The organism is Geomonas propionica, assembly GCF_016458235.1.
Lineage (GTDB): Bacteria > Desulfobacterota > Desulfuromonadia > Geobacterales > Geobacteraceae > Geomonas > Geomonas propionica.
Genome location: NZ_JAEMHK010000024.1, coordinates 1 through 40,896, shown reverse-complemented (window position 1 = coordinate 40,896; position 40,896 = coordinate 1). Strand labels below are relative to the sequence as shown.

The window sequence follows — 40,896 nt, the reverse complement described above, 5'->3', positions numbered from 1 at the left end:
GTAGCGGAGACGGTGTACGGGCTGTCGTCATAGCCGGTCTTCACCGCCTTGACCCGGAAGCCGTAGCTGCCGTTTTGCGTCACCTTCGGGTAGACGTAGGTGCCCGTACCGCGACTCACCTCGACCCAGGGGGCATCCCCCAGGCGGGACTCCAGCACGTAGGTCACGCCGGAGATGTTGCTGCCCTGCCAGTAGACCTGGAACTGTCCCGTACTGTTGCTGCTCGGCACTGCGACGCCCCCGGGAGCCCCACACACCAGGTGGACCGCACAGACGGTAGCGGAGACGGTGTACGGGCTGTCGTCATAGCCGGTCTTCACCGCCTTGACCCGGAAGCCGTAGCTGCCGTTTTGGGTCACCTTCGGATAGACGTAGGTGCCGGTGCCGCGACTCACCTCGACCCAGGGGGCGTCCCCCAGGCGGGACTCCAGCACGTAGGTGACGCCGGAGATGTTGCTGCCCTGCCAGTAAACCTGCAACTGCCCCGTGCTGTTGGTTGCCGGCACCGTGATGGCCGCGGGGGCCCCACAGACGAGGTGGACCGCGCAGGCGGTGGCGGAGACGGTGTAGGGACTGTCGGCATAGCCGCTTTTGATTGCCTTGACACGGAAACCGTAGCTGCCGTTTTGCGTCACGATCGGGTAGGCGTAGGTGCCGGTACCGCGGTAAAGCTCGGTCCAGGCGCCACCGTCCTGGCTGTACTCAAGGACGTAGGTCACGCCGCTCACGCTGCAGGAACTCCAGAACACGGTGAACTTTCCGGTGCTGTTGCTGGCCGGCACGCTGATACCGGCAGGAGGAGGAATCCGCTGCGCTGGCAGCAACAGCGAGGTGCCGACCCGGCAGTTGTTGGTCTCATCGCTTTCTTCGACGGTGTTACCGTAGTCGGCGCAGGCAACTAGGTAGTAGGTGCCGCCGGGCAGCGTGACCGGGAGGGTTATAGCGCTGCTGGCGCTGGCACAGCTGTCCGGTGCAAGGGCCACGGTGACGCTACGGCTGCCGATGACACGATCATCGGCAGAATACGCGGCATCAGCGGAGAGCAGGTATCCGACCTGGAACGACCTTGTCTCTCCCGGGCCGTTGTTGCAGACGGTATCGCTCACCGTCATGCTGGCCCCCTGGGTCGCCGAGGCCGGCCCGGAAACCGACTGCACCACGAGGTCCCCCTTGGCCAACCGAGTCACCGTGAGGTCCTGGCTGATGGTGTTGCCGAGGGTATCGCTGGCGAGGACGCGGAAGAGGTTGTCGCCCAGGGTAAGGGGGAGTTCCAGTTCGAAGTAGCCGTCGCTCGCCCGGTAGCTCGCGTCAGCCCCGTTCACGGTGACGGACGCCACCCCCGACGGGTCGGTGCTGGTCCCGGAGATCACTGCGGTCTCGCGGTAGGTCACGCTCCCGGTGGAAGAAATCGCCAGCAGTGAGGGGGGGAGGCTCAGTGTCGCAAAGCCGGTACTGCACGTGGAGGAGTTCCCGGCCTCGTCGGTCGCGGTGACGGTGACGTAATAGCCGCTTGCCTCCGCGAGCGCGGCAAGCGTCATCTCGTGTTGGGTAAGCAGCCTGCCATCCGCCACGCTGGCGCCCAGAGCCGGCGAAGTCCCGTACCTGAGCTGCGTGCTCGCCGGCTCGTCGGTGCGCCATACCATGGTCGCGGTGGTGTCGGCCTTCGCGCTGACGCCAAGCCCAGAGCAGATCGGCGGCACGTTTTCCACCACCGCGCTTGCCGTCACCACTGCCGCCTTGCCGGACCCGTCATCGGCGTCCTGGTAGCTCGCAGTGATGGTGTCGCTGCCGTTCACCTGCAGCACCCCGTCGGCGGGAAGCGAGGGCAGCGGCGCCAGCCGCAGCTCACCGGTGAAGATCGCACTCCCCGGGGCCGTTTCCCGCAGTGCCACCATCTCGCCGGCAGGCTCGGCGTAGCTCGTCACCCGGATCGACACCTGTTCCAGGGCCTGATGATCCAGGTCCAACCCGGTGTCGACCAGCCGGAGCTGCACCAACCCGGCTGAATTGTAGTTCTTTCGGTCCAGGGTCAGCGTGCCGCACGGGCTGGCACCGAGGACACCGGTTGCCACCAGGGCGAACGGCTGCGGACCCCACGGCACGTTGTAAGCGGACACGGCGACCCGGTACGTGCCCGCCGTCGCAGCCTTGACCAGCACCTGTTCCTCCACGTTCAACCGGTCCGCCGCGCCCCCCGGCACCGATTCGCCCGCGGCAAACGCGTTCCCCGCCAACACAGTGCCGTCAGGGGCGGTAACGGTCAGATCCAGGTCGTTGACCAGGGCCTTGACCGCCCCGATGCCACCCGGGTAGTCGGTCCACACCAAGGTGACCTTGAAGGGCTCACCTCCTGCGACCGGGAAAGTACCGTTCCAGGTCTCTCCGGTAGCCAGCCCCGCGTCGTTGCTGACCACGGCAAGCCGCCCGGCATCTACGGCAAATGGCAGCACCCGGTCCAGCTGGACCCGCCCCCAGCCCTGCCCCGTGGACGGTACCGGTCCGTCGGTCCCGGAACCGGTCATCTCCTGTGCGCTGTTGATCAGCACCGCCTTGACCAGCGCACCCGTGGGAGAGAAGGAGTTGCCAGTGACAGGGGTACCCTGCGGGTAATAGCCAAGGGCGAAGTACTGGCGCACCAGTGCGGCCGCGCCGGCCACGGTGGGGGTGGCCATCGAGGTGCCGCTCATCGCCAAGGTGCCGCTGTTGAAGCTCCCCTTCTGCCCGTCCGAATCGGCGGAGATGAGGTTCACCCCCGGCGCGGTCAGGGTGGGCTTGATGCGGCCATCATTGGTCGGCCCCCTGCTGCTGAAGGAAGCCAGGTTCTGGGCCTCGCTGCCGTTGTAGCCGGCCCCCACGCTGATCACGTTCTTGGCGTTGGCGGGATTCCCCACGGTGGAGCGGGAGGGGCCGGAATTGCCGTTGGCGACCAGCACCAGGAAATCCTTGTGGTCCCAGAGGAAACGGTCCGCACTCTGGGTGGAGAGGCTGTAGCTCCGGTCGGAGTTGCCCCAACTGTTGCTGTGCAGGCGCGCCCCCACCTGGTAGGCGCGGCCGAAGAGCAGGCCGAGGTCAGCGGGAGGGTAGACATAGCTCCCCCCACCGGGGGTGAGGTCCTGCAGGAAAAGCCTGGCCTTGGGGGCCATGCCGTTGGCGGCGTCCAGCCCGTCCACCGGGGTGCGGTCTCCGGCCAGGGTCCCGCAGACATGGGTCCCGTGCCCGGGGTAGTCGCTGTCGTAATCGTCGCCGTAGGTGGTGTCGTATCCCACGAGCTTTCGGTGCGCGGCCCCGATGGGGGTGCCGGCCGGGTCGCGGATCCAGGGGATGTCGTGGTCGAGCCCGGAGTCACCCACCCCGACGATCTCCCCCTCACCGTGGATCCCCTGGTCCCAGATCGCCACGCGCCCGGGGACGTTGCTCTGGATCACCCACCGCGCGTTATCGTTGAGAAGCTCCATCTCCACGTGCTCTCCGATCCAGAGCACCTCTTCCCGTGCAGCCAGGCCGGCAATCGCGCCGGGCTCGGCCCGCACCATGACCGTATCGCGTCCCACGTCCAGCAGCTCCACTCCCTGCCGCCTCAGTTCGGCCAGTACCTGGGGCAGCGAGGCAGGGGCGTCCAGCTTCACCTGCAGCCTCAAAGCGTCTCCGGCCGGCTGCAGCGCCAGGCTGCGCAGCTTGCCGTTCATCTTGTGGGCGGGATGGAAACGGGTCACCCCCTCGACAAATGAAAGCGCCTGCACCCGCTTCCGGGTGGCGTCCTCCATGCCGGCCAGGAAGGCGAATTCCGGCAGATAGTCGTGCAGGCGTGCCCCGAGCAACTCCACCTCTTTGCGCTGCTGTTCCGTGATCGGGCCGTCGAACTGCACCACCCACAACCGGGTGCCGCGCTCCGAGCGGGCCTGCAACGCGCCGGGGATCGCGCCGTCGACGGAGCCCTCCGCAACAAGTCCGTTCACGGTGACCTCGCGCCTTGCGGATTCTTTGGCCCAGCACGTGGTTCCTTGCGGGGCGATGAGGGAAACGATGGAGAGGGCGATGAACCAGGCAAGTACCTTTTGACCGCACATGGCATCCTCCTGTCTCTTCTGCTCCGGGGCGACCGTGCGCCCTGCCGTCCGAAGATAGAGGCATATCAGGTGCTGATGCATGTTTTCAGGTGAGGATTGCGGAGACTCCCTCCGCCGGTGGGCGACAGGCGCTGCCGATTATTCTGGGACGATTGTACAACGCGAGTCGGCAGGCGATGAATACGAGGATTGGAGTATTAGGCGCTGTATTTCCCCTTGACGGCGCCTACGCAAGACGGCGTAGCCGCAGCCTTATGGCGGGGTGGGACCGGGTCAGTTCCGGTATTGGGGCAGGAAAAGAGAGTCCGCCGCCCAAACGGCGGCCTCCAGGCGGCTCGAGACGTTGATCTTGCGGAAGATGTTGTTCAGGTGCGTGCGCACGGTGTGGGGGCTTATGAAGAGGGTATCGGAAATGTACTTGTTGGTGGCGCCGGCGGAGAGCAGGCCGAGGATCTCTACCTCCCGGTGGGTCAGGCTGTGCTGCACCACGTCGTGCGCCGCCATCTTCCTGCGCCGGTGGGCGAAACCATGCTCCAGGATCACCTCGGTCATCATCTGGCGCGAGATCCACAGCCCCCCTTCGAAGATCGCCGCCAGCCCCTTCAGCACGGTCTGCACCGAATCATCCCCGAAAAAGATCCCCTGGACTCCCACCTCGATGGCCTCCTTATCGATGGCCAGGTGCCGGTCCAAGTTGAAGAGCACCAGGGAGAGTTCGCAGGGGAGCTCGCGCAGTTCGAGCTGCAGGGAGTCGCTGAGCGTCTGGTGCTGGAGTCCGAAGCAATCGTAGAGGAGGGCGATACGGCAGGGAAAACTTTCCTGGTGGCAGAGGATGAAGCTGTCCAGGCTGTCCATCACGCAGCAGCTGCAAATGCTGTAATTCTCGATGAAGGTGGCCAGGAGGGTATTCTGAAAATGGTTGGGGCCGACTATAACCACTCGAGAATCGATGCTGTTGGCGAGGGAGTTTTCACTCATAGCCCACCTCCTACCAAGTATCAGGCACCTGCCCGGCACTTCCTGACTCAAAACTGCATCGGCGCTACGGTCACCAGACTAGCAGCAGCGCGGCCACTGTCAAGAGCCGCACCTGGTGATGTCACACACCGTCGCTCTGTGGCAGGCCGGTTTCCCTCCCCGGCCTTTACACACGGGCTCCTGTGACGCGGCCGCCACAGGGAGAGGGCCAGGTTCGCTGCGAGCACGATGAAAAAGAGCCGGTAGTCGGCAAGCTTCTGTTTCATAGCAGCTCCCCCATGGCCAGCCCGATGACGATGGCAATGACGAAGCTCAAGGCCTGCCGCAGCAGCGTAACGTGTCTGCCGAAACACGAAATTTCCAGGGCGCGGTCATCCCCCGCTCCAAACGGCAAGTCAACGGCAAAAAGAGGAAAGGTCAGAGTATTGGGTTTTTCCACTCAAGATGAAGAAACATTGTGTCGATATCGCTAATAGAAAGACCAGATGGTGCTCTGAGACTATGACCTCAGGAGGAAACGACAATGACGCTTTCGGGAGTCAAGCTTCGTACCAGACTTGGAATTGCCTTTGCCGTCGTAATGGTTCTTATGACGGTGGTGGGAGGTTACTCCATCAACAGGATGGCGGCCTTCGACCGCGAGGTAAGCACCCTCATCGAGGACAAGTGGCCCAAGACCGTAGCGCTCAACGACCTCAAGTCGCAGGTCAACGTCGTCGCCCGCGGCCTGCGCAACATGGTCATCCTTCAGGACCCGCAGGAGGTGCAAAAGGAAGAGAAACGCATCGGAGAATCGCTCCAGGCGGTCGACCAGCGCATCGAGGAACTCAAGAAATCCGCCCACAGCGACGCCGGCAAGGTCGCGCTGAAGGAGGTGGTCGAGGCCAGGGCCGTCTACCAGGAGGCCCAGCACCATGTCGTAGCCACCATCAAGGCCGGCGGCAAGGACAAGGCGGGGCAGGAACTTATCGGGTCCATGCGCAAGGCGCAGAGCGCCTTCTTCGGCGCCATTGACAAGATGCTCTCCCACCAGGACAAGGAGATGGTGCGGGTCGGCGAGGAATCGAAGCAGATGATCGACCAAGGGCGCATGGTGGTGGTCGGACTCCTCGTCGTCGCCGTCATCCTCTCGATCCTTTTGGCCTTGATGATCGTGCACAGCATTACCGCGCCGATCTCGGAGCTCATCGCCGCCAACGACAGGCTCGCCGAATCGACCCGCCAGGTGGTGGGGAACCTGCGCGAGATGCTCGGCCGGGTGTCGGAGAGTTCCAGCGAAATCGCCTCCGCCTCGCAGCAGCTCCGGGCCACGGCCGAGCAGATCGCCACCGGCGCCGAGGAGCTCGCTTCCCAGACCAGTTCGGTGGCGGTCGCCAGCGAGGAGATGGCGGCCACCAGCGGCGACATCGCCCAGAACTGCGTCCGGGCCGCCGAGGCCTCACGCCAGAGCAGTGAATCGGCGGCCCAGGGGGGGCACGTGGTGCAGGAGACCATCGCGGGGATGGTGCGCATCGCCGAGCGGGTCAAGGACAGCGCCGGCACGGTGGAGAGCCTCGGAGCCCGCTCCGAGCAGATCGGCGACATCATCGCCACCATCGAGGACATCGCCGACCAGACCAACCTGCTCGCGCTCAACGCCGCCATCGAGGCGGCGCGCGCCGGCGAGCAGGGACGCGGCTTCGCCGTGGTCGCCGACGAAGTGCGCGCCCTCGCGGAGCGGACCACCAGGGCCACCAAGGAGATCGGCAACATGATCAAGGCCATCCAGGACGAGACCAAGGCGGCGGTGAGCGCCATGGAGGAAGGGGTGGTCGAGGTGGAAAAAGGGACCGAGTCGTCCCAGCAGTCGGGCGAGGCGCTGCAGATGATCCTGCAGCAGATCGGCGAGGTCAGCATGCAGGTCAACCAGATCGCCACCGCGGCCGAAGAGCAGACCGCGACCACCAGCGAGATCACCATGAACGTGCAACAGGTCACCGACGTGGTGCAGCACACGGCGCGCGGCGCCAACGAGACGGCCGCCGCGGCCTCCCAGCTGGCGCACAGCGCCCAGAGCCTGGAAAGCCTGGTGCGGCAGTTCCGGCTCTAACCAACGCACGGCAGACAGAAAACAGAAAAAGGCCGGGTGAAAACCCGGCCTTTGCTTTTTAAAAATTGCTGCGCAGTTGATCCGCTACTTGTTGTGCCCCTTGCCGTGCCCCTTCCCTTTCCCCTTGCCGGGGCCGGCATCTTCGTCCCCGCCGCGCCCCACCGGCTGTCCGGTCAGGCGGAGATCACCCCTCTTGAGGGCATGGAATTCGGAAGAGCCCGGCTTGATTCCCAGTTCCTTGGCGATGGCACCCCACCCCTTCTTCTTGTTCGGTTGGTACACCTGGTAAACCTGGTCCACGGGCTTGCCGGAGAACTGCCCCAGTTGGAACAGCATGAAGGCATCCGCGGGCTCCGGGACCGATTGCAGCACCATCTGCACCTTGGCGGTCGGGACGCCGAACTGGGCGCTCACTTTCGCCGAGAACCCGGACATGTCGGCGCGGGCCTGTACATTCAGGCTGGAGAGGAACGAATCCAGACTGGCCAATGCAGTCACGGGCACAACGAGAACAAGTATCAGGCTGAGAAAAATCAGGCGTTTCATGCTTCCTACCTCCATCATTGGGATGTTGTCGCTAAGGCAGGAAACACTATACCGGAAATAACAGCCAAGGAAACCATAAACCGGTTACAAGGAGAACATCTGAGGAAATCTGAGAATAGCATTAAGTCTTTTCTCCGGCCTTTGGTTTCTCAGATGTCCTCAGATTTTCTCCATGTTAATGGTTTGTTTCCCGCTGCAGGAACTCGGCGAACTCGCTGAACACCGCCTCGCGTACCGAGTGCTGCTGCCAGTTCCTGATCAGTTGCCGGACGCACTGCAACACTCCGATCAGCCCAGCCGAGGTGCCGCCTGCGATCAGCGCGCTGGTTTCACCGGACAACACCATGACCACACTGGATACAAGCAGCACGAGGCTGGTCAGCAAAAGCGGCAGTTCGACATGCTTGAAAGGAGAGCGGAACATGTGGTGCACCGACGAGTACACCGAAGCGTGCGCCTTGACCAGCTTGAGGTATCGCTCCAGTTCCGCTCCGTTGCAGCGTGACACGGCGCGCAGGTAGAAACGGCGGCAGGCTTCCCGGCTGCTGGTCTTCATCCGGTCCCCATAGTAGTGTTCCAGTTCTACATCGATCGTGTAAGTGTCCATCTCGGCCCTCGCTTCTGCTCGATCTGTGAAAGCAGTGGTAAGTGGTATGTCCCGTCAAATAGCATGATATATACCAATCGAGCGGCGACATCTCAAATGTGCGGCACTGCTGACGGCACCAGGCATAGCCGGGTGCAACAATGCTCAAAAATGACGCAATATGCGCAACTTTAACACAAGAACGTGCTCCAATTCCTCTTAAGTTTTCCACAGGAGACTGCGCTAAGAGTGTTCATTTTGCCTTGAAACAGCGCGGTCATTTCGCGAAAAAGCAAAGCACGTCTTGCAGAACTGCAAAAGACAGCCCCCTCCCCTCGCGTGAGGGGGTACGGGGGTGGGGGAGGATGCCATCATTTCCGCAAGGGCTAAAGACATCTCCTGTCGCTTTAGCTTTTGGATTGACAAGCGATGCCCGACGATGTTACTGAAAGTAACATTCATTTTCCAGAGAGCGATATGTCTGAGGCACCGGCTGACCAGGTTCGAACGGGGGGACCTATGTGCATAGCAGTTGTGGGCAATGAAAACACGGTAGGGTGGGACTGGATGACGTCGGCCGCGCGGGCCGGGTTCGACCTGCGCATGGTGCACCCCGCGCTGGTGACCACCTTGGAAAGCATGGATGACGTGGACGCGCTGGTGATCGGGTCAGAAGGTGTACCCGGAGAGGTGCAGGAGCGGGCGGTGCAGATCGCGTCAGCCCGCGGCATCCCCTCGATGTGCGCCAGCTGCGAAGCCGCCCCCTTTTGCCACGGCAAAGTTTAGTTTTCGTCTTTGCCTTTCAACGTAGAACATAGAACGTACAACATCCGTTAGGTTAGATGTTCCGACAGCGCCGCGAAGCTCCGCTCTGCCTCCAGGTACCTGGCATCCTCGGCGTAGGTGGTCGGATAGACGGCCGGTACCGGCCGGTGCACCAGCTCCCGGTCCACGTTGACGAAGGTGAAAAGGCACGAGTTGGAAAGCGCCTTGCTGGTGCGGTCGCGGCTGATGCGCTCGATGTTGGCCTCCACGCAGACATAGCTGTCGCAGGTGAACACCACCCGGCTCGTGTAGTGCAGCTTGTCCCCCATGCGCACCGGATGAAAGAAGTTGATCCGGTTCACCGCCGCCATCACCGACCGGTCCGGCGCCACCAGTTCCGAGCAGATCGACGACAGTTCGTAGGCCTTGCGTACCAGGTAGCCGCCGAAGATCTTCTGCGGCACGTTCTCGAACTCCGGGTACATCCTCTCCCAGGAATCCGCTGAAAGCTGTCCCGCCAGAAGCCCCTGGAAACCCGGCTCGTCCTGCGCCTTGTGCAGCGCGGCCAGCATCCGGTATTCATCGAGGCTGGGCGGTTCCGACATAAGCGCCTGCTGCTGCCGGTACTCCTCCCGGCGCGCCACCGCCTTTCTCGCCCGTGCCTGCTCCCTTTCGGTCGCGTAGTCGAGCGGCGGCAGGGCCACGCTCACCGCCCCCTCCCCCATCCCCGACCGCGCCACCATGGTGAAGTAGCAGGAAGCGACATGGTTGGCAGGATTTCCCGGCTGCTCCACGCGGATGCCGATCACCAGCGACGACCTCCCCACCTGGTTGATGCGCGCCTCGCAGACGATGTCCCGCGTCACGTCCGCCACGTGGCGCACGATGATGTTGTCAATGGCCGCCGTCACCACCCGTGCGTCCGGGTAGAACCGGTTCACATACCGAAGTGCCGTCTCCTCCGCCACCTTGTCCAGGATCTCGAGGAGCAGTCCGAAGCGCAGGTTGCCCAAAAGGTCCTCGTCCATCACCATGAAGCGGCGGCGCAGCGAAAGATCGTCGGCTAGCGACAGGGTATGAATGAACGAGGTCTCCGACGGGGTGGTCATAATGAAACTCCTAAGCGTTCAGCGTTAACAATCTCCCTTAGTTGTACCACTTTCTTCTTAGATCAAAACCTAAAATGCGGAACACAGAGTACACCGAGGAAAAGCCAGGGCGGACACAGGGTTAAAGATCAGTATTTCCCCTGCTTTTTCTCTGTGTCCTCTGTGGACCTCCGTGTCCTCTGTGGTCATGCTTTTTGTCTAAAAAAAAGGCCCTGAGTTTTTCTCTCAGAGCCTTTTGTCTTTCTTTGCGTCTTTGCGCCTTTGCGTGAGCGCTTTATTCCTTCGCCACCAGCACGATCTCGATCCTGCGGTTCTTCGCGCGTCCCTCGTCGGTATCGTTTGCCGCCACCGGCTTGAATTCCCCGTAGGCCACCGCAGCCAGCAGCGCCGGGTCAAGCCCCTGCTGCTGCAGGTAGCGGGTCACGTTGATGGCGCGGGCTGCCGAGAGCTCCCAGTTGGTGGGGTAGCGCTTGGCCAGCTGCCCGACGATCTGCACGTTGTCGGTGTGCCCCTCGATCCGGACCGCCTTGTCCTTCACCGTCTTCAGGATGTCGACCACCTTCTGCAGCACGACCAGCCCCTCCGGCTTCACCTCGGCCTTGCCGGAATCGAAAAGCACCGAGTCGACCATGTTCACGGTGAGCTTCCCTTTCAGCTCGGAGATGGTCACCTGCCCCTTGGAGATCTCCCCCTTCATCTGCTCCAGGAGGTCGCCGTAGGTCTTGCTGGTCTTCTGGACTTCCTCCTTCTGCTGTTGCAGCCGCGCCACCTCGTCCTTGAGCCGCTTGTTCTCCGCCTCGAGGTCCGCCGTCTTCTGGGTCAGGTCCCCTACCTTGAGGTTCAGGTCGCCCACCTTCTGGCTCAGCTCGCCGATCTTCTGGTTCTTGGCGTCCGAGGTCGATTTCAGCGTCTCCTCCAGCCCCTTCTTGTCCGTGGCGAGGGCGTTTCTCTCGCCGGTCATCGCCGCCAGTTCCGTGGTCAGCTTCTTGATGTCGTTTTTGAGCTGGTCGTTTTCACCCATGAGGATGTTGTACTGTCCCCGCTGTTCCTGGAGGCTTTTCTCCAGGTTCTGGGCCTCGAGCTCCTTTTTCTGGTAGGTACCGCTCGTTACGCAGCCCGACAGGGCGAGGCACACCAGCACCGGGAGACAAAACAACAGATTGCGCTTCATACTGTTCCTCCTTGCATCGGATTCTCGTGTCATGCAGCCAGTGCACAAGTATGGCGCGTAAAGCGGATCTTTCAATAAGAAAATGCAACCGCCCATCGCTATGACTCTGTGAGTTGCAGCCTGTGAGTGATATACTGGTTACCAGAGAGAAAGGAGGTGTCTGCTATGAAAGAGATGAAGACGCCGATGACGCCCAGGATGAAAGTCATGATGGAGCGTGAGCGCAGCGGCAAGAAGACCCTGGTGCCGCCCAAGCACGAGATGATGATGCGGCGCGAGCCCAACCACAACGTCCACGTCATCACCCACCATGGCAACATCCATTCCGGTCGCAAGGGGCGCACCATGTGATTCCTTTGCCGCCCGGTCGCCATGTCCGGCGGCCCGAAAGGACGATGAAGCTGGTATCCATCGGGAACCAGCTTTTTTTATTTACCCGAATCGTACTCCCATTACTCCCTTACTACCCTCCCCCCGGCACGCGCACTACTGCTTCGAGTTGACAAAGAGCAACCGGCACCTACCATTGTTAAGCTTTTACAATCAACGAAGAGGGTACCATGCGCGATCTCATAAGGATTACCATCGCCGTTACCTGCTGCCTGGCGTTTCTGGGCCAGCGCTTTTTATACCCATGTTGACCTACTGCACCAACATACACCGCGGCGAGAGCTGGGAAGAGGTCCGCACCGCGGTCTGGCCGCGCGTCCTCGAGGTGAAGCGGCGGGTCTTTCCGGACCGCCCTTTCCCCGTCGGGCTGCGCCTGTCGGCGCGGGCGGCGCGCGAGGCGACCCCGGAGCTCGCCCGGGAGTTCCTCGAGGAATGCAAGCGCAACAGCTGCTTTGTCCCCACCCTGAACGGCTTCCCCTACGGCGCGTTCCACGACACGCCGGTCAAGGAGCACGCCTACCTCCCCGACTGGCGCGAACCGGCGCGGGTCGAGTACACCCTGGACCTGGTGCGCCTTCTCGCGCTCTGGCTCCCGGAGGGGTGCACCGGCTCCATCTCGACGCTCCCCGTCTGCTACGGCCCTTCCGTCTCCCGTGAGGAGTTCACGCGGGTGCGCGAGCACCTGGTCCTGGTGCTGCAGGAACTCGCCCGCCACGCCGGGCGCGGCATCAACATCATCCTCGCACTGGAGCCCGAGCCGGACTGCTTCCTGGAAACATGCCGCGAGGTGGCAGGCTTCGTGGCGACGCTGGAGCTCCCCGAGCAGTTGAGGCCCCATCTCGGCGTCTGCTTCGACTGCTGCCACGCCGCGGTGGTCCTCGAGGAACCGCGCGAGGCCTTCGCCGTCCTGGCCGCGGCCCGCATCCCCGTGGCGAAGATCCACGTCTCCTCCGCGATCCGCCTTCCCGCCGTCCCCCCCGGCGCCCTCGCCGTTTTCGACGAGGAACGCTACCTGCACCAGGCCACCCTGGTCGCCGGCTCCGACATTCGCCGTTTCGGCGACATCTCTCACGCCCTGGCCGCGCCCCCGCCGCTGTCCGGGGAGTGGCTGGTGCACTACCACCTTCCCATCTTCGACGACGGCAACAAGAGTTACGGCAGCACCAACGCCTTCATCAGGGAAGTCCTCTCCTGCCGTCCGCGCGGTGCCTTGTTGGAGATCGAAACCTACATCCCCGAGGTATCGGAGCTCCCTGCGGAGGACCTGATCTGCCGCGAGTTCGACTGGCTGAGGTCCATCCTGTGAGGCGGACCGTGGTGCTCGACGTGGCTGGAAATCTGTTGCCTGGACCCTTTTTCAGCTTACCCTTTCCCGCGGCGCATGCCTCAAAAACAGGAAAGCAAGCACCGGCAGCGTAACCAAAAACGTGTAAAACAGCAGGTAAAAGCTGTGCCCCACTCCCCCCTGGTCCGCGAGCCTCCCCACCAGCGGCCCCGTCGCCACGAACAGGAGTCGAAACGACACCGACTGCAGCGACAGCGTCGCGGCGCGGTTGGCGCTGGCGGACTCGCGCTGGGTATGGGCGAGCATCATCGGCCCGCGCAGCCCGCGCATGCAGGTCAAGAGGTAGTAGAACAGGAAGCCGCCGATCCCCCCCGCGAGCCCGAGCCCCAGGTACCCCACCGCCACCAGCACCAGGAAGAGCAGGACCATGCCCCGGTCTCCCAGCCGGCCGTACAGGCGGTGACTGGCGAGGGCGCACAGTGCCACGGTGAGGTTGGCCCCCGCCCAGACCGGTCCGAACCAGGCCACCGGGACGCCGGCGTGCTGCATGTAGGGCTGGATCAGCCAGACCGGGTAGAACGACGCCACCCCCAGCACCGTGTTGAGCAGGATGGTGTAGCGCAGGTGCCGGTTCTCCCGGAAGGCGTAGCGGGCGGTGGCGAGCGCCTCGGCCAAGTGGGAGCGGACCGGCGCGTGGGCCCGGGGGACGTCCACCAGTTGCCTGGTCACCAGGAGCCCCGCGCACCAGACCGCCACCTGCAGAATGAAGGGGAGCCTCGGTTCGAAGGCGTAGATGACGCCGGCCAGGATGGCCCCGGCCGCCTCGCCCGCCTGGGCCAGGCCGTGCATGCGTCCCTGGTGCCGCGCGTAGTTCTGTTCCTCCCCTTGGGCCCGCAGCGTCTCGTACAGGAGTGCGCTGTCCGAGCCGCTGATGAAGGAGAGCGACATGCCGAGCACGATCTCCGCCGCCAGCACCGTCGCGAACGAGTCGGCCCAGACGTAGATCCCCCACCCTACGATGCCCAGGAGTGCCGAGATGTTGAGTGCGCAGCGGTAGCCGAGCCGGTCGCTCACGTACCCCGCCGGGTAATCGAGCGCCAGCGTTGCCACCGAGAAGATGCTCTGCAGCAGCAGGATCTGGGTCAGCGACAGCCCGGCGTGGTCCTTCCAGAAGAGCGTGATGATCGCCATCGGGAACAGCATCATCTGCAGGAAGGAGAAGAGGTAGAGCTTGCGGATGTTGTCGGAAGTCTTTCCCATGACAGCATCCGTACCCGCTCCAGATGATTTTTGCAACACCTAAAGGCGAACATCCAACTTCGGCCTCACGCAAAGCCGCAAAGGCGCAATGATAGTCTGGTGCTAAAACCAGTTGTCGTGTGCTTCGCTTAGCGCCTCTGCGGCTTTGCGTTAAAACCAGTCTTGTCTGACGCAAAGCCGCGAAAGCGCAAAGATAGTCTATTGGGGTAAACATGTAGTCGTTTGGTTTTCTTCGCGCCTCTGCGTCTCTGCGTCTCTGCGTCTCTGCGTCTCTGCGTCTTTGCGTCTTTGCGTCTTTGCGTTAAAGCCAGTCTTGTCGTAACGCAAAGGCGCGAAGGCGCAAAGATAGTCTGTTGGGTAAACCAATTGTGTTTGGTTGTCTTAGCGTCTCTGCGGCTTTGCGTTAAAGCCTTTGTCTTCCGCGGTCAATTGCCCATTGTCAATTATCAATTGTCAATTGAAGTCCCCGCCTGTTAAGATAGCCGCGCTCCAGATAACGGTGAAAAACGAGGGCGCTCTTGAAAGAAACGGACAGGATCGTGGCATCAGAGGATGACAAGAAGAGGAACTTCGTGCTGATCCCGCTGACCGGCGTGTACCTCCTCGCCATGCTGGTCACGCTTTCCGACCTGGGGGGGGACTTCCCTTTCATGGGGCGGCTCTGCAAGGGGGACGAGGCTGAGCACCTCATCTTCGCCAACAGTATCGTCTCCCTCTACCTGATCGTGGGGATCCTGAAGCGGCAGCGGCTCACCCTCTGGCTGCTGATCGCCTACAACTTTGCCGCCAGCGCCAGCGGCATGGCTAACCTCATCATGCTCCCCGTCCAGCAGGTCGTCACCGCCTCCGGCGCCCTCGTCCCCGACTACGGCTACCGTATCAACGCCTTCTGCGTGTTCCTGTTGTTCCTGCTGCTCAACGTCTTCCTCTATTTCCACAAAGACCGCTTCGACAACAAGTCCATCTACCTGTGGTAGATAGGATATAAAAAAGCGGTTACGCAAAGCACGCCGAGTCTTCGCAAAGGACGGGAAGAAAAGACTTTAGGGGGTAAAACCACAGCCTAAGCTTCTCTCAGCGCCCTTTGCGCCTACTTCGAGTTCTTTGCGTAACCGCTTTTAAAAACTATGCCCCAAACAAGAAAAGCAGCTACGCAAAGAACGCCGAGTATCCCCAAGGGACCGAAAGAAGAGACTTTAGGGGGTAAAACCACAGCCTAAGCTTCTCTTAGCGCCCTTTGCGCCTACTTCGAGTTCTTTGCGTAACTGCTTTTAAAAACTATGCCCCAAACAAGAAAAGCAGCTACGCAAAGCACGCCGAGTATCCGCAAAGGACGGGAAGAAAAGACTTCAGGGGGTAAAACCACAGCCTAAGCTTCTCTTAGCGCCCTTCGCGCCTACTTCGAGTTCTTTGCGTAACCGCTTTTAAAAACTATGCCCCAAACAAGAAAAGCAGTTACGCGAAGCACGCCGAGTATCCGCAAAGGACGGGAAGAAAAGACTTTAGGGAGTAAAACCACAGCCTAAAAGCTTCTCTCAGCGCCCTTTGCGCCTACTTCGAGTTCTTTGCGTAACTGCTTTCGATTTTACGGGAAGTCTTAAGCCTTAACCTTCTCAGCAGCAAGAACACCTTCCGCAGCCGTGCTTTCCTTCAGCCAAGGCTCGCCCACCGGCAGGTTGATGCCGGACTCGGCGTAGACCGCGACGGCCATCAGGTAGAGCGCGGAGAAAGCGCATACCAGCAGGTCGTAAGCCGCGAAGGTGCCGGCCAGCGCGCTGCCGGTGAACTCTTTCACGTCCAGCCCGATGAAGCCCAGGAGCAGGGTGAGGAAGATGAAGGCGAGGGTCGCGTGGTGCTTCATCGAGGCGATGAACAGGATGAAGGTGAACACGGTCCAGGCCACCAGGTAGAAGCCGAGGTCGTTGGCGTTGAAGGCAAGGGTCGGATACGCCTTCACGAGGTCCGCGTTCTTGCCGAAGATGATCATGAGGCAGAGCGAAATCCAGAACGCCCCGTAGCCGGTGAAGGCGCAGAAGCCGAAGTTGTTACCGGTCTTGAACTCCATGAGACCGGCGATCAACTGTGCCGTCCCGCCGAAGCAGAGACCGAGCCAGAGCACGGGGGCAATACCGCACCAGCCCAGGTTGTGGCATTGCAGCACGAATGTCGTCATACCGAAGCCAGCAAGACCGACTACCGCAGGATTTCCCAGTTTCACATTATTCATTTGTACCCTCCTGTTTTGCATTGCGATATCTCGCTATCCATTCCGTATACGCAATTACCGTACCGCCACCATGCAATATCGCCACGTAAAAATACTCATTTTTTTCGAACACTTACGGCACCACCTTCTACCTCGCCGTTTCCCCTGCTTTTGCAGATTTGCAAATGAAAATCCGGCGGCTCGCCCCGCTTTGCCCCGAAACGGACGCTACTCCAGCCATTTGCATCTTTTGCCGCCTTTTAACTGCTTTTTTCGCAGAAATGCAAAAACCGTGACAGTACCTGCCGTCTCAGTTGCGTCCTCGGACACCGCAACGATTCCGCTAAGTTCGCTCGCCACAAAGATTTTATTTCGATCTCATTAAAGTTCCGCGCCGGGATGCCGAAGGGATTCCTGCCGCACAAAACTTCCCATTCACCCCTTGCTCGGAGGCTCGTCTTGAAAGTCGCGTTAAAACTGTTCCCCCTTTGCCTCGGACTCCTTTTCGTCGCCATGGCGGCGGGAGCCCCGTCATCATGCTGGGCCGACAGCTCGGCACAGGTCCGCGTCGCGGGACACGTACCGGCCCGCAGCGTGGCCAGCGCCAGGCGGCTCGGCAGACTCCCTGCGGTTGCGCAGATGAGGTTCTCCTTCACCCTGCCGCTGCGCAACCAGCAGGCGCTTGACGACCTGCTGCGCCGCGTCTACGACCGGTCCGACCCGCTCTACGGCCACTACCTGACCAGCTCCCAGTTCAACGAGCGCTTCGCGCCCACCGCCGCCGACTACGACGCGGTCAAAACCTACGCCCGCAGCCTGGGGCTCACCATCACCGGCACCCACGCCAACCGCACCATACTGGACGTCGCCGGCCCCGCCGCAGTCGTCGAGGCCGCCTTCGACATGCGGATGCACCAGTACCAGGCCCACAGCGGCCACTTCTTCGTCGCCCCCGACCGAGAGCCGGGCGTCCCCAACGCCATCGCCGCCCGCATCTCCGGCATGGTCGGCCTGGACAGCGCCGGCGTCTGGCACACCCACAGCCTCGCCACCCGCGCCGCCGACGCCCCCATGGCCACCCCCTACCAGATCGGCACCGGCCCCGGCGGCGGCATGACCCCCAAGGACATCACCACAGCCTACAACCTCTCCCAGGTCTCCGCGACCGGCACCGGCCAGACGCTCGCGCTGTTCCAGTTGGACGGCTATACCCCCTCCGACATCACCACCTACGCCAACTACTACGGCCTCACCGCCGTGCCGCTGCAAAACGTCTTGGTGGACGGCTTCTCCGGCACGCCCGGTTCCGGCGCCGGCGAGGTCACCCTCGACATCGAGCTGCAGATGGCGCTCGCCCCGGGCGCCAGCAAGATCATGGTCTACATGGGCCCCAACACCGGCAAGGGTGTTCTGGACACCTACAACCGCATCGCCACCGACAACATCGCCAAGCAGGTGAGCAGCCCCTGGGGGCTTAGCGAAGGGGAGAGCGGCTCCTCCTTCCTGACCAGCGAGAACGCGATCTTCCAGCAGATGGCCGCCCAGGGGCAGACCGTGTATGCCGCCGCCGGCGACAGCGGCGCCTACGACAACGGCAGCACCCTGAGCGTGGACGACCCCGCCTCCCAGCCCTACGTGACCGGCGTCGGCGGCACCACCCTCTACGTGAGCGGCGGCAGCTACAGCCGCGAGTCCACCTGGAATGCAGGCAGCATCAGCAATGGCGCCGGAGGCGGCGGCGTGAGCTCCTTCTGGCCCATCCCCAGCTGGCAGCAGAAGCTGGGCAACGTCGCGTCCTCGGTGATGCGCAACGTCCCCGATGTCGCCCTCAACTCCGACCCCGGCACCGGCTACTCCATCTATTTCCAGGGCAAATGGTGGATCTACGGCGGCACCAGCTGCGCCGCCCCCCTTTGGGCCGGCCTCACCGCCCGGGTGAACCAGAAACGCGCCGCCGGCGGCCTGGCGCCGCTGGGTTTCGCCAACCCGGTGCTGTACCAGGTCGGCGTCGGCACCGGCTACGGCACCAGCTTCCACGACGTCGCCGACAGCACCACCAACCTCTACTACCCCGCCATCACCGGCTACGACAACGCCACCGGTTGGGGCTCCTTCAACGGCGCCAACCTGATAGCCGCCCTGGCGCCCGCGTCGTCCTCCACCACGTCGACGACGCCCACCGTCACTGTGCCGGCAACACCGGCGGGGCTGAAGGCAACCGCGGGTAACGCGAGCGTGGCCCTGACCTGGAGCGCGAGCAGCGGCGCGACCGGCTACAACGTCTACCGCGGCACCGCCGCCGGCAAGGAAGGGACCACCCCGGTGCGAACCGGGCTCACCACCACCTCTTTCACCGACAGCGTCGCCAACGGCACCACCTATTATTACAAGGTCGCCGCCGTGAACAGCGCCGGCACTTCCGCGCTGTCCAACGAGGCCTACGCCAAACCGACCGCGCCCCTCGCCTTTACCACCGGCGTATCCGGTTCGATAGGCACCACTACAGCGAAGATCCAGTGGGGTACCAACCTCGCTTCCACCTCCGTGATCCGTTACGGCACCTCGTCCGGCAGTCTGACCAAGACGCTTTCCAGCAGCACCCTGGTCACCTCCCACGTGCTGACGCTGTCTTCGCTCGCGCGCAGGACCACCTACTACTTCCAGGCGTCCTCCACCGCCGGCACCAGTACCGTGACCTCGCCGGTGTACTACTTCAAGACGCAGTAGCAATAGCCTCACAGGCTCCACGCCAACAGTAGATGCAGCACAACGAAAAGTGCCGGTTCCCAAGATGGGGACCGGCACTCCCTTTTCCGCCCTCAGCTCCCGCCCCTGTCACTCCAGCTGCTCCAGCAGCTTCGCCAGATGGCGTCCCACGATTCGCCCCCCCCCACGCCGCAGTTTAAATTGCTGCCTAACGGTTTGCATTTCTGGCCGTGGGTTGAAACCTGGAGCCCGCAGTTACTATTCCTACGTCGCAGTTTTAACACCTCCGCCTCGGTTCGAATTTCCTACCGGAGGTTTAAATTGCTCCCGCGCGTTTAAAACATCAGCCCCGGCGTTTGAACCGATCCGCCGCAGTTTCAATTCGTGCAGCGCCGTTTAAATTCCGTTCGGAGCGTTTTGATCGCGCGGCGCGAGATTTAACATCTCTGCCTCAGTTTTAATTGCTGCGCCGCCGTTTAAATTCCGCGCCGGCCGTTTTAACTGCCGCGCGGCAATTCGAATCGTCACGCCGCAGTTTCAAGGGTTCCTCAGCGGGTCCAATACTCCGGCAACAGTTTTAATCCCTGCACCACAATTTAAATACGCTGCCGTCAGTTTGAATCGCTACACCGCGTTTCGAATTTCCCGGCTGAAGTTTCAATTAGTGCGTCGCTGTTTCGATGTGATGAGCCCCACTTTGCATGGCTGGGCTAAGGAATGGGACGGTGCTTGAGGAGTGGGAAGCGTGGAGGGAAGGCGAGATGGGAAACTTCAGGTGGGCAAGAGAATCGAGGGCGGCGGGGCACCAATCCTGCCCCATGCCGCCCTCGTCACAAATGTTTGCGTCGTTAGCCTACGATGATATCGACCGGGGCACTCCAGGGGCTCGTTTCGTTGTCGCCGTGGCTCCTCACCCTGAAGTAGTACCAGCCCGACCGCTCCAGGTCCGGAACAAAAATCCTGACCTTTTTGAAGTTGCCCAGGGGCTGCCACGACTGCTCGCTAGTCGGCGCGCCCTTGCAGTACTGGACTTCGTACACCCCAGCGCCGGGGTCCCGCTCGATGGTCAACACCATCGATCCCGGTTGATCACCCCTCTTGGCCGTCACCTTCAACGGCAGCCTGGTGACCGAGGTAGACGCGTGGGTTCTCTTCGTCTTTTCCTTTAACTCGTGCCCCACGTTCTGGAGCAGGCTCTCATCGTTTTCATGCCTGGCCCTCATGATGATGTAGCTCGCGTTGAAGTGGATTGACTCCAGGATAGCGGTACGCTCCAAGTCCCGTTCCTTCATGGCCAGGATGTCCTTGTACTTCGCGGCCTCTTCCTTCTGAGACAGGGCGGCCGCATGTTCCCTGAAGCGCACCGGTCCTGCCACCCAGTCGGGCGTGTTCGTACTGTGGTAGGGGTGCTGCTCCTGTTTGGTCGCGGCATCCAGCAGCCAGCCAATCAACTGGTGGTGGTTCATATCCGCGAAGTGGTTCATGGCGAAGACGTTGTTGGTTACCGGAATCACCGATTGAAGCATTGCTTATCCCTCCTTGGGCTAAGGATTTCTCTCAACGTGCTTCCGATGAGCATAGCCTCACCGATTCGCCTGTCAATTAATTTTATTTAATCATTCATGAAAGAGGATGGAGTCTTCACACCAGTTGTGCCCTTCCGCAACTCGCCTCATTGCTAATGCGAGGGCTGTGTGGCAACCTTCCAACGATACAGCGATGAGGAGGTGCTCGATGACTGACCCCCTTGAGGACCTGCTGGCGTTTCTTTATGCCACCGAGGACGAGACCGTCTCCTGCTCACGGTGTGGCAGAAACTTGGCAGAGGGAGAGGAGTACGGCTTCGATGCGAATGGAGAGCCACACTGCCCGGAATGCAGTGATCCGGAAGAGGAGGAATGAACCGGAGGGAGCTAATCATGAACAGCGAAAACCAGACGTCCCCGTTTCAGCGCGCCCCATGGATGAGCATTGCCCGGCAGGAGATAGGGCAAAAGGAACTGGCCGGTCACGATGACAACCCGAGGATTCTCTCCTATCACGCCACCACTACTCTCAAGGCCACCGACGATGAAACGCCCTGGTGTTCCTCTTTCGTCAACTGGTGCCTCAAGCAGGCGGGAATAAAAGGTACCGACTCCGCCGCTGCGAAAAGTTGGGTCCACTGGGGGGAGCCGGCAGGAGCTTTCCCAGGCGCAATCACAATTATCTGCAGTACCAAAGCGACCGACCGAAGCTTTTCAACCTCCGGTGCCCACGTCGGCTTTCTAATCCAAGAGACCGCCACCCACTTCAGGCTTTTAGGGGGAAACCAAGGCAACAGCGTGAAGGAGTCCGTCTTTCCCAAAAAGAGTTGGACCTTGCTGGGGCGACGCTGGCCTGGGAATGGTCAACATTAACAACGAGGTGGTGTAATGAAGCTGATCCTTGTTGTAGCTGTGGTCGTGTTGTTCCTGTCGCCCACACAGGCTCTCGCCGCAGAAGAGCCGTGCCATGCCCCCCAACGTGCCATGCCCCGTCCTCCCTGGTCACCCCTGCGTTTCGCACTGACAAATGGAAACGATCGGCAGTCATTGGAAGTGGAGTATATCGATGGCAAGACTATTTCTTTCAGAATCAAGAAGTCCGGAACCTGCACTCGGCACGAGCGAGGGAGAGCTACCATTGCGGAAAAGTGGTGCATGGGCGCAGAAACGGATGAAAACGAGGCAGGCGAAGCAGTCGCTGTTGAAGAGTACGTCTACAAGAAGGGCACGCAGTTCACAATCTACATTCGGATCGATGAATCAGCCTGGATGCAGGCAACTATACGCGAGGCTGCCGAGTGCAGTAATAACTGTCTCACATCATCGGATCTGATGCAGTTGAAGAAAGAAGAGAAACATAGGACTAAACTGAAGAAAAACTAAGACGCATTCTGTATTCCTGTGGACTCTTGATGATCCACCGCCCCCCTCACCCATGTCCCCCTCCCCCCGCGCACTCTCCCACAACGCCCGCCATCATTAAGCTTGCTTCTTCTCGGTCTTTAATTTAAATTTGGCTAACCTGGGTCAATTAACATTCCGAGATCGAGCAGAGTGATGCCAGCCGACTACATAAAGCAGTTCACCACCCTCAATCGCGCACCCGGCTCCGTATGGACCGAGTCGACAAAGCGCAGGGCGCCACACAAGCCACTCCTGCTGTTGGCCGTGATAGACCTCATTCAGCGCGGCGTCATCACGGCACCTTTCATTGATGCAACCGGTGACCTTGTCGAACTTAACGAACTCTTCGGCCTCTACTGGCGACGCATCATGCCCCTCGGGCAGACCAGCAGCATAGCATTCCCTTTTTCACACCTAGACCGGGAGCCATTCTGGCATCTCGTTCCTCTCCCGGGAAAGCAACTTACTCCCGCCGTCATCAACAACACCAACACAGTCACCTATCTTCGCAAGCACCTCATCGGTGCAGCCTTAGATGACGAATTATTCCTGCTTATGAAGAGCGAAGCCGGTGCCGAAGCATTGAGAGAATCCCTGTTCCAATCTTGTTTCTCGGACATGGCCCAATTGCTACTGCGCGAGCAGTCGATCATCAACCGAGAAGCATCCGCGTACAGCCGCATCCTTGAGGAACAGTCGCACCTGCCGCTAGTGAAGGAAATTATCGAGGCACAAAGTTACCGCCCCGCCGCCCGTGCTCAGGCTTTCAGAAGAATGGTGGTGAAAGCCTATGACCACAGGTGCGCCTTGTGCGGCGTACGCATCATTACCCCCGAGCAGCACACCGCAGTCGACGCCGCCCACATTGTCCCCTGGAGCAAAACTCAAAACGACGACGTCCGTAATGGGTTGGCGCTTTGCAAGCTTTGCCACTGGGCATTCGATAAAGGCATGATGTGCGTATCGAGTGACTACAACGTCCTCACCTCGCGCCAGATAGTAGCAGACCCCAACGTGCCGGGTTTTCTTGTTACACTGAACGGCCGGGGCATGATCCCGCCGCAGGATCACGACCTCTGGCCCGCCCAGGAATACCTATCGGAGCACCGGCGGGAATGGCGGTTATAAAATTACAAAGGTAGATCTACATGACCATATTTTTCGTCCAACTTTTGCCACTAGCCTTCTTTGCCCTGTCCCTCACTGTACCCATTTGTGTCGGGTTATGGATTCGCCACCAACGCAAACACCGCAGGAACCCACTGACGTATCAAATGTTCCGTAACCCCGGTGAGTCAATCAATGGTAGAATCGAGCAGTTAAACGACGAGATCCAGGATTATTTAGCTTTTACAGGTATAGTCCCGTTGTTCTTCTACTCAGCCTACCTCAGCACTCGGTATTTCACCGACACTAAAATTTCTCCGTGGAGTTACTGTGCTTTGACGGTGATATTCGTAGGCCATTTTGGGTATCGGCTAAGCAAGGCAATTAAACAAAGACACAATGAACAACTGGGGCTTGATTGTGAGCGCGCGGTCGGTCAAGAGCTGAATCAACTGATGCTTGAAGGTTGTCATGTTTTTCATGACTTCCAAGCTGACAAGTTTAACATTGACCATATTGTTGTTGCAGAAAACGGAGTGTTCGCTATAGAGACAAAGGGGCGGGCGAAGCCTGATCGGGGCAAAGGACAGGCGGATGCCAGAGTCACTTATGATGGAGATTACCTGCAGTTTCCTCATTGGCGGGAACAGGATCCATTAGAACAAGCGAAGCGACAAGCATCCTGGTTATCACAGTGGTTGAGTAGTGCAGTGGGAGATCAGATCGCCGTACGCCCCGTGCTGGCGCTACCTGGATGGTTCATAGATCGGAAGAAGCCATATCCCATCATTTATAACGGGAAAACGCCTCAGTTTTTGACGAAAATTCGGACGGAGGCACAGTTTTCCCAAGAGATGATCCAACGTATTTCGCATCAACTCGAGCAAAAGTGCCGGAACGTTGCTCCCCAAGCGTATAAAAAGAAAGAATAGAAGATATTGGAGACCTAGCACTCATTAAGGAAAGGAGAAACGACTAAATGGCAATCGTAACGAAAATTACCCGTCAATCTCTCGAAAGAGAATCAAAGCACACTGTGGTAGACTGCACCTACGATGTCATAGAAGTGGAAGGAAAAAGATATCTACAGTTGGACACGTATGGGTCAGCTCAAAGAGAAATCAACGGTAAGAAAAGCCAAAGCATTAGGCTTTCACCAGAAGCCATTGAGCAGTTGAAGAAGATTTTTATGCAGAATAATTTGTAAATACAACCGCCATACGGGGCAGACTCCAGAGATCTACCCAAAAGTGGTGTTCAAGTACGACAATTGCACCACTCTGCACCAACACGTTGTTAGAGGGGGAATTTCAAAATCTCAACAGCGTCCTTACATTTCCCTGTTCAAATGTCAATTTATCAACAACGTCCCCCCCCAAAGGTCGGAACCCATTCGCTCTCTACCGCCGTAGCCCGCTTTGCAAGGGGGGCTGGTGTGTGGCGTAAACCGATACGCCTGGCGTTGTGGCCATGCGCAGCGCGGTACTTATCTTGACTCTTTGGCAGCGATAAACTCGGAGAACGGTTTGTCCCAGTCGACTAGGGGGAATTCCTTCTTGAGGACCTCGGCAAGGTTCTCCTCCTTAAGCGTCTCGTAGGTGACGTCCTTGAAGATACACTCCAGATCCATCCTCGTAATGACCTTGTCTGTCTCGGCATGCAGCGGGCTATCTCGGCATCAAGCCACCTGCGGGCCTGGTCCTCCGTCAGGTTGCTCGTCGGAATCTGGTAGCGGAGAGCCGTGCAGCGTCTCGGCCAGGCTCAGTCTCCCTCCTCCGCTCCATGCCTGTACTTGATAAAAGTCACCTCGAAAGCTTTGCAGGGGCGGAACTGCTGCAGCCGGTTGGCAAAGGAAAAAGCATTGTTCATCTCGTAATGCTGGAATATATCGAGACCCCGATCCAGAGAGATTTTCCAGCCGTGGTCGGTCACGATATGGCGAGCATGGATAGTACCGGTTCCGTCAAACTCCCAAGTGAAGTTTACACCTACCGCACGGGCAGTCTCCTGAATTTTTTCAAAGTTTTCCTTTTGCTGTTCGCCTTTAAACTCGTCTTCTGTCGTCACCAGATGAACAGACACCTCCTCGTCTGGGGCCTTATGCTTTACCACGGTTTCAAGAAATTCCATGAAGTTGCGCATTTGGTAAAACAGACGGATGTACGGGTCAGTGACCGTGATCGCGGCGGTTCCTCTGAGGTAGGAGCCTAGCAGCGTATCGTAAGAGAGCCCCTTCTGGTTCTCCTGAAACGTGAGGTGTTTTTCCTTGAGGACAGGCTCGGCCGTTGTCATTTCGGACGGCGGAAGTGGCAAGGTAGCTTCTTGCGAATCGGAAATCTCGTAGTCTTCGCCCTCGGCAATGGTCTTGTGGTAGTGGTTGGAGTATTCCTCCTCTTCAAGCGTGGTGATCGATTTGGTCTGCCCATCTGAATCGAGGTAGGAAAAGCGGACGTTGCTGTAGGTAGAATCGATCCGCATCAGTTGATCCTTAACACGCTTGCGGCCTTCGATAGCAAACCTTAGTAACTCCTCGACATCTTCCTTGGACGCTCCACCTTGGGGGAAGAGTATCTTCATCAGGCCAGAGAACGTCTTGTTAATGCCGTCGCGGTCCCTCGTCGAAATGTCGGAGGAGAGAGTGAAATGTTCTTTGTAGCGATCCGAGTAGTCGTGGTTGCGAAGCGAGCGCAGGATCTCTGCCAAGTAGTCCACCACGAAACCGTAACTGCTGGAGAACATCTCCCCCCGAATGATGTCGATCTCCCAGCCAGGGATATAGAAATGAATGCGGTCGAGGAACGCGGAGTCGTAGAACTTTTCGGGCAGTTCGCAAAACAGGTCGGAGTGCTTAAGCATGTAGGGCACAGTGTGCTGGGTATTTCCCACGAAGGCCATTGACGCCTCAGCTCCTAGCGTCTCGACGCCACGGGAAAACGACTTATTGGCCATGTAGTTCTTCATGATGTCGACCAACGCCTTGTCCACGCGCTTCTGCTTTCCGGCAAACTCGTCGAAGGCAACGCAATCCCAGTAGCCAACCAGGCCGATCTTCCCTGTGGAGTTGTTCACGAACAGTTTGGGAACCGTGACCTCGCCTCCGGAGATCAGGATACCGTGGGGCGAGAACTCGGAATAGATATGTGATTTGCCAGTACCCTTGGGGCCAAGCTCAATTAGGTTGTAGTTGCGCTCGCAGAACGGGATCAGCCGGATTAGCTGGGTCAGCTTGCTGCGCTTGCTGAACATCTCGGGATTGAAGCCAATGCTCTGCACAAGCAGGTCGATCCACTCGTTGGTGGTGAATTGTTTGCGGGCCTCAACATAACCGTCAAAGTCGAAGTGGGATAGCTGTATAGGCTTAATAGTGGACAAGATCCAGGGACAGGCGCTCTTGTCTTCGGTGAATTCATACTCGACGTCAGCGATGCACCACACGCCGCTGACCAGAAGCTTGGGGTGCGTCTTCACCGTACCCGAGTCGACCAAAACCTTTTTGATGCCGAGGTTGGAGAACTCTGCCTCGTAGACGTCAGCCTTGTCGTTCAGGGCCACGCTGATTTTGTCAATGACCTTGTATCGCCCTTTTTCTTTGATGTGAGATCGAACCAGGCCAGCCTCGTTGCGATGAACGTAATGCTTGCGCAGGATCTCTTTCACTGTTTCAATGCCGGTCTGGATGGTCGGTTCGTCGCTGGTGGCGCAATACTGTCCTAACAGGTACTCCAACACGTAGGACGGAACAATGGCGTTACCCTTGACCGTCTTGACGAGATCCTTGCGAACAACGAGTCCTGGAAAGTATTTGTTGATCTTTTGGTCAAGTTCGTTCATCGATCACCTGTCCTTAAAAGTCGAAATCGCTGGTAAATGAGCGCCGCATCAAGTATCTAAGCGATTTATACTCCTTGAAATGGGAAGTTCCGGCGTGCTTTTCCTCCAGTCGAAGGATGACTTCTTGACCATTGGCCTCGTCAGCCTTGCGGGTCAGTACAAATCGCACCTGCAGCTCCCGCTCTCGGGGATTATCCGAGCTTAGGTCAAAGGTCAGGTCGTGGCTGTCAGAGATCAGATCTCCGGCTTCGGTGTAGATGCCAGCGCGTAGCATACGCGGCTGGACCTTGTCCGTTACCGGACTGGCCTGATACATTGTCACAGCCAGTTGGCCAGCAGTAATCACCGAACTGGCTCCACGTAGGATGTCGACCTCGACAGCGGAAACATCGCTCTGGCGCTTCTTGTTGATCTTGAGCACCGGAATAACCACTTCTTGCAACGACGCGCCGCCATGCACATAACGGCTGCCGGATCCTTTCAGGCGCAAGCGGTTGATTGATTTGGGAATCTGCACCTCCACCTGTCCGGCAAGGCTAAGCTGTTCCGAGGTGAACTTGTGCAGACTCGCTGCCTCGGTGAGACCCTTCCCGAGGACAAACCGGCGGTCGCGGAATAAAATCTGATCTCCCTCGGCCTCGGCTCCGGAAAAGTCGCTCTCGTCGATGGCGCGGTTCTGGTAAATGAAACCATGGTCCGAGGTCAGCAGCAAGTTATTGGCGTTGGCCCCGGTCAGCTTCTTGATGAGGCGAACCAGATCCTGTAGGGTTTCCTCCACCGCTTCAAAAACCCGCTCCTCGGATTCCCGCTTGTCACCGGTCGAGTCTATGCGGTTGTGGTAAACGTAAATCACGTCGTGTTCGCGTAGCAGTGCCCGGCAGTCATCCCCCTTCATGGCCATAAGCTCATCGGCCTTGCAGGCGGTCGCCCGTTGACTGATTGCCTGGCTGAGGATCTTCATTCGGTTGGCCGTGCCCTGAGAGCTTTGATTATCCACCAGCACGGTACCCGTTTCATTGTCGGCAATTGTTAGCGTGTTGTTGGGCAGTAGCGCCGCCATGCCTAGCTGGGTATAGCTGGGCAACATCGAAAGCATCGGTTCCAATTCTGCGCTGTAACGATCCTCCTGGCGGATCAGCCCCAGCAGCTCATCGCCGACTTCATAACGCATGGCGTCAGAGATAATAACGCAGACTTTATTGTCCTTACGAAGGAACGGCTGGACCCAGTGTTCAAAGAACTCCTTCTGTTTGCGCACGGGGAAGGCTTCCCACTTCGATGCCGTATCCACAAAAATCTGGAAGCGGTCGCCCAGCTTCAGCAGGTAGTTGTTGGAATATAGGTTTTCAATCTGGTTGGTCAGGGTACTCATTAGCGATGCCTGCCCGGACATGCGCACGTGATAGGTGAACTTGCGATAAAGCTGGTCGAGCAGGTACCAGAAGCGGCTATAGCGCTGCACCCCTTCAGCAAGGCTCTCCATTTGGAGGTTGGCCTCGGCTAAGGAATAAATGAACTGAGCTCCGTAATCGATGGCTTCATACAGATGTCGGTATTCGTTATACCAGTGGCCCTGTCGCCGCTGGCGGACCCAGAGCGATACATCCCCACTGGAAGCCGTGCGGGATGCGACGGTCCGCACCAGATCAGTGATGATTTTCTGATCGATCAGACGGAAGTAGTCCAGTTCAATCAACTCACGGAAATCCCGCTTGGCCAGATCCTGCTCAATCCCGAGGACCTCAGCACATTCTCCCGAGAGCGTTTCGAAGCCTTCTTCGAACTGGCGGCTGTCCTTCCAGCGTTTGAGGAAAACGAGGGCATCGCTGGTCAATTTTACTTGGCCATCTGTGCCCATGGCATAGCATGATTTGAACAGCTCAATGACAAAGTCGCGGATGCCTGGCTCGTCGGACTTATAGCCATAGCAGCGGGTCATCTGTTCCCAGAGGAAACGGTCCAAGCTGCACCGGTCGACTAGCTTGTTCTTTTCCTCCCGGCCGTCGGCCAGTTCCTGCAGCAGGTTTTCCACCACTGCATCCATACGAGGCTCGCTGCCGGTGCAGACGGCCAGCATCTTTAGACGAATTTGACCGGCGGTGTCGTTCGCATCTAGCAGCTTTTTCACAGCGTCCTTGCGTTTCACCGCCTGAAAGAACTCTGCATGCGCCTGCACCACATCCGCGAACTCCAGGCCTAGCTCCAGTTCGGACAGCCAGATAGCTACTTGGTCAGTCCGGAACTCGCCGTGGGCGAGTTGCACATCAAGAAGCCAGTTATCCAGATCGGCGGGCTGAGCCCCTTCCCGGTAAAGCAGGAATTTCTGGTCAGGCTGCTCACGCAGCAGCCTGTACTTCATGCTGTACTCGTTGTTCATGAGTTCCAACTTCTGGATGCCCGGCAGCGACAGCGACTCGAAATCGCCTCGCAGCTCCTGCTTTGCATCGTACCAGAAGACAATCCGGTGCCGATCAAAGAGCTTGGTCAGGGCCTGGGCTATGCGGTTTTCCATAAAACTTGCTCCTTACTCCTCATTCGCATCAAGCCCGACGATTTTCTTCAAGGCTGTCCCGAACTTTGGGTAGTTGACCTTCACGCCGTCATCAAGGTCAATCTGTACCTGCTCGGTGGCCAGCGGATAAAGTACCTCGCGCTCATACTCCTCCAGCTCAGAAATCATCTTGGTGATCTTTTCGATTTCCTTCAGGGCATTGGTCTTCTCACCCTGGGAAGCACTTGCGCTAATGCTGACCGCTTCCAGATGATTCTTGTGGGAGTTGAGCTTCGTGCGGAACTCGCGAAGGTAGTTGTTGAGCACCACGCTAACGGTGTCCGGGCGGTATCGGTGCATATATATCAGTGCGTTGAAACTGCCCTTGGGGCTAGAAAACAGCCAGTAGATGGGACGCTTCTTGTAACGCTTCACATGGTCATTGTAGAACTCGCCCAGAAAATAATCGCGGATACCGTAGTTGCGCTTGCCTTTAATGTTCAGCGCCTGCTCGACGAATCGGAGGTTTTCATCATAGTGCTCTTCACCAAATGCTACGCGCAGGAACTTGCGGAAATGCTCGACGACATCATCGGTAAACCAGTCGCCATCGAGCATTGGGATGACGTTGTCATCATCGGCTGGGAAGCTCGGCTCCGGAACCCGCTCCACATAGTCATCGAAGGTCTCGCCCTGGTTAGCTAAGATCAATCCAGGCTTATCCAGGGCGTAACGGCCGAACATGCAACCCACCGCATAAGAGACTAGCTCCCTCATGGTGTCGGCCAGCAGCAGCGCCTCCAGCTCGTCTTCGCTCTTGTCGTTGTCGTAGCGGTAGTGCGGGTTGCAGGTCAGGGTGATCTCGTCGAGCGGCACCTCGGGCGTCAGCTCATCCTGCAGGCCGTAGGCGTCAATGAAGATGCGGTTGTTCTCTTCCTCCAGCTGTTGCATACCCAGCGTTATCTCCAGCCAATGGGCGCGAAGCGTCTGGTGGGTGACCTTCAGAGTTGGCTGGCGGAAGTCAGGATTCAGCAGTGGTAAGCTTTTGAAATCCCAAGAGGTTTCAAATGAATCCCAATCACGGTTGTGTGACGACACCAACTCCTGCGTATTTTTTACAATACCCAGATTTTTGTTTGATGTAGCGAAGCTGGGAATTCGAGCCACATCACCGACTGTTTTGGTGATGGTCGGATTGATGGCATTCAAAAAATAGTTTGCACACTTGCTGTTATAGTATGCCATTGCCAAGTCTAATTCATGACTGTAAAAACATGGAGATAGATCACCAGGAATAATGCCGTGTGGATGAAGCCTGAAAGCGTTATTGCCGGTAGTCAATCTCGCCCAACATACTGCTGACTTGAAATATAGAGATTCGCTAGGAATTATTGCTTTGCCTGATTTTTTTATGTCTTCGCCATCGTTCCGCCAGTTCACAACCAGATCCAGGTTTCCATACCACTTACGAAAACTCCCCCCATTGTTAAATTGAAACCATTTAACTTCACTTTCCGAGGCATCCTCTTTGCTCAGCTTGCGCCACTCGATATTTTTGGCCTCACATTCGAACCAATTGCGAATAAATTCATCTTTGTTTCCAGTCTGCAAGCCCCGGCGGGTTGAACCTACCTCAGACATCGGCGGCAAAGAGAAAGCTTGGTATCCAGCTTTGCTAATCCAATAAGCAATAGGATTGCCGGGAATTTGTTTTAGCTCTGCAGCTGAAACGAAATAAGGGCTGTTTTGACTTGAAACCAACGCGGCATTTTTCTCGGCCTCACTGTTTCCTTCAGTAAGCTTGATGTAGCTTCCTTTGTAGTCTGGGCTTTTTGCTTTTTTAATGACGAATGCAGTTGTGGACACAACCTCTCCACCGATGCTATCGAATGCACGCGCCCCTAAATGAGCCATCGAAAGAACAGTGTCACTGATTAGCAATTTTGCTCGCAGCGTCTCGAAGGATGATAAAAACATCCAGCTTTGCATTGTTATCATTGCAATGCACCCGCGATGTTGTGCGAGGTCTAAATTGCGCTCAATAAACATTGCAAAAAGATCGGCCCTACTATCCTGATAATTGTCTTGGGAAAATACTTTGAGTCTCGCGTTCATGCCGCCTCCGCCCATATACGGCGGATTGGCAATCACAACATGATATTTCGGGCTCAGGTAATCGGCCTGCCGCAGGGCTTGCAGAACCCTCTGATGAGTCATGCTAATAAACAGCTGCCCTGAGACGTTCTTTGACTCTAGAATCCTGAGCATACCGTCCACGTCGGTAACACCCGGACGGATCAGGGAGCCGAAGTTGTCGGCCTCTTCGAATTGGTGCAGGGTGGTTTGCAGTAGCACGGTAAACAGGTCCCGCCCGACAAAGTCCATGTACTCCTTCAGCTCACTCCCGTCGAAGTGCACATTCTCCAGCACGCAAATGTTTGGCTTGACGCCCTTGTTGAAAAACCGGCGCTGTTTGGCACGGGCCTTCATGGTCAGGGCAAAGGCGGCCAACTCCCCGGCGCGTTCGTCGATCTCGATACCGTAGAGGTTATTCGTGAGGATCTTCTCTGGAATCTCGGCTGGCTCGTAGCCTTCCTCCTCGTAGATGGCGTAGAGAAGGTCGAAGGCGTAGGTGAGCATGTGGCCGGAGCCGCAGGCGGGGTCGCAGATCTTGATCTCCTCCGGCTTGGAGATGCGCAGGAAGTCCGTCTCGGCTTGTTGAGGGTGGAAGTAATAGTCCATCAGCTCGACCAATTTCGAGCCGGGACGGTTGAGCACCCACAGACGGCCAAGGGAGTTTTCCACCAGGTAGCGCACGATCCAGTGAGGGGTGAAGAGCTGAGTGGCGGCGGGGATGTTTTCGGCAGAGATCTTCTTGTTCTTTTTCAGCCCCTCGAACACCTCGTCCTTCTTCTCGGAGATGTAGAACTGGTAGAGCCAGCCAATCACCTCGACATCCTTGCAGACGTTTGGCGTCATCGCCTCACGGGTAAAGGCCAGTATCGAGTTACCTGAGAGCAAATCTTCCGGCATTAGCAGTTCGGTGAAATCATCGATGCGCTCAAACAGAAACGGCATGGCTTTGTTCCAGAAGTTGCAGACAGCGACCACCAACAGGCGGTAGGCCTCGCTCTGTGGATTGAGGCTAGGCGCTTTGCCATCGAGCAGAGCAAAGATCTGTAGCCGAACTTTCTCCGGTACCATCTCGTCGTCGATATGGCCCATTTTGGCCTCTGCCAAAATCTCGGGTTGAAACTGCCCTTCGGCTGGTGACACCACACCGATGCGGTTGTAGCGATTTACGTCCATGAAACGCAAGGCGCAAAAGCGGTTGAACCAGATGTAGGCAACTCGCTCGACGACCTGCTCCTGGCCGTGCCCTTTGATTGCATCTTCAAGTTTCTTGATAGCCTCAGCACTTTCACGACGTGCGGCGCTGTTCTCGACCAGCACCAACTTGAGCTTGGCGGATACCTGTTCCATCAGACTGCGCCGGGCGAATTGAGCAAATTTTTTGAGTTTTGCTGTTTCCATCTATTTAGGCTCCTCCGGCTGCAGCAGCGGCCAGGCGGGTGACCGGCCAATCTGGGAACACGACTTTCCATGTTTCCATGTTATGGACTTGGCAACTCGCTAGTGGCTCACGATCCCATCGAACGGATTTCTTGGAAAAGTTGGTCAGTTGCCTTTCGAGTCCATCAATGATGGGCTGTAGCAATGGGCTTTCCAGAGTGATAAGTGAGACGTAGTGAACTGACTTTTCTAAACGGCGTTCGGCCCAGCGAAAGAAAAAGGAAAAGAGATATTTTTCAATCAGCGAAGCTTCGAGAGTGCCCTCCACAATTTTTTTGAGAAGCTTTGTGCTGCCGACATCAACTGCATCAGGTCGACCTGGATCTTTCACTTCAATGAAATAGATTGCGTCCTCCATTTCAACTATGAAGTCCACTCTGGGCATGTTCTGAAGGTCATGATATTGGGGAAGTTCGGGGTCATTCTGATCGAATTTCATCGCGTGCCGAGCACCAACGAAATCAATCTGAAGGCCGTCTTCTTCAAGCTTATTCACTCACGGCCCCCTTCAGACGTGATTTCGCATGGGCAATCGTCAAGTGATTGAAGGCCTCAGCTATCGGATTTTTTTCAATTTCACGATAATCATCAGTGGAGTAAATTTTGACCTGTGCTGATTGACGATCCCGATATAAAGCATGAAAGCGCACATGGTCACCCTCGCCCTTGTCCATAAGCAGATCGAACCACTTGAGCAGCACGTAATCATGTGTCGTCAGAATGATCTGCTGGCCGTTGCGCGACAGCTCCATCAGAATCTGCACGAGCAACTCCATCAACTTTGGATTCAGGTTGGATTCGGGCTCGTCCCAAAACAGCGGACCACTGACGCCGGGCTGGATCGCACCGGTCTCCAAAAGGCGCGAGAGCATCCCCGCCTTGCGGAATCCCTCGGCCATCGAGTTGGCGGAGTATTCAGCATTCTCGGTCTTGAAGGTGACCTTGCCGCCACCATAGAAAACGAATCGGCCACGACAGATGCCTTCGATTTCCGCCATGGCCCATTTGGATTTTTCGTGCAGGGTTTCCGGGCGTACCTCCGGGAGATCCAGCAGCAGACAGATGTCCTGGTAGGTCTGATCAAAGGAGAGCCCGTATTTCTCGTACAAGCTGTTGAACCCCTTCATGAACGAGAGGACTTCTTTCGTTGGGATGAAAACTGCCTCGGCTTGGTACTGCGCGTAGTTAGCGCGATCCTGAACGGCCAGCGCCTTGGAGTTGTTGAAGAAAGTCGTGGCGATTTTCTGCCCCCCTGCGAACTTGGCCGATAGATAGGCCTGGTCGGTCGCGCCTTGGCAATGCATCTTGCCGAGCTTGTCGTCCAGCGGCATGAAGAGCCGGAGCAGCTTGGCAGTCAGCGCCGCTTCGAGCTCATCCTCGCTGGTATCAGGTTTGTTTTTGAATAGGGGTGCACCGGCACAAAGGCCATAAGCCGCCTTGAGCAGGTGGGTTTTGCCGGTGCCGTTCTCGCCGATGATAACATTGATCTTGGGCGAGAGATCCAGCGTAAGGCCGGTGAAGGCCGTGAAGTTTCTAAATTCAAGACGCTCAATCATATTTGAATCCTTTTCCCTTTGCTAATTTCATCCAGCAGGGCCTTGCGCATGGATTCCAGGTAGCGTTCCACATCCGTCTCATCGGCCAGCCAAGCTTTATCGAAGGAAACTTTCACCGACCGGCTGGGCACATACTCGATTCGCGGTTCCGGCTTTGCGGGGGGCGTAGATTTCGTCCCTTCATCCGGCGTGGTGCTTCCACCGGGTTCCGGTGCAGGCTCGGGTGCTGGTGCCGGTTGCGCCCAGGATGCCATCTGCGAAAGCAGACGCTGGTAGTCGTTTTCCTCAAACCGGCGCAGGGTGTCGCGAATGACGGCTATCAGCTTCTGACGCTCAATCGCGGCGTTAAAATCTATGAGCGGTCGAGTAATCAGCTCCTGCTGTTCCCCGCTCAATGTGCCAAATTCAGCCATGCTGCAGAGGCGGCCTTTGAGGGCGGCAACCGTCTCCTTGGCGTTGGTAATCTCGGCCTCTATTTGTGCAGTGACTTTCTCCTCCAAAATTTCGATTTGCGTCTTCACCTGCTGCATGCGGTTGCCCTTGAAACAATCAGGATCGGTCAGGCAGGCGACCACCTGAGCTGCTTCATCACCTTCGATATAGGCAAAGTTTGGCTCCTGGGATTGGACAAACTTACGGGCGTCATCGAAGATTCCTTTAAGTGAACCGCTCATGAACTTGCGGAGAGGGTCTATGATCTGTTCCTTCATGTCGAGCAGCGCATCTTCCTGACGAGTGAGTTCAGTCAGGTACCAGGTATAGGGCTTCCCGTTCAGCTCCTTGAGTTTTTCGAGTACCGGGATCAACGCATTCAGGAACGGATATTGCGATGCCTGAGCCGCCAACGGGGTAAGTTGATGTGTGAGTTCCTGAAGCGCAGCGCCGGTTTCTTTCCCCAGCGCCTTTGCTTCACCGGCACGTGGAGGAGCATCAAAGAAGTCCTCAAAGAATTCCTTGAGAGCCCGGACCTGCGATGCAGTAAATTCAACCTGAGGCTCTAACACCACATTCCCGTGTGCGTGAGTGTTCCGCAGCGCCCGCTCTAACTCGTCTTCTTCCAGCAGGTTGCCGTCCGTGCGAACCTCGACCTTGCCGCGAGCACACAGATTGGCCAGCGTACAAAGTACGGCGGCATAGTACCAGCCGTAGGGTTTGCGCTCGAATTTTTCCAATAGGTTTTTCAGTGTGGTACGGACACCACCCCGGTTGTTGCTTTGAATGAATGCCAAAAGCTCCTGCTCGGATTCGGCAAGGGAAGTGGCATCGTTGCCGAACAGCCCCTCCTGTGAATACTTCAGGTATTTGGCGATGTCATTTTCGGTGTAGTTGATGCCACGCAGCATGCGAAGGTTCGGGTAAGCCCGAGAAATAAGTTCATAGAATCCACGCAGCACTCGGGTCTGCGCATCCTGCGAACCAATTTCGATGTCAGCACCTGCCACCAAAAGTTTGGCCTGTCCCATCAAGCTTTGAACGCGCTGTTGCAGATCCGCATACCGTTCCCGGTTTTGGAAGCCTTTATCAGTCAGGATGCGTTTCACCGCCTCCTGCTGTGTGATAGAGATGTTTTGGCGGATGTATTTCTCAGTCCGCTTGTACATGAGGATGTCGCGAACCAGGCGTTCATCAGCTGGCATCAGTATCAGTAGCTCATCCCGGCCCATGCTCTGCATCCGCAGAATGGACTCGCTTTCAGCGTGTTCATGAAACGGGCTGATGACATGAATGGACAACTCGTACTCCCGCCCGTGCAAGCGATCATCAAGTTTTCTAGAGAACGGGTAGTCCTGACCGTTCTCGTCATAACGGATCTTGCGATGTCTGATGACGTGGTCGAAAACAATTTTTTCAAGCTCAGCGGCAACGTCTGATGACTCCACCTCGGTGTTCTTGATTTCCTGTTCGACGTCTTTTTCCTCGTCGGTGAGGTATTCGTAGAGTTCGCCATTGCGTTGCACATAAGTCTGCTGTTCCAGAAGACTGAGGGCTTCTTCGACGCGCTTCCTCAGCGCTGGAAGATCTTGATTGAAGCGGTCTAGCATCAGGATGCAGATGTTTCTTATCGTCGGTTTAAATTCGCGAACGTATTTGACTAGAAACAGGACTTTCAGCAGGCGGATAGCAAAGACGTCATCCAACTGTCCCTCTGCCTGTATGACCGCTTTTTGGATCTGGGATTTCAGTGCGGTGCGAATTCCCTCGAACATCAAGTCGAAGGTCGCCAGCTGGCCAACTTCATGATCTCCGATCTGAATCGCCACCTGTTGGAACACACCCAGCATGGAGCGTTCGCCCACGGAACTATGCTTTCCCTCGAACGCATTATGCTGGGACAGGTTCTGAATGGCCGACTGGAACAGCACGAACTGGTACGGAATGAACGGATAACTGTGAATGAAGTGATCCCTGTCCTGAAAGTTCCGATAAGTTTGCGAGCCGTCGGCAAAGTCGAACAGGGTCTTAAAATTGTTGGACTGCGCGTGATAAATGTCCGACAGTTGACGAACACCTTCGTCTGTTTTCGTGAGCAGACGTTTTTGGATAACCTCCGCCACATCTGCGCTGGTGAGCTTCATACGATTGGCGAATCGGGCCTGGATCTTCGAGAAGTCGTTGCCCTGCTGTTTGCCCATCTCACCGACAACCGTCCCCATGTCTTCCTGAGCTGTCACGATGACCCATGCACGTCCTCGGCACTTAGTGGCCATGCTTTCAGCAATTGTCTGGAGGTTTGTCATCAGCTTGACGTTTTCGGCAATGTACTGTCCAACCTCATCCACGAAGAAGTTCAGCCGAAAATCGGGAGACTGCCGTTCGATGTAGGCGTGGACCTGTTCGGCAAAGTCTTCGATGGAGACACGGTATTGGCTGCGGTACTTATCCAGTATCCCCATGGCCGATGTTTCGTCACCACCTGTGACGTGGGCATAGGACTTGGCAATATTTTTCGCCTCCAATAGGGCCTGTTCGCGTCCTCGCTGCCAACTTCTGCCTGCGGTAGATTCATAGGAGGATTTAAACTGCTCGTAGAGTCCACGGCTGTCGAGGTCGCGCTCGAACTGGGCAATGTGCCCCTGTTTGCCGTAGTACCCACACATCTCGTCAAAAACCTTAACGAAGACCGCGAGGAGCGCGTCGATCTGGGTCTTGCTGATGACATCCGCTTTCTGGTCGATATTGAACAGGATGCTTTTCGACGGGATAGCGACCGCCCGTTTGAGATCCCCGCGCAGAATTTCGTTGTCACCGCACTTTGGTAGGAACAGGTCAAGAGCTGAGGTCCCATCGATCAGTCGGTTTTCAAGCAAGAAAGCCAGCATTTTCAAAAGGTGGGATTTACCGGACCCAAAGAAGCCAGAGACCCAAACGCCGTTAGCACCTTCGTAATTGTTATAGGCGTCCAGGAAGGACTCAAGTCGTTTCTCGACTTCGTTGGTCAGGACATATTCTTCAATTTCGAGTCGAAGACTTGCTTCATCGTCTGCTTTGATGACTCCCTCAATCGGGCGGTCTACAGGCTTCTTGAAAATTGTCTTAAGAGTTGTCACACGCCCCCCGGCTATGGTTCGCAGTGAAAAATGTTGAATGCCCGGTAATACTTGTCGTCGTGAAGCTTTCCGAAGAGATCCAGTGATGCCCCGGACTCCAAGGAGTGAGTGTAGGCTCCGGGGAAGAACATTATGGTCGGCTTTTCTTTTGCGGTGCTCTGCAGGTTATTCAAAACATTGTGGGAGCGGATATAGGGAAACACCTCACCAACCCCAGAAAGAAAAAGGACTTCGAAATCAGTGCTTGCCAACTTGGTCGCTATGGCCGGGACAAGGTGCGCTTCGGGGTCCAGCACCCCTTGCAGCAATTCCTTTAGCTGCTCTTTGGATACCGACTCCTCCATTTCGAGAATCTGGGTCCAAACGTCACGATCTTTGAGTATTTCTATCGAAAGGTCGTACAAGTTTATCTCTAGAACCCGAACACCGACCTGCTCAAGGCGGTTGGCCAACTGATGCTGAAGTCGCTCCATATCCACAGCCTCTTCAGGTTTGAAGGGGCAGATAAAAAACGGCACCTCGTTTCCAAGACCTTGTTTGCTGAGGAAACGTTGGCCCGAGATCACCGCAAAAAGATGCTGAAATCTGTCTTGCATTGACATTCTTGCTACGTCTGCCGTCACGGCGCTATCCCCTTCAGATCAGATTCAAATAGTGGAAAGTACGATAAATCACGGTGACTACCCTGCGAGAGTACATCAAGCAATTTCGGGCTGAGCATAGCAGCGTTTATCACACCGTTAGCCGATAGCAGATCGGCCTCACGAAGCATCTTGAATAAAACCTGCCGTAATTTTCTACGTGTTGCCAAACTGATCTCATCTAATTCCGAATGCCATTCGGACTTTTGGTTGAAGAACGAGTCAAAGTCAGTGTAGGTCAAGTCAGCCTTCAGCGTGATGTAGCGCTCTCGAAGCATTTCCACCGCAAAATCGGCGATGAACTTGTACCTACGGCAAGCAGCGAGCCACAGAAGAAATGTTTGGTCTTGGGAGCTGCCATCTGCAAGGAGTTCAAGCTCACCAACACTCAGAGTCTTCAGCCGCGAAACAACCTCACGACAAAGCCGATTTAGAGTATTCAGCGTTCTAGTCTGTAACAGGTTTTCAGCAATCACCTTCTTACGAACAGAATCCCAATCCCGAAGGTCAAGATAGAGCGTAGCCAGCTTCACGGATTCCCGGTGAAACAGCCCGCCCGTGGTGAATGACATGATGTATCTGTCGTTACTCATTTTATATCCAGATTCAAGGGTTCAGGGTAATCCAGCAGGACGTCCTGCACGAGCCTAAATTCAATTGCCGATTTTTCACATAAAATTGTAGTTCTGTTGACGGGGAAACCGGCGCCAACGATCGGCTTGTGTTGGTCAGCTAGAAGGAATCGGCCCGTCAGAAATAGCAAGTATTCATAGCAGATTTGTCGGCGGAAATACAGGAGAAATGAAGGAATCGTTAATCGAAATACGACATGGCATTCAAGGTTTCTTGGGGGGAGCTCGGATCAGCCTTGGGAAAGCCCGGGGCAGCCTTGCAATGTTGCAAAATTGGGGCGGAGATGTGTAAATCACCGAGAGGTGGTAACGCAAAGGGCTTAGCCGACATGAGCCTCGGTACCTGAGCCGCGGTGCCGGATCTTGAAATATTAGGTGTGAGGTTGGGGCGATTCATTTACGGAGTTGCATACGTGTTGAGACAACATCTCCAGCCCGAAGGCCGCACTCAACATCGGCATCGGTCCAAATGAAGTCCATGTTCTTTATGGGAATTTGAACACTACCCTGACGTAAGGTGACTCGTGCATCGATGGAGACGGGCGTATCGTCGCTGAATACCCCGTTTATCGCGGCGAGATTGTAGGCGTTATCCATTTCCGGAGCCCACTTGAATCTGACTGGCTGGTCCGGCTTGGACGTCTTACTTTTATCCAAAGATTTGTCGATCTCTCTCCAGCACTTTGCAACGGGTGCAGGAAGAGAGGCCATCTCCTTCTCTTTTGTTTCCTTTTCGCTCTTTGCTGAATTTTTCTCCATCAATAGACCAATAGGGGCCCAGACGGGCATAGTAACCAGAGCCCCGAGGAAAATGTAGACATCCGCAACAATTCCCACAGGCAGCAAAGCCCACGCGGCTGGATGGGGCTGCCGACGTTCGCTTTTCGCAACGAGCCCCATGGCATCGGAAACAGCAACACCCTCCAGTGCCGGAGCCCCAAAGGAGCCATAGGAGACCAAGAGCGCACAGCGTGGATAACCGTTACCGATCAACGGTAGGCGGTCTGCCGTCACCCAGTTAGCACTCTCCTGTTGAGCGATCTGCAGTTCGTGGACAGAGTCATTGAGAAAAAAGCGTGCGGTATCACAGCCTGCTGGTAACTTGCGGCGTGGGATGATCAAAGTCTCCTTGCCTTGGGAAGTCGGCTGGCTCGCGCCCCACCATCTGGTGATTTCGTACGCGTTCCCCTTGGTGCCCAGAACAAAGATCCCAGCGGCCTTAGGCTCACCCTTGGCAGTAGCTTCGACCCAAGAGGCGGCAAGACATCCGGTCAACGTTGCACTAAGCAGCGCAGAGATGGTCAGGTAGCACAGAACCCGTAGTGAGAATGGAATTGTTTGTCGAGACAATAACTGACCTGTCTTCGCAATAGAGGACACGTTAAAAACCCTTATGCTGCCATCTTAAACTCCTGCTGTTCGAACTCTT

General features: G+C 57.3%; 31 protein-coding genes. 12 read left to right on the top strand and 19 right to left on the bottom strand.

The annotated features are described in order from the left end of the window. Together JFN90_RS21610 and JFN90_RS21605 are read right to left on the bottom strand one after the other, a co-directional pair. On the bottom strand, nt 1–4,067 hold a 4,067-nt coding region (locus tag JFN90_RS21610; protein ID WP_199397206.1), incomplete at its 3' end, for a S8 family serine peptidase. Nucleotides 4,068–4,340: 273 nt separating this feature from the next. Further along, entirely contained in the window at nt 4,341–5,045 is a 705-nt protein-coding gene (locus tag JFN90_RS21605) for a helix-turn-helix transcriptional regulator (RefSeq protein WP_199397205.1), read from the bottom strand. Nucleotides 5,046–5,568: 523 nt separating this feature from the next. On the opposite strand from JFN90_RS21605, the gene JFN90_RS21600 reads away from it, so the two are divergent. Continuing rightward, the gene (locus JFN90_RS21600) at nt 5,569–7,134 is read left to right on the top strand and encodes a methyl-accepting chemotaxis protein (RefSeq protein WP_199397204.1); all 1,566 of its coding nucleotides are present in this window, start codon (nt 5,569–5,571) and stop codon (nt 7,132–7,134) included. An 84-nt stretch (nt 7,135–7,218) separates the two neighbouring features. Here JFN90_RS21600 and JFN90_RS21595 read toward each other — a convergent pair whose 3' ends face one another. Continuing rightward, on the bottom strand, nt 7,219–7,680 hold the full coding sequence (locus JFN90_RS21595; protein ID WP_199397203.1) for a hypothetical protein: 462 nt from the start codon (nt 7,678–7,680) through the stop codon (nt 7,219–7,221). Nucleotides 7,681–7,855: 175 nt separating this feature from the next. Further along, on the bottom strand, nt 7,856–8,287 hold the full coding sequence (locus JFN90_RS21590; protein ID WP_199397202.1) for a GSU0071 family protein: 432 nt from the start codon (nt 8,285–8,287) through the stop codon (nt 7,856–7,858). Nucleotides 8,288–8,785: 498 nt separating this feature from the next. Between JFN90_RS21590 and JFN90_RS21585 the strand changes: the two genes are divergently transcribed. Next, nucleotides 8,786–9,052: a hypothetical protein gene (locus tag JFN90_RS21585; protein ID WP_199397201.1), complete on the top strand. Its 267-nt coding sequence runs from the start codon at nt 8,786–8,788 to the stop codon at nt 9,050–9,052. 47 nt (nt 9,053–9,099) lie between these two features. Here the strand turns inward: JFN90_RS21585 and JFN90_RS21580 are convergent, their stop codons facing one another. Next, on the bottom strand, nt 9,100–10,140 hold the full coding sequence (locus tag JFN90_RS21580; RefSeq protein WP_199397200.1) for an acyl-CoA thioesterase: 1,041 nt from the start codon (nt 10,138–10,140) through the stop codon (nt 9,100–9,102). Nucleotides 10,141–10,414: 274 nt separating this feature from the next. Then, nucleotides 10,415–11,311, bottom strand: a complete 897-nt coding sequence (locus tag JFN90_RS21575) for an OmpA family protein (RefSeq protein ID WP_199397199.1) — start codon at nt 11,309–11,311, stop codon at nt 10,415–10,417. A 165-nt stretch (nt 11,312–11,476) separates the two neighbouring features. Here JFN90_RS21575 and JFN90_RS21570 point away from each other — a divergent pair, with 165 nt between their 5' ends. Together JFN90_RS21570 and eboE are read left to right on the top strand one after the other, a co-directional pair. Next, a complete protein-coding gene (locus JFN90_RS21570) occupies nt 11,477–11,662 on the top strand; it encodes a hypothetical protein (protein WP_199397198.1) in 186 nt (61 codons plus the stop codon). 283 nt (nt 11,663–11,945) lie between these two features. Next, a complete protein-coding gene (eboE, locus tag JFN90_RS21565) occupies nt 11,946–13,007 on the top strand; it encodes a metabolite traffic protein EboE (RefSeq protein WP_199397197.1) in 1,062 nt (353 codons plus the stop codon). 51 nt (nt 13,008–13,058) lie between these two features. Here the strand turns inward: eboE and JFN90_RS21560 are convergent, their stop codons facing one another. Next, a complete protein-coding gene (locus JFN90_RS21560) occupies nt 13,059–14,246 on the bottom strand; it encodes an MFS transporter (RefSeq protein ID WP_199397196.1) in 1,188 nt (395 codons plus the stop codon). A 518-nt stretch (nt 14,247–14,764) separates the two neighbouring features. Between JFN90_RS21560 and JFN90_RS21555 the strand changes: the two genes are divergently transcribed. Continuing rightward, nucleotides 14,765–15,223 (top strand): hypothetical protein, encoded by a 459-nt coding sequence (locus JFN90_RS21555; protein WP_199397195.1) that lies wholly within the window; start codon nt 14,765–14,767, stop codon nt 15,221–15,223. 620 nt (nt 15,224–15,843) lie between these two features. Here the strand turns inward: JFN90_RS21555 and JFN90_RS21550 are convergent. Further along, entirely contained in the window at nt 15,844–16,473 is a 630-nt protein-coding gene (locus JFN90_RS21550; protein ID WP_199397194.1) for an acetate uptake transporter, read from the bottom strand. Between the two features lie 438 nt (nt 16,474–16,911). Here JFN90_RS21550 and JFN90_RS21545 point away from each other — a divergent pair, with 438 nt between their 5' ends. After that, nucleotides 16,912–19,179, top strand: a complete 2,268-nt coding sequence (locus JFN90_RS21545; RefSeq protein WP_199397193.1) for a protease pro-enzyme activation domain-containing protein — start codon at nt 16,912–16,914, stop codon at nt 19,177–19,179. An 827-nt stretch (nt 19,180–20,006) separates the two neighbouring features. Here the strand turns inward: JFN90_RS21545 and JFN90_RS21540 are convergent. Next, nucleotides 20,007–20,684: a fibronectin type III domain-containing protein gene (locus JFN90_RS21540; RefSeq protein ID WP_199397192.1), complete on the bottom strand. Its 678-nt coding sequence runs from the start codon at nt 20,682–20,684 to the stop codon at nt 20,007–20,009. A gap of 208 nt (nt 20,685–20,892) precedes the next feature. Here JFN90_RS21540 and JFN90_RS21535 point away from each other — a divergent pair, with 208 nt between their 5' ends. The 6 genes from JFN90_RS21535 to JFN90_RS21510 all read left to right on the top strand — a co-directional run bounded on the left by JFN90_RS21535 (nt 20,893) and on the right by JFN90_RS21510 (nt 24,402). Beyond that, a complete protein-coding gene (locus JFN90_RS21535; RefSeq protein WP_199397191.1) occupies nt 20,893–21,060 on the top strand; it encodes a hypothetical protein in 168 nt (55 codons plus the stop codon). Between the two features lie 17 nt (nt 21,061–21,077). Next, nucleotides 21,078–21,557 (top strand): TIGR02594 family protein, encoded by a 480-nt coding sequence (locus JFN90_RS21530; RefSeq protein WP_199397190.1) that lies wholly within the window; start codon nt 21,078–21,080, stop codon nt 21,555–21,557. 15 nt (nt 21,558–21,572) lie between these two features. Then, nucleotides 21,573–22,067: a hypothetical protein gene (locus JFN90_RS21525; protein ID WP_199397189.1), complete on the top strand. Its 495-nt coding sequence runs from the start codon at nt 21,573–21,575 to the stop codon at nt 22,065–22,067. Nucleotides 22,068–22,241: 174 nt separating this feature from the next. Then, nucleotides 22,242–23,216, top strand: coding sequence for an HNH endonuclease (locus JFN90_RS21520; protein WP_199397188.1), 975 nt, complete (start codon nt 22,242–22,244; stop codon nt 23,214–23,216). 20 nt (nt 23,217–23,236) lie between these two features. Then, nucleotides 23,237–24,127 (top strand): nuclease-related domain-containing protein, encoded by an 891-nt coding sequence (locus tag JFN90_RS21515; RefSeq protein ID WP_199397187.1) that lies wholly within the window; start codon nt 23,237–23,239, stop codon nt 24,125–24,127. A gap of 47 nt (nt 24,128–24,174) precedes the next feature. After that, complete coding sequence (locus JFN90_RS21510; RefSeq protein WP_199397186.1) at nt 24,175–24,402, top strand: hypothetical protein; 228 nt, start codon at nt 24,175–24,177, stop codon at nt 24,400–24,402. A gap of 279 nt (nt 24,403–24,681) precedes the next feature. On the opposite strand, the gene JFN90_RS21505 is transcribed toward JFN90_RS21510, so the two are convergent. From JFN90_RS21505 to JFN90_RS21460, 10 genes are all read right to left on the bottom strand, one after another. Continuing rightward, on the bottom strand, nt 24,682–24,825 hold the full coding sequence (locus JFN90_RS21505; RefSeq protein WP_199397185.1) for a hypothetical protein: 144 nt from the start codon (nt 24,823–24,825) through the stop codon (nt 24,682–24,684). A gap of 131 nt (nt 24,826–24,956) precedes the next feature. After that, entirely contained in the window at nt 24,957–27,026 is a 2,070-nt protein-coding gene (brxL, locus tag JFN90_RS21500) for a BREX system Lon protease-like protein BrxL (protein WP_199397184.1), read from the bottom strand. A 13-nt stretch (nt 27,027–27,039) separates the two neighbouring features. Then, the gene (gene pglZ, locus JFN90_RS21495) at nt 27,040–29,538 is read right to left on the bottom strand and encodes a BREX-1 system phosphatase PglZ type A (protein WP_199397183.1); all 2,499 of its coding nucleotides are present in this window, start codon (nt 29,536–29,538) and stop codon (nt 27,040–27,042) included. Nucleotides 29,539–29,550: 12 nt separating this feature from the next. Further along, entirely contained in the window at nt 29,551–33,051 is a 3,501-nt protein-coding gene (pglX, locus tag JFN90_RS21490; RefSeq protein ID WP_199397182.1) for a BREX-1 system adenine-specific DNA-methyltransferase PglX, read from the bottom strand. A gap of 4 nt (nt 33,052–33,055) precedes the next feature. After that, complete coding sequence (locus JFN90_RS21485) at nt 33,056–33,586, bottom strand: hypothetical protein (protein WP_199397181.1); 531 nt, start codon at nt 33,584–33,586, stop codon at nt 33,056–33,058. Then, complete coding sequence (locus JFN90_RS21480; RefSeq protein ID WP_199397180.1) at nt 33,579–34,646, bottom strand: AAA family ATPase; 1,068 nt, start codon at nt 34,644–34,646, stop codon at nt 33,579–33,581. Before JFN90_RS21480 ends, JFN90_RS21485 begins: the two co-directional genes overlap by 8 nt. Then, entirely contained in the window at nt 34,643–38,194 is a 3,552-nt protein-coding gene (gene brxC / locus JFN90_RS21475) for a BREX system P-loop protein BrxC (protein ID WP_199397179.1), read from the bottom strand. The genes JFN90_RS21480 and brxC overlap by 4 nt, the downstream gene beginning before the upstream one ends. Nucleotides 38,195–38,205: 11 nt before the next feature. Then, a complete protein-coding gene (locus JFN90_RS21470; protein ID WP_199397178.1) occupies nt 38,206–38,817 on the bottom strand; it encodes a DUF1788 domain-containing protein in 612 nt (203 codons plus the stop codon). After that, complete coding sequence (locus JFN90_RS21465; protein ID WP_199397177.1) at nt 38,814–39,428, bottom strand: DUF1819 family protein; 615 nt, start codon at nt 39,426–39,428, stop codon at nt 38,814–38,816. Before JFN90_RS21465 ends, JFN90_RS21470 begins: the two co-directional genes overlap by 4 nt. A gap of 432 nt (nt 39,429–39,860) precedes the next feature. Further along, nucleotides 39,861–40,589 (bottom strand): hypothetical protein, encoded by a 729-nt coding sequence (locus JFN90_RS21460; protein WP_199397176.1) that lies wholly within the window; start codon nt 40,587–40,589, stop codon nt 39,861–39,863. Nucleotides 40,590–40,896: the final 307 nt, after the last annotated feature.

What these genes read in the sequence shown, in the direction of transcription:
- JFN90_RS21605 (WP_199397205.1), bottom strand. Translation starts at nt 5,045, where the DNA reads ATGAGTGAAAACTCCCTCGCCAACAGCATCGATTCTCGAGTGGTTATA.
- JFN90_RS21600 (WP_199397204.1), top strand. Translation starts at nt 5,569, where the DNA reads ATGACGCTTTCGGGAGTCAAGCTTCGTACCAGACTTGGAATTGCCTTT.
- JFN90_RS21595 (WP_199397203.1), bottom strand. Translation starts at nt 7,680, where the DNA reads ATGAAACGCCTGATTTTTCTCAGCCTGATACTTGTTCTCGTTGTGCCC.
- JFN90_RS21590 (WP_199397202.1), bottom strand. Translation starts at nt 8,287, where the DNA reads ATGGACACTTACACGATCGATGTAGAACTGGAACACTACTATGGGGAC.
- JFN90_RS21585 (WP_199397201.1), top strand. Translation starts at nt 8,786, where the DNA reads ATGTGCATAGCAGTTGTGGGCAATGAAAACACGGTAGGGTGGGACTGG.
- JFN90_RS21580 (WP_199397200.1), bottom strand. Translation starts at nt 10,140, where the DNA reads ATGACCACCCCGTCGGAGACCTCGTTCATTCATACCCTGTCGCTAGCC.
- JFN90_RS21575 (WP_199397199.1), bottom strand. Translation starts at nt 11,311, where the DNA reads ATGAAGCGCAATCTGTTGTTTTGTCTCCCGGTGCTGGTGTGCCTCGCC.
- JFN90_RS21570 (WP_199397198.1), top strand. Translation starts at nt 11,477, where the DNA reads ATGAAAGAGATGAAGACGCCGATGACGCCCAGGATGAAAGTCATGATG.
- eboE (WP_199397197.1), top strand. Translation starts at nt 11,946, where the DNA reads ATGTTGACCTACTGCACCAACATACACCGCGGCGAGAGCTGGGAAGAG.
- JFN90_RS21560 (WP_199397196.1), bottom strand. Translation starts at nt 14,246, where the DNA reads ATGGGAAAGACTTCCGACAACATCCGCAAGCTCTACCTCTTCTCCTTC.
- JFN90_RS21550 (WP_199397194.1), bottom strand. Translation starts at nt 16,473, where the DNA reads ATGAATAATGTGAAACTGGGAAATCCTGCGGTAGTCGGTCTTGCTGGC.
- JFN90_RS21540 (WP_199397192.1), bottom strand. Translation starts at nt 20,684, where the DNA reads ATGCTTCAATCGGTGATTCCGGTAACCAACAACGTCTTCGCCATGAAC.
- JFN90_RS21535 (WP_199397191.1), top strand. Translation starts at nt 20,893, where the DNA reads ATGACTGACCCCCTTGAGGACCTGCTGGCGTTTCTTTATGCCACCGAG.
- JFN90_RS21530 (WP_199397190.1), top strand. Translation starts at nt 21,078, where the DNA reads ATGAACAGCGAAAACCAGACGTCCCCGTTTCAGCGCGCCCCATGGATG.
- JFN90_RS21525 (WP_199397189.1), top strand. Translation starts at nt 21,573, where the DNA reads ATGAAGCTGATCCTTGTTGTAGCTGTGGTCGTGTTGTTCCTGTCGCCC.
- JFN90_RS21520 (WP_199397188.1), top strand. Translation starts at nt 22,242, where the DNA reads ATGCCAGCCGACTACATAAAGCAGTTCACCACCCTCAATCGCGCACCC.
- JFN90_RS21515 (WP_199397187.1), top strand. Translation starts at nt 23,237, where the DNA reads ATGACCATATTTTTCGTCCAACTTTTGCCACTAGCCTTCTTTGCCCTG.
- JFN90_RS21510 (WP_199397186.1), top strand. Translation starts at nt 24,175, where the DNA reads ATGGCAATCGTAACGAAAATTACCCGTCAATCTCTCGAAAGAGAATCA.
- JFN90_RS21505 (WP_199397185.1), bottom strand. Translation starts at nt 24,825, where the DNA reads ATGGATCTGGAGTGTATCTTCAAGGACGTCACCTACGAGACGCTTAAG.
- brxL (WP_199397184.1), bottom strand. Translation starts at nt 27,026, where the DNA reads ATGAACGAACTTGACCAAAAGATCAACAAATACTTTCCAGGACTCGTT.
- pglZ (WP_199397183.1), bottom strand. Translation starts at nt 29,538, where the DNA reads ATGGAAAACCGCATAGCCCAGGCCCTGACCAAGCTCTTTGATCGGCAC.
- pglX (WP_199397182.1), bottom strand. Translation starts at nt 33,051, where the DNA reads ATGGAAACAGCAAAACTCAAAAAATTTGCTCAATTCGCCCGGCGCAGT.
- JFN90_RS21480 (WP_199397180.1), bottom strand. Translation starts at nt 34,646, where the DNA reads ATGATTGAGCGTCTTGAATTTAGAAACTTCACGGCCTTCACCGGCCTT.
- JFN90_RS21465 (WP_199397177.1), bottom strand. Translation starts at nt 39,428, where the DNA reads ATGAGTAACGACAGATACATCATGTCATTCACCACGGGCGGGCTGTTT.